At 71.0% G+C, this 57,133-nt stretch carries 51 protein-coding genes and 1 pseudogene (1 of these 52 cut by a window edge); 22 read left to right on the top strand and 30 right to left on the bottom strand.

Features of this window, described 5'->3' with window-relative positions:
• Positions 1 to 1,717: the 3' portion of an ABC transporter permease gene (locus KBX21_RS18620; protein ID WP_210842674.1), read on the top strand. The gene continues 947 nt to the left of window position 1, outside the view; 1,717 of the gene's 2,664 nt are visible here — the last part of the coding sequence; the start codon falls outside the window, past its left edge; its stop codon occupies positions 1,715 to 1,717.
• 104 nt (positions 1,718 to 1,821) lie between these two features.
• Positions 1,822 to 3,417, top strand: a complete 1,596-nt coding sequence (locus KBX21_RS18615) for an MFS transporter (protein WP_210842673.1) — start codon at positions 1,822 to 1,824, stop codon at positions 3,415 to 3,417.
• 6 nt (positions 3,418 to 3,423) lie between these two features.
• Here the strand turns inward: KBX21_RS18615 and KBX21_RS18610 are convergent, their stop codons facing one another.
• From KBX21_RS18610 to KBX21_RS26965, 5 genes are all read right to left on the bottom strand, one after another.
• On the bottom strand, positions 3,424 to 3,717 hold the full coding sequence (locus KBX21_RS18610; RefSeq protein WP_210842672.1) for a hypothetical protein: 294 nt from the start codon (positions 3,715 to 3,717) through the stop codon (positions 3,424 to 3,426).
• 244 nt (positions 3,718 to 3,961) lie between these two features.
• On the bottom strand, positions 3,962 to 4,228 hold the full coding sequence (locus KBX21_RS18605; RefSeq protein ID WP_017545549.1) for a hypothetical protein: 267 nt from the start codon (positions 4,226 to 4,228) through the stop codon (positions 3,962 to 3,964).
• 79 nt (positions 4,229 to 4,307) lie between these two features.
• Positions 4,308 to 5,126 (bottom strand): polyprenol monophosphomannose synthase, encoded by an 819-nt coding sequence (locus tag KBX21_RS18600; protein WP_210842671.1) that lies wholly within the window; start codon positions 5,124 to 5,126, stop codon positions 4,308 to 4,310.
• A 152-nt stretch (positions 5,127 to 5,278) separates the two neighbouring features.
• Positions 5,279 to 6,085 carry a DeoR/GlpR family DNA-binding transcription regulator gene (locus tag KBX21_RS18595; protein ID WP_210842670.1) on the bottom strand — a complete coding sequence of 269 codons (807 nt, stop codon included), beginning with the start codon at positions 6,083 to 6,085 and terminating at the stop codon, positions 5,279 to 5,281.
• A 57-nt stretch (positions 6,086 to 6,142) separates the two neighbouring features.
• Positions 6,143 to 6,277, bottom strand: coding sequence for a hypothetical protein (locus tag KBX21_RS26965; RefSeq protein ID WP_282104569.1), 135 nt, complete (start codon positions 6,275 to 6,277; stop codon positions 6,143 to 6,145).
• A gap of 102 nt (positions 6,278 to 6,379) precedes the next feature.
• Here KBX21_RS26965 and KBX21_RS18590 point away from each other — a divergent pair, with 102 nt between their 5' ends.
• Entirely contained in the window at positions 6,380 to 7,159 is a 780-nt protein-coding gene (locus KBX21_RS18590; RefSeq protein WP_210842669.1) for a 4'-phosphopantetheinyl transferase superfamily protein, read from the top strand.
• A 37-nt stretch (positions 7,160 to 7,196) separates the two neighbouring features.
• Here KBX21_RS18590 and KBX21_RS18585 read toward each other — a convergent pair whose 3' ends face one another.
• Complete coding sequence (locus KBX21_RS18585) at positions 7,197 to 8,351, bottom strand: acyl-CoA dehydrogenase family protein (RefSeq protein ID WP_210842668.1); 1,155 nt, start codon at positions 8,349 to 8,351, stop codon at positions 7,197 to 7,199.
• A 267-nt stretch (positions 8,352 to 8,618) separates the two neighbouring features.
• Between KBX21_RS18585 and KBX21_RS18580 the strand changes: the two genes are divergently transcribed.
• Together KBX21_RS18580 and KBX21_RS18575 are read left to right on the top strand one after the other, a co-directional pair.
• Positions 8,619 to 9,551: a LysR family transcriptional regulator gene (locus KBX21_RS18580; RefSeq protein WP_210842667.1), complete on the top strand. Its 933-nt coding sequence runs from the start codon at positions 8,619 to 8,621 to the stop codon at positions 9,549 to 9,551.
• A 270-nt stretch (positions 9,552 to 9,821) separates the two neighbouring features.
• Complete coding sequence (locus tag KBX21_RS18575) at positions 9,822 to 11,129, top strand: ABC transporter substrate-binding protein (protein WP_210842666.1); 1,308 nt, start codon at positions 9,822 to 9,824, stop codon at positions 11,127 to 11,129.
• 30 nt (positions 11,130 to 11,159) lie between these two features.
• Here KBX21_RS18575 and KBX21_RS18570 read toward each other — a convergent pair whose 3' ends face one another.
• The 5 genes from KBX21_RS18570 to KBX21_RS18550 form a co-directional block, all read right to left on the bottom strand.
• Entirely contained in the window at positions 11,160 to 11,822 is a 663-nt protein-coding gene (locus KBX21_RS18570) for a TVP38/TMEM64 family protein (protein ID WP_210842665.1), read from the bottom strand.
• A 32-nt stretch (positions 11,823 to 11,854) separates the two neighbouring features.
• Entirely contained in the window at positions 11,855 to 12,949 is a 1,095-nt protein-coding gene (locus KBX21_RS18565; RefSeq protein WP_210842664.1) for an AI-2E family transporter, read from the bottom strand.
• A complete protein-coding gene (locus KBX21_RS18560; RefSeq protein ID WP_210842663.1) occupies positions 12,946 to 14,364 on the bottom strand; it encodes a cell wall metabolism sensor histidine kinase WalK in 1,419 nt (472 codons plus the stop codon). The genes KBX21_RS18565 and KBX21_RS18560 overlap by 4 nt, the downstream gene beginning before the upstream one ends.
• 156 nt (positions 14,365 to 14,520) lie before the next feature.
• Positions 14,521 to 15,366, bottom strand: coding sequence for a TIGR03943 family protein (locus KBX21_RS18555; protein WP_210842662.1), 846 nt, complete (start codon positions 15,364 to 15,366; stop codon positions 14,521 to 14,523).
• Positions 15,363 to 16,445: a permease gene (locus KBX21_RS18550; protein ID WP_210842661.1), complete on the bottom strand. Its 1,083-nt coding sequence runs from the start codon at positions 16,443 to 16,445 to the stop codon at positions 15,363 to 15,365. Before KBX21_RS18550 ends, KBX21_RS18555 begins: the two co-directional genes overlap by 4 nt.
• Before the next feature lie 179 nt (positions 16,446 to 16,624).
• Between KBX21_RS18550 and KBX21_RS18545 the strand changes: the two genes are divergently transcribed.
• Positions 16,625 to 17,986 (top strand): MFS transporter, encoded by a 1,362-nt coding sequence (locus tag KBX21_RS18545; RefSeq protein ID WP_210842660.1) that lies wholly within the window; start codon positions 16,625 to 16,627, stop codon positions 17,984 to 17,986.
• Positions 17,987 to 18,355: 369 nt separating this feature from the next.
• Here KBX21_RS18545 and KBX21_RS18540 read toward each other — a convergent pair whose 3' ends face one another.
• The 7 genes from KBX21_RS18540 to KBX21_RS18510 all read right to left on the bottom strand — a co-directional run bounded on the left by KBX21_RS18540 (position 18,356) and on the right by KBX21_RS18510 (position 27,408).
• Positions 18,356 to 20,005: a sodium:alanine symporter family protein gene (locus KBX21_RS18540; protein WP_210842659.1), complete on the bottom strand. Its 1,650-nt coding sequence runs from the start codon at positions 20,003 to 20,005 to the stop codon at positions 18,356 to 18,358.
• Between the two features lie 185 nt (positions 20,006 to 20,190).
• On the bottom strand, positions 20,191 to 21,747 hold the full coding sequence (locus tag KBX21_RS18535; RefSeq protein ID WP_210842658.1) for a DEAD/DEAH box helicase: 1,557 nt from the start codon (positions 21,745 to 21,747) through the stop codon (positions 20,191 to 20,193).
• Positions 21,748 to 22,093: 346 nt separating this feature from the next.
• On the bottom strand, positions 22,094 to 22,936 hold the full coding sequence (locus KBX21_RS18530) for an enoyl-CoA hydratase/isomerase family protein (protein WP_210842657.1): 843 nt from the start codon (positions 22,934 to 22,936) through the stop codon (positions 22,094 to 22,096).
• A gap of 70 nt (positions 22,937 to 23,006) precedes the next feature.
• Positions 23,007 to 23,213, bottom strand: coding sequence for a helix-turn-helix domain-containing protein (locus tag KBX21_RS18525; protein WP_210842656.1), 207 nt, complete (start codon positions 23,211 to 23,213; stop codon positions 23,007 to 23,009).
• Positions 23,214 to 23,573: 360 nt separating this feature from the next.
• Positions 23,574 to 25,172: an ABC-F family ATP-binding cassette domain-containing protein gene (locus tag KBX21_RS18520; RefSeq protein WP_210842655.1), complete on the bottom strand. Its 1,599-nt coding sequence runs from the start codon at positions 25,170 to 25,172 to the stop codon at positions 23,574 to 23,576.
• 271 nt (positions 25,173 to 25,443) lie between these two features.
• Positions 25,444 to 26,772, bottom strand: a complete 1,329-nt coding sequence (locus KBX21_RS18515) for an AI-2E family transporter (RefSeq protein ID WP_210842708.1) — start codon at positions 26,770 to 26,772, stop codon at positions 25,444 to 25,446.
• 228 nt (positions 26,773 to 27,000) lie between these two features.
• On the bottom strand, positions 27,001 to 27,408 hold the full coding sequence (locus KBX21_RS18510) for a YccF domain-containing protein (protein ID WP_210842654.1): 408 nt from the start codon (positions 27,406 to 27,408) through the stop codon (positions 27,001 to 27,003).
• Positions 27,409 to 28,247: 839 nt separating this feature from the next.
• Here KBX21_RS18510 and KBX21_RS18505 point away from each other — a divergent pair.
• Entirely contained in the window at positions 28,248 to 28,547 is a 300-nt protein-coding gene (locus tag KBX21_RS18505; protein WP_017588640.1) for a WhiB family transcriptional regulator, read from the top strand.
• Positions 28,548 to 28,716: 169 nt separating this feature from the next.
• On the opposite strand, the gene KBX21_RS18500 is transcribed toward KBX21_RS18505, so the two are convergent.
• Entirely contained in the window at positions 28,717 to 30,036 is a 1,320-nt protein-coding gene (locus KBX21_RS18500; RefSeq protein WP_210842653.1) for a phosphoribosyltransferase, read from the bottom strand.
• 156 nt (positions 30,037 to 30,192) lie between these two features.
• On the bottom strand, positions 30,193 to 30,753 hold the full coding sequence (locus tag KBX21_RS18495; protein WP_210842652.1) for a GNAT family N-acetyltransferase: 561 nt from the start codon (positions 30,751 to 30,753) through the stop codon (positions 30,193 to 30,195).
• 337 nt (positions 30,754 to 31,090) lie between these two features.
• Here KBX21_RS18495 and KBX21_RS18490 point away from each other — a divergent pair, with 337 nt between their 5' ends.
• A complete protein-coding gene (locus tag KBX21_RS18490; protein WP_049566314.1) occupies positions 31,091 to 32,290 on the top strand; it encodes an MFS transporter in 1,200 nt (399 codons plus the stop codon).
• A 91-nt stretch (positions 32,291 to 32,381) separates the two neighbouring features.
• On the opposite strand, the gene KBX21_RS18485 is transcribed toward KBX21_RS18490, so the two are convergent.
• The 6 genes from KBX21_RS18485 to KBX21_RS18460 form a co-directional block, all read right to left on the bottom strand.
• On the bottom strand, positions 32,382 to 33,194 hold the full coding sequence (locus tag KBX21_RS18485; protein ID WP_210842651.1) for a hypothetical protein: 813 nt from the start codon (positions 33,192 to 33,194) through the stop codon (positions 32,382 to 32,384).
• 30 nt (positions 33,195 to 33,224) lie between these two features.
• Entirely contained in the window at positions 33,225 to 34,700 is a 1,476-nt protein-coding gene (locus KBX21_RS18480) for a hypothetical protein (protein ID WP_049566308.1), read from the bottom strand.
• Positions 34,701 to 35,087: 387 nt separating this feature from the next.
• Positions 35,088 to 35,849 carry a hypothetical protein gene (locus KBX21_RS18475; RefSeq protein WP_210842650.1) on the bottom strand — a complete coding sequence of 254 codons (762 nt, stop codon included), beginning with the start codon at positions 35,847 to 35,849 and terminating at the stop codon, positions 35,088 to 35,090.
• Positions 35,846 to 36,253, bottom strand: a complete 408-nt coding sequence (locus tag KBX21_RS18470; RefSeq protein ID WP_210842649.1) for a hypothetical protein — start codon at positions 36,251 to 36,253, stop codon at positions 35,846 to 35,848. Before KBX21_RS18470 ends, KBX21_RS18475 begins: the two co-directional genes overlap by 4 nt.
• A complete protein-coding gene (locus tag KBX21_RS18465) occupies positions 36,250 to 37,020 on the bottom strand; it encodes a hypothetical protein (protein WP_210842648.1) in 771 nt (256 codons plus the stop codon). Before KBX21_RS18465 ends, KBX21_RS18470 begins: the two co-directional genes overlap by 4 nt.
• 173 nt (positions 37,021 to 37,193) lie before the next feature.
• The gene (locus KBX21_RS18460) at positions 37,194 to 38,195 is read right to left on the bottom strand and encodes a YhjD/YihY/BrkB family envelope integrity protein (RefSeq protein WP_210842647.1); all 1,002 of its coding nucleotides are present in this window, start codon (positions 38,193 to 38,195) and stop codon (positions 37,194 to 37,196) included.
• A 117-nt stretch (positions 38,196 to 38,312) separates the two neighbouring features.
• On the opposite strand from KBX21_RS18460, the gene KBX21_RS27235 reads away from it, so the two are divergent.
• The 5 genes from KBX21_RS27235 to KBX21_RS18440 all read left to right on the top strand — a co-directional run bounded on the left by KBX21_RS27235 (position 38,313) and on the right by KBX21_RS18440 (position 42,065).
• Positions 38,313 to 38,402, top strand: a complete 90-nt coding sequence (locus KBX21_RS27235; RefSeq protein ID WP_338042027.1) for a putative leader peptide — start codon at positions 38,313 to 38,315, stop codon at positions 38,400 to 38,402.
• A gap of 181 nt (positions 38,403 to 38,583) precedes the next feature.
• Positions 38,584 to 40,281, top strand: coding sequence for a nitrite/sulfite reductase (locus tag KBX21_RS18455; protein WP_210842646.1), 1,698 nt, complete (start codon positions 38,584 to 38,586; stop codon positions 40,279 to 40,281).
• A gap of 91 nt (positions 40,282 to 40,372) precedes the next feature.
• Entirely contained in the window at positions 40,373 to 40,579 is a 207-nt protein-coding gene (locus KBX21_RS18450) for a hypothetical protein (protein WP_049566293.1), read from the top strand.
• A complete protein-coding gene (locus KBX21_RS18445) occupies positions 40,576 to 41,277 on the top strand; it encodes a phosphoadenylyl-sulfate reductase (RefSeq protein ID WP_049566289.1) in 702 nt (233 codons plus the stop codon). Before KBX21_RS18450 ends, KBX21_RS18445 begins: the two co-directional genes overlap by 4 nt.
• A complete protein-coding gene (locus KBX21_RS18440) occupies positions 41,274 to 42,065 on the top strand; it encodes a sirohydrochlorin chelatase (protein WP_210842645.1) in 792 nt (263 codons plus the stop codon). Before KBX21_RS18445 ends, KBX21_RS18440 begins: the two co-directional genes overlap by 4 nt.
• A gap of 105 nt (positions 42,066 to 42,170) precedes the next feature.
• Here the strand turns inward: KBX21_RS18440 and KBX21_RS18435 are convergent, their stop codons facing one another.
• Positions 42,171 to 43,352, bottom strand: a complete 1,182-nt coding sequence (locus KBX21_RS18435) for an MFS transporter (RefSeq protein ID WP_049566283.1) — start codon at positions 43,350 to 43,352, stop codon at positions 42,171 to 42,173.
• Between the two features lie 300 nt (positions 43,353 to 43,652).
• Between KBX21_RS18435 and KBX21_RS18430 the strand changes: the two genes are divergently transcribed.
• From KBX21_RS18430 to KBX21_RS18410, 5 genes are all read left to right on the top strand, one after another.
• Positions 43,653 to 44,321, top strand: coding sequence for a pyridoxal 5'-phosphate synthase (locus KBX21_RS18430; RefSeq protein WP_049566279.1), 669 nt, complete (start codon positions 43,653 to 43,655; stop codon positions 44,319 to 44,321).
• A 148-nt stretch (positions 44,322 to 44,469) separates the two neighbouring features.
• A complete protein-coding gene (locus KBX21_RS18425) occupies positions 44,470 to 46,101 on the top strand; it encodes an acyl-CoA dehydrogenase family protein (RefSeq protein WP_049566277.1) in 1,632 nt (543 codons plus the stop codon).
• A gap of 277 nt (positions 46,102 to 46,378) precedes the next feature.
• The gene (gene glgX / locus KBX21_RS18420; protein ID WP_210842644.1) at positions 46,379 to 48,523 is read left to right on the top strand and encodes a glycogen debranching protein GlgX; all 2,145 of its coding nucleotides are present in this window, start codon (positions 46,379 to 46,381) and stop codon (positions 48,521 to 48,523) included.
• A gap of 130 nt (positions 48,524 to 48,653) precedes the next feature.
• On the top strand, positions 48,654 to 49,457 hold the full coding sequence (locus KBX21_RS18415) for a pyrimidine reductase family protein (RefSeq protein ID WP_210842643.1): 804 nt from the start codon (positions 48,654 to 48,656) through the stop codon (positions 49,455 to 49,457).
• Positions 49,458 to 49,622: 165 nt separating this feature from the next.
• Positions 49,623 to 50,411 carry a GntR family transcriptional regulator gene (locus KBX21_RS18410; RefSeq protein ID WP_210842707.1) on the top strand — a complete coding sequence of 263 codons (789 nt, stop codon included), beginning with the start codon at positions 49,623 to 49,625 and terminating at the stop codon, positions 50,409 to 50,411.
• Between the two features lie 324 nt (positions 50,412 to 50,735).
• Here KBX21_RS18410 and KBX21_RS18405 read toward each other — a convergent pair.
• Positions 50,736 to 51,122: pseudogene (locus tag KBX21_RS18405) on the bottom strand (hypothetical protein); the annotation flags it as partial.
• 251 nt (positions 51,123 to 51,373) lie between these two features.
• Here KBX21_RS18405 and msrB point away from each other — a divergent pair.
• The 3 genes from msrB to KBX21_RS18390 all read left to right on the top strand — a co-directional run bounded on the left by msrB (position 51,374) and on the right by KBX21_RS18390 (position 53,582).
• Positions 51,374 to 51,820, top strand: coding sequence for a peptide-methionine (R)-S-oxide reductase MsrB (gene msrB, locus KBX21_RS18400; RefSeq protein WP_049566268.1), 447 nt, complete (start codon positions 51,374 to 51,376; stop codon positions 51,818 to 51,820).
• Positions 51,821 to 52,078: 258 nt separating this feature from the next.
• The gene (locus tag KBX21_RS18395) at positions 52,079 to 52,747 is read left to right on the top strand and encodes a phosphatidylserine decarboxylase (protein WP_049566265.1); all 669 of its coding nucleotides are present in this window, start codon (positions 52,079 to 52,081) and stop codon (positions 52,745 to 52,747) included.
• Entirely contained in the window at positions 52,734 to 53,582 is an 849-nt protein-coding gene (locus KBX21_RS18390) for a phosphatidylcholine/phosphatidylserine synthase (RefSeq protein ID WP_210842642.1), read from the top strand. Before KBX21_RS18395 ends, KBX21_RS18390 begins: the two co-directional genes overlap by 14 nt.
• Before the next feature lie 89 nt (positions 53,583 to 53,671).
• On the opposite strand, the gene hemQ is transcribed toward KBX21_RS18390, so the two are convergent.
• Together hemQ and hemG are read right to left on the bottom strand one after the other, a co-directional pair.
• Positions 53,672 to 54,382: a hydrogen peroxide-dependent heme synthase gene (gene hemQ, locus KBX21_RS18385; protein WP_049566256.1), complete on the bottom strand. Its 711-nt coding sequence runs from the start codon at positions 54,380 to 54,382 to the stop codon at positions 53,672 to 53,674.
• Positions 54,379 to 55,866 carry a protoporphyrinogen oxidase gene (hemG, locus tag KBX21_RS18380; RefSeq protein ID WP_210842641.1) on the bottom strand — a complete coding sequence of 496 codons (1,488 nt, stop codon included), beginning with the start codon at positions 55,864 to 55,866 and terminating at the stop codon, positions 54,379 to 54,381. The genes hemQ and hemG overlap by 4 nt, the downstream gene beginning before the upstream one ends.
• Positions 55,867 to 55,982: 116 nt before the next feature.
• Here hemG and KBX21_RS18375 point away from each other — a divergent pair, with 116 nt between their 5' ends.
• Entirely contained in the window at positions 55,983 to 57,059 is a 1,077-nt protein-coding gene (locus KBX21_RS18375; RefSeq protein ID WP_210842640.1) for a DUF4349 domain-containing protein, read from the top strand.
• Positions 57,060 to 57,133: the final 74 nt, after the last annotated feature.

The raw sequence follows: 57,133 nt of genomic DNA, 5'->3' as shown, positions 1-57,133 counted from the left end.
GGTCGGTCTGGTCGCCTCCGCCCTCGGCGTGCTCGCCGGTGTGGGTGTGGGCGCGGCCGGTGCCCGGTTCGGCGGACAGCTGGTGGACTCCGACGTCACGGCCTCGTTGGTCGTCACCCCCACCGCGGTGATCGTGGGTCTGCTGGTCGGCACGCTCATGACCGTGTTCTCCGCTCTGGTTCCGGCAGCGCGCGCCACCCGTGTGGCCCCGCTGGCGGCGCTGCGTACCAGCGCCACCGCCTCCGGTCTGGAGAAGGGCACCGGCTGGGTGCGCGTGGTGTTCGGAGTGCTGGCCTTCGCCGTGTCCGCCGCCCTGGTGATGCTGAGCCGGTCGATGAACGCGGACCCGAACAGCCTGTTCGTCGTGACCGGCGCGGCCCTGATCGCCTTCGTGGGCGTGGTCGTCCTCGGCCCGCTGCTGGTGCGCGGGATCGTGCGGGTCGTCGGCGTGCCGCTGCGCCGCGTGGGTGTGCCCAGCATGCTGGCGGTGGACAACTCCACCCGGAGCCCGCGCCGAGCCGCGACCGCGATGATCGCGCTCACGGTGGGCGCCACGCTCATCACCGGCTACTCGGTGATCAGCGCGTCGTTCGAGACCACGCTGACCGAGCAGCTCGACGAGCAGTTCCCCGTCGACTACCAGATCAGCGCCCAGTACCCGCCCGAGGTCCAGGGCGCCACCGAGCCGGAGGAGGGCACCGAGGAGACCTCCCCGGAGGAGGGCGCTGAGGGTGCTGAGGATGCTGCGGAGGGCGTGACCGACGAGGAACCGCCCGCCGACGAGGCGAGTGGTGACCCCCTCGTTCCGAACGAGGTCCAGGAGAAGCTGGCCGCGAGCCCGATGCTGGACAGGGTGATGTCCGAGCGGTCCACGTATCTGGACGACGACTCCTTCGCCGGGTCGATTGCCCTGCCGGTGACCGCGTTCTACGGCGCCGAGGTGGGCTCCGACATCAAGGGCGAGGTGGTCGAGGGTGACCTGGCCGACCTGGACTCCGGCAGCGTGGTCCTGTCCCAGAACTACGCGGAGGGCTTGGGTGTCGGTGACACCTTCACCGTCCCCGCGCCGAGTGGGGACCTCGACCTGGAGATCGCCGCGGTCGTCGAGGACGACGCCGCCTTCTGGGGCGCGACCATCACTCCGGACGACTTCTCGGCGGCCTTCCCCGAGATCGAGGAGAGCCGCTACCTGCACCTTCGTGCCGCTGACGGTGCCGATCCGGCCGAGGTGCGCGAGGCCGTCTACGCGGCGGTCGACGACTACCCGATGGTCCAGGTCATGTCGGTCGCGGAGATGAAGAACCAGTTCTCCGAGATGATGGACATCGCGTTCTACACGATCGCGGCGATGCTGGGACTGGCGATCGTCATCGCGGTGTTCGGTATCTCCAACACGATGGCGCTGTCGGTCCTGGAGCGCACCCGGGAGTCCGCTCTGCTGCGGGCGCTGGGTCTGGCCAAGGCGCAGCTGCGCCGGATGCTGAGCGTCGAGGCCGTGCTGCTGTGCCTGATCGGCGCGGGGATCGGTATCGCCCTGGGCGTGCTGTTCGGCTGGGCGGCCGGTGCGGCGGTCCTCCCGGGTCTGGTGTTCAGCATCCCGAGTGCCCAGATCGCGGTGTTCATCGCGATCGCGGTACTCGCCGGTCTGCTGGCCGCGGTGCTGCCCGCCCGCCGGGCCGCCGGGACCTCGATCACCGGGGCGCTCGCCAGCGAGTAGCCACTGGTCAAAACCGAACAGGACGACGGAAAATCGGCGCGGACCCCCACCCACGGGTGGGGGTCCGCTCCTATGGTGTCGGTAGTCCTCTGGAGGGGTGTCGTATGAGTGGTTCGGCCTCGGTACCGGTCGCCGGTCAGGTCGCGTGGGGAACTCCCGCGGCACGGTGGATGCTGACCGCCACGGTCCTGGGTTCGGGAATGGCGTTCCTGGACTCGACGGTGGTGACGGTGGCGCTACCCGCGATCCAGGGCGACCTGGACACGGGGCTGGCGGGACTCCAGTGGATCGTGAACGGCTACATGGTCACGCTGTCCGCCCTGATCCTGCTCAGCGGCTCGCTCTCCGACCAGTTCGGCCGGGTGCGGCTGTTCATGGTGGGAGTGGGGGTCTTCGCTCTCGCCTCGGCGCTGTGCACGTTCGCACCGTCCCTGGAGTGGCTGGTCGCCGGGCGGGTGATCCAGGGGGTGGGCGGTGCGCTGCTGACCCCGGGAAGCCTGGCCATCCTCCAGGCGGGGTTCCGTGAGAACGACCGGGCGCGGGCGATCGGCGCGTGGTCGGGTCTGACGGGTGTGGCCGCGGCGGTGGGTCCCTTCGTGGGCGGCTGGCTGGTGCAGATCGGCGACTGGCGCCTGATCTTCCTCATCAACCTGCCGATCGCCGTCGTGGTGCTGCTGATCGCCTGGTTCCGTGTGCCGGAGTCCCGGGACTCCACCGCCACGGGACGTCTGGACTACAGCGGTGCGCTTTTGGGGGTGGTGGCGCTGGCCGGGATCACCTACACGCTGATCCAGTGGGGTGCGGTGGGCTCCACCCCGGCGGTGTGGACGGGTGCGGCCGTGGGTGTGGCGGCGTTGGCCGCGTTCCTGTTCACGGAGGCTCGCAAGCCCTTCCCCATGCTGCCGCTGGGTATCTTCCGGTCGTTGCCGTTCAGCGTGACCAACGGGGCCACGGTGCTGATCTACGGTTCCCTGGGGCCCCTGCTCTTCCTGATGGTGATCTACCTCCAGGAGGTGGCGGGGTACTCCCCGGTCGCCGCCGGAGCCGCGTCGTTGCCGATCACCGTGCTGATGCTGTTGTTGTCGGCGCGCTCGGGCAAGCTCGCCGCCCGGATCGGGCCCAGGATCCAGCTGGTGGTCGGTCCGCTGCTGCTGGCCGCCGGTTTCGTGGTGTTGTCCCTGCTCCAGGAGGAGGCCCCCTACCTGACCGGGGTGCTGCCGGGGGTCCTGCTGGTGGCCCTGGGTCTGTCCACGACCGTGGCACCGCTGACCGCGACGGTGCTCGCCTCGGTGACGGAACGGCACGCGGGGCTGGCGTCGGGGGTGAACAACACGTTCGCGAGGGGCGCGCAGCTGATCGGTGTGGCGGCGGTGCCGGTCCTGGCGGGGATCGGCGGTTCGGGTGGTGAGGGTCCGGAGGCGCAGGGGGACTCGACGGCGCTCGCGGCGGGGTTCGGCACCGCCATGCTGATCCTGGCCGGTCTGTGCGTTCTGGCTTCGCTGTGCGCCCTGGTGCTGCCGCGCGGGCGGATGCCCGAGGCCTCCGAGGCCGCCGACCGGGGGTCGCTCCCCGAGGAGAGCACCGCGGTGGAGGCGCTCGGCGAGGACCAGCCGCTGCGCTTCTGCGGCGTGTCCGGGCCTCCGATGCGCTCCTGCCCGGGGTCGACCGCGGGGGACCGATCCGAGCACGGGCGCGGCTGAGCACGGTCAGCGCTCGTATCCCTCCAAGGGCAGGTCGTTGACGGCGTTGGGGTCCGAGACCACGCTCAGCGCGGCCTCCTCCGCGCTGAGGCCCTCGCCCCAGCGCTGTCTGGGGATGGCGCCCAGGTGTTCGGCACGCACGCCCTCGGTGATCCCGAGGCTGCCTCGGCTGTCGTCGTCCTCGAAGTCGTAGCTGAGGATGTTGTGGTCGGGATCCAGGACCCGTTCTCGTTGGGCGACCTCGGTCGCCTGCGGGTCGTCTCCCAGGTCCAAGTCCACTTCGTAGGGCTGTTCGGTCACGGTGTCCGCCTCCTTACCAAAGTTCTTCCCCGTATTGACCTCGAAGATCACACGTCCCCCGCGACCCTGTGGACAACTCTCTTCGCGGCGAGGGGACGACGACACCGAATCCCCTGGTGGGGGCGGGCAGCGGTCGGGGGGTCGGTCTCGAAAGATCAGACGTCGACGGTTCCCCGGCGGACAGCCCTGCAACACGTGCGGGGCCCCGGGAAGCACTGTCGGCTTCCCGGGGCCCCGTTCGGATTCAGGCCTCGTCGGGCTCGTCCACCTCGCGGACGGCCTCGGACTCCGCACCGGGTTCGTCGAGGTCGAAGTCCTCCCTCGGGATGACGTCGTCGCGTTCCTCCCGGACACCCTCGTCGATGCCGCGCTCGGTGGCTTCGCTCTCGTCCTCGAAGGTGTACCCGTACACGGGTGCGTCCGGGTTCTGTCGGCTCTCGGCCTCGGCGATCTCGCTCTCCTGGGGGTCCTCCCCCATGTCGGCGTCCACGTCGTAGGGCTGTTCGGACATGTGGTCCCCCTTGCTCACCGTCCAGTCACCCGCATGATCGCAGTTCGGCGCTGATCGGTGAAGGGGGACACGGCCGGCGTCAGCGCCTGGCGTTCTCCGCGCGGCGCAGCCTCAACGGCCGCAGCGCCGCTTCCAGAGCGACCGCGCCGTCGAGTTTGCTCTGCCCGACCACCCGGTCCTCGAAGTGGATGGGGATCTCCATGATCTTCTGGCCGCGCCGGAAGGCCCGGTAGTGCATCTCGACCTGGAAGGCGTAGCCGGTGCTCTCGATACTGGCCAGGTCCAGGACCTCCAGGGCGGAGGCCCGCCAGACCTTGAAACCGGCGGTGACGTCCTGGACGGGGATGGACAGCACCCGCCTGACGTAGGAGTTGGCCCAGCCGCTGAGCAGGCGGCGGCGCAGCCCCCACGCCTCGGAGAGGCTCCCACCGGGCACGTAGCGGCTGCCGATGACCACCCCGGCGTTGGTGGAGTGCAGGGTGCCCAGGAGTTGGGGGACGTAGCCCACCGGATGGCTGAGGTCGGCGTCCATCTGCACGACGTAGTCGGCGCCGTCCACCAGCGCGCGGGTCATGCCCTCCACGTAGGCGCGGCCCAGGCCGTCCTTGCGCGTGCGGTGCACCACGGACAGCCGTCCGCCGAGTTCCAGCGCGAGCTTGTCGGCGACCTCACCGGTCCCGTCCGGCGAGTTGTCGTCCACGACGACGACCCGCAGCCGCGGCAGGTCCAACGCCATGAGCTGAGCCACCAGGACCGGCAGGTTCCCGGCCTCGTCGTAGGTGGGCACGACCACCGTCAGGGCGGAGCTGCGCCAGGGTTCGGGCAGCGCGACCGGCTCGGGGGTGATCCGCGCCGACGCGGTCGGGACGGGCTCCGGGTGCGACGGATGGGTGGACATGCGCGGCGGCTCCTGGGAGGGCGGACGTCGTTACTGACGAGGGCGGGGCGCGTCCAGGATCACGCACTGGACGTTCACCACACAATAGGTGCGGACGCCGCGGTACGCGCTCCATCCGTCCCGAAGGGGGCGCGCACGCTCTCCCGCGACGGTCACTGGCCGCGTTCGTCGGCCACCACGGTGACGTGGACCAGGGCCCCGGTCTCCTCCAGGGTCATCAGCACCTCGGGGTCGGCGCTGCTGTCGGTGACCAGGTGGGCGATCTCCTCGGGGGCGACGGTGGTCACCATGGTGTCCGCGCCGACCTTGGTGTGGTCGGCCAGGACGATGGTCTCCTCCGCGCACGCGGACAGGGCCCGGTCGACACTGGCCACGGCGGGGTTGGGGGTGCTCAGACCACGGTCGGCGCTGACCCCGTTGCCGGACAGGAACGCGCGGTTGACCCGCAGTCCCGCCAGGGACTCCTCGGCCGCCGCCCCGACCAGGGCCCGCATGGGCGCGTGGAGGGTGCCCCCGGTCATCACGACCTCGACCCCGGCGGCCCCGGCCAGGACGTCGGCGACCCGAAGTGAGTTGGTGACCACGGTGAGGTCCCCGTGCCCCAGGAGGGCCCGGGCGAGGGCCTCGGCGGTGCTGCCGGGGCCGATGGTGATGGCGTCGCCGGGTCGGACCAGGCGGGCGGCGACCGTGGCGATGGCGGCCTTCTCCGCCGCGCACTGGCCGCTCTTGCCCGTGTAGCTCTGTTCGTGCCCGATCCTGCCGGGCAGCGCGGCGCCACCCCTGCGGCGGTCGAGCAGGCCCTCGGCCTCCATGGCGCGCACGTCACGGCGGACCGTGACCTCCGAGGCGCGCACCTTGGCGGCGATGTCGCGCAGGGACATGCTGCCGTTGGCCCGCACCAGTTCCAGGATGCGCTCCCGGCGCTCGGCGGCGAAGGCCGGTCGGCTCTCCTCGGTCATGGGTACGGGCCCGTCCTTCCGTGCTGGTCGAGGCGCACGGCGGGGGACCGCGCCTCCCTAGAGTACGGACCGGTCCCTGGTGGGTTGTGCCTCGCTCTCCGGCCTGTCGGAAAGGAGGGTCACCATGAAGAGCACGGTGAGCGTGACGAGGCCGACGAGCGCTCCGGCGCCGAGCAGCATGACGACAGACATCTGAGCCTCCAAGGGGGCGGGCTGACCTGCCACCTACCGAATGCCCCGTTTGGGTTCGGCTCACACCACGGATCACCCGGAAGATCAGCGACAATGGGAGATATGACCCTCAGCTCCGCGCCCCTCGACTCCACGGTGTGGTGGGCCCACACCTCCGCCGCGAGTGAACGCCTGCTGCGTCTGCTGGACAGATCCGAACTCGAACGCCAGTCGCGGTTCCGTCTCCAGGCGGACCGCGACCGCCACCTGCTGGGCCGCGCCCTGTCGCGCCTGGTGCTGGCGGACAGGGCGGGTTGCGCGCCGGAGACGGTGACCTTCGACCTGCGCTGCCGCTCCTGCGAGGACAAGTCCCGGACCGGCGCGGAGGAGGACCGGGCCGGTGAGCGGGGCCCGCACGGCAAGCCCGTGCCCTCGGGTGCGGCCCGGGGGTGGGAGATCTCCGTCAGCCACTCCGGCGAGTGGGTGGCCCTGGCCCTGGCCCGGGAGGTGCCGGTCGGCGTGGACGTGGAGCGGATCTCCGAGAGCCGAGACCTGGCCGGGCTCGCCGGGTACTCGCTGTCCGACGGCGAACGTCCGGCTTGGGACGCGCTGTCGGAGGAGGCCAGGACGGGGGCGTTCTTCGGCTACTGGGCGCGCAAGGAGGCCCTGCTCAAGGCGACCGGACTGGGGCTGTCGGGCGGACTGCGCAGGGTGACGGTCAGCCCGCCGGACACCGAGGCGCGCCTGCTGGCCTGGGAGGGCGGAGGCGGCCCCGAGTCCGCCTGGCTCTCGGACCTGGATCGGGGGCCCGAGTACCGGTCGGCGCTGGCCGTGCTGACCGATCGCGCGGTGAGGCTGACGGTGCACCCTGCCGAGCGCACCGCCGAACTCCTGCGCGGGTAGGCCCGGCCCCGGACGCCGCCGGGCGCCCCGCGGCCCCCTACGCCTCCTTGGCGAGGTGGCGGCTGATCACCATGCGCTGCACCTGGTTGGTGCCCTCCACGATCTGGAGGACCTTGGCCTCGCGCATGTAGCGCTCGACCGGGAAGTCCCGCGTGTACCCGTAGCCGCCGAAGACCTGGACGGCGTCGGTGGTGACCTTCATTGCGGTGTCGGTGGCCATGAGCTTGGCCATGGCGGCCTGTTTGCCGAACGGGCGTCCGGCGTCGCGCAGGCGGGCGGCGGACAGGTAGAGCTCGCGGGAGGCGGCGATCTGCGTGGCCATGTCGGCCAGCATGAAGCCGATCCCCTGGAAGTCGCCGATGGCGCCACCGAACTGGCGGCGCTCCCGGGAGTAGGTGACCGCGGCGTCCAGCGCCGCCTGGGCCACGCCCACGGCGCACGCGGCGATGCCCAGACGGCCGGAGTCGAGGGCGGACAGGGCGATCCCGAAGCCGCGCCCCTCCTCCCCCACCAGCGCGTCGGCGCCGAGATCGACGTCGTCGAAGGTCACCCCGGCGGTGGGAGAGGAGCGCATGCCCATCTTGTGTTCGGGCGTGGCCGATCCGAGTCCGGAGGTGTCCGCCGGGACGTGGAAGCAGCTGATCCCGCGCGCGCCCGAGTCCGGGGCGCCGGTGCGGGCGAAGAGCGCGTAGTAGTCGGCCTGGCCGCCGTGGGTGATCCACGCCTTCGCGCCGTTGACCCGGTAGCCGTCCGGGGCGCGATCGGCGCGGGTGGTCAGGGCGGCGGCGTCCGAGCCGGAGGAGGTCTCGGAGAGGCAGTAGGCGCCCAGGAGTTCGCCGCCGACCATGGCGGGCAGGTGAGCGGCCTTCTGCTCGGCGCTGCCGAAGGTGGCGAGCGGGTAGCAGGAGAGCGTGTGGACACTGACTCCCAGGCCGACCGCGAGCCAGCCCCGGGCGAGTTCCTCCACCACCTGGAGGTAGACCTCATAGGGCTGGTCGCCGCCGCCGTACTCCCCCGGGTACGGGAGCCCGAGCAGCCCGGCCCGCCCCAGGGTGGTGAAGGCGTCGCGCGGGAAGACGGAGCCCTCCTCGTCCTCGGCCGCGCGCGGGGCGATCTCCTTGTCCACGATCTCCCCGGTCAGCTCCAGGAGCTGTTCGGCCTCGGGTGTGTGCAGCGTGCGTTCGACCGCCATGAACTCTCCCACGGTTGGGCGCCCCAGGCGCGCCTCGGACCGACCGGCTTCGCGGGTTCCCCACGAAGTAGTAGGTCATCCAACTATATGGTGACGCACGGCACCATATCCCAACGAACCACGCCGGACGGAACCCAGGTGCCACCGGACCGGTCAACCCTGGACGGAAGGGCTCGAAGGGACCGGAACACCGCACAGGATGTGCGACTCGTCCGTTCTGCCCACGACGCCTGTACACAGAGGCACCCGGCGCCTTAGATTCCACGCATGGACCTCGAACTCCGCCACCTGCGAACGATCTGTCTCCTGGCCGACACCGGCAGCGTGACGAAGGCGGCCGCCGCGCTGTCCACGTCCCAGCCCGCGCTGACGACCCAGTTGCAGAGGATCGAGCGCGAAGTGGGCGGCCCCCTCTTCCACCGGGGACGTTCGGGGGTTCGGCCGACCGAACTCGGCGAGTTCGTCCTGGTCCGGGCGCGCGCGGTCCTGTTGTCAATGGACGACCTGCTGCACGACATCACGGCGCGCGGCGCCTCCCCGAGCACGTTGCGCGTGGGCGGGGTCGGGCCGCTCACCGTGGAGCTGTCGGCAAGGCTGCCGGAGGTGTTCCCCAACGTTCCGGTGCACGTGCGCACCGAGTACTCACCCAAGCTGGTCACCGACCTGGTGCGGGCCGGGCGGCTGGACCTGGGGACCACCATCGACTACGTGGACCGCGACCTTCCGACCGATGGCCCCCTGGCCTGGGCGATGCTCGCGGTGGACCCCCTGCACGTGGCGCTGTGGTCGGAGCACCCGTTGGCGCGGGAGACCCACATCCGGCTGGAGGACCTGGCCGAGTGTCCGTGGGCGCTGACGCCGCCGGACGGCACCGGGTGGCCGGAGTGCTTCTACCTGGCCTGCCAGCGGGCGGGGTTCAGCCCCCAGGTCCCGTACCGGCTCTACGAGAGGTCGGAGATCCGCGACCTCATCGCGGATCGCCGGGCGATCGCGCCGTGCCAGGCGGACTTCGAGTCGGGGCGCGGTGTGGTGGTGCGGCAGTTGGAGGGCGCTCCGATACAGCTGCGCCACCTGCTGGTCTGGCGACGCGACAGCCCGGTGGACCAGGCCTCGGACCGTGTCGCCAGGCTCGCCCGCGAACTCCTGGACCGGACCCCCTCCGAGCGTGGCCGCCCGGCCGCGCGCCCCGTCCGCTCCTGACCGAAGCACCCCACACCGACGCACCGACACGTCCACCGGACGCAGACGACCCGCCGTGGCCTGCGACGCTCCGGGCCGAGCCGTTCACCGACCCCCTTGGGGCCACCCGTGGTTGCGGGCGCGAGGCCCGTTCGTATGATGTTTACCAGCCGGTAACGTACTGGCGAGTAGGCACCGTCGCCTCCTCTCCCTCTCCCGAGCACGAAGCCGCTTTCCCCCACGGGCCACCGGGCCCAGCCGAGAAGGCACGACCGAGTTCAGGAAGCCACCATGCGAACACTGGGAACAGCCGCGGCGGCGCTCGCCGTCACGGTACTCGCCGCCTCCTGCGCGGGCCCCGAGTCAGCCGACCTGGAGACCTCCCCCGCCACCACGCCGGGGGTCACCGACGACAGCGTCGTCATAGGGACCCACCAGCCGCTGACCGGACCGGCCTCCCCGGGGTTCGCGCACGTCTCCGCCGGGGCGGGCGCCGTCTTCGACCACATCAACGACAACGGCGGCATCCACGGACGGAAGATCGACTACCGGGTCGAGGACGACGGCTTCGACCCGGCGCGGACCATGGACGTCACGCGCTCCCTGGTCGACGACGACGGGATCTTCGCGATGCTCGGCGGACTGGGCACCCCCACCCACGAGTCGGTCATCGAGGAGCTGAACGACGAGGGCGTTCCGGACCTCTTCGTCTCCTCCGGCGCGCTCGCCTGGGACCAGCCCGAGGAGTACCCCCACAGCTACGGCTTCCAGGTGGACTACTCCAAGGAGGCCAAGGTCCAGGGCGCCTACATCGCGGAGAACCTCTCCGGTGACGACGTCGGTCTGCTCTACCAGAACGACGACGTCGGACCCGCCTCCCACTCGGGGATCGAGCAGTACCTCATCGACGACATCGTCGCCTGGGAGTCCTACGACCCGGGCGTCCCGGAACTGGACGGCCAGGTGGCCGAGCTGAAGGCGGCCGACGCCGACGTCGCGGTCTGCTACTGCATCCCCGCCTTCCTCGGCCTGGCCATCCTCGAGGCCCAGGAGATCGGCTACGAACCGCAGTGGGTGGCGCCCAGCTTCGGCGGCGACGTGGAGACCATCTCCCAGCTCGTCGAGGAGTACGCGGAGGGCACCCCCGCCGAGGACGTCCCGCCCGAGACCCTCACCGACGGCCTCATCATCACCGCGTTCCTCCCGATGGCCGCCCAGGAGGACGACCCCTGGACCGCTTTCTACCGGGAGATCCACGAGGAGTACAACGAGGGCGCCCCCTTCACCGACACCACCGTGTACGGCATGGTGCAGGCGACCCTGTTCGCCCAGCTCCTCATGGAGGTCGGACCGGACCTGGACCGCGAGCGGCTGCTCCAGACCCTCAACTCACGGGAGTGGAGCGGCCCCGGCCTGGTGCCCTTCGTCGCCACCGAGGAGGACCACAGCGGCTACTCCGGTGTGATGGTGGTGCGCAACCGGGCCGGGGAGGAACCGGAGGTCCTCCAGGAACCACGTGTCACTGACAGCGACGGCGGGGAGATCCTCCCCTTCGAGCTGGATCGTCCCGCACCGGACGAGGTGGCCCTGTTCGGCTGAGCCGGTGCAGGGCGGGCGCGGACCACACCATCAGGTCCGCGCCCGGCGCTCCGGTTCCCGCGCTCGGCGACGGCGCGAACGCAGCCACCAGACCAGCGCGAGGAGCGCGGCGGCCGCTCCCGTGGCCACCGCCACCGGCAACCCGAGGTCGGACCCGCCCGTGCCGACCAGAACCATCGCGGCCGTGGCCGGCAGGGACCCCAGGGCGGTTCCCACGGCGAAGGGCGCGGCCCGCAGGCCGGTCAGCCCGAAACCGTAGTTGACCATCTGGTAGGGGATCACCGGGATGAGTCGTAGCTGCACGACGGCCATGAGCGCCCGCCACCCGACCAGGCCCTCCAGCTGGTTCCGCACCCTTTCCGGGAGACGACGGGACAGCGCGTCCCCGGCCACGTGGCGGGCCACCGCGAACTGGACGACCGCGGCCAGCACTCCCCCGGCCAGGGCCAGCAGCACCCCCGCCGCCAGGCCGAACAGCAGTCCCCCGGCGATGTTCAGCGCCGGACGCGGCACGAGCGCCTGCACGGCCAGGACGTAGGCGGCCAGGTAGACCACGGCGCCCCGGAGTCCGGCGTCCGCGGTCCACGCCCGCACGGTCTCCAGGTCGGGTCCGTGCAGGACCGCCCACGCCAGCAGCGCGACCCATCCCGCGAGCAGCGCCACGCGCCAGGCCCGACCCCACCCATACCCCATTCGTCCCAGGTTAGGGCCTTGCGGGGGGCAGCTCAGCGCTCTTCCAGGCGGGGGAAGACCACCTTCTTCAGCACCAGGGTGAGCGCCGCCGCCGTCGGGATGGCCAACAGCGCGCCCACCAGTCCGAGCAGGGCACCGCCGAGCAGCGCGGCCGTGATGTTGACCGTGGGCACCACGTCCACCGCGTGCCGCATGACCCTCGGGGCGATGACGTAGCTCTCGATCTGCTGGTAGATGAGGAAGAACACCAGCGTGACCAGGCCCATCCAGGGGTCGCCGATGGCCACGGCCAGCGACGCCACCACCGCGCCGATGGTGGTGCCGATCAGCGGGATCAGCGCGGTCACCGCGACCACCAGGGCCAGGGTGAGCGCGTACGCGGAGCCGGTCAGCCACAGGAACAGGAAGGCCACCACACCGCCGAGGGCCGCGACCACCAGCTGTCCGGCTATGAACGCGCCGATGCGCTGGACGATCTCGTCGCCGATCTCCTTGACGCCGGCCCGGCGCGAGCGGGGCACGAACCGGTACGAGACATCCAGGATTCCGGGCAGCGAGGCCATGAAGAAGAGCGTGAGGATGAGGACGGTGAAGGTGGCGAACAGTGAGTTGAACACCACCTGCCCCACGCCCACCAGTCCACCGAAGACCTGCTGGCCGAAGTCGCCGGCCGTGACGACGCCCTCGATCCGTCCGATCACGTCGTAGCGCCGGTCCAGGTCACGGAAGAACGCCGAGTGCTGGAGCTGGTCCAGGGATGACGGCAGGGACGTGGCGAAGCCGCTGACCTGCGTGGTCAGGGGTGGCACGATCGCCCAGACGAACACGACGAGGAAGGCCACCAGCGCCAGGCAGACCGAGAGGATCGCGGCCCAGCGGGGCATCCGCAACCGCCGCAGGGACTCGATGGCGGGGTTGAGGCCGATCGCCAGGAAGAGCGCGACCAGGATGTAGACGAACACCGCCCGGGCACTGGTGAGGGCCTGCACGAGCAACCAGGCGCTGAGCACCCCGAGGGCTCCGACGAAGCCGAGCAGGAAGTAGTTGGGACGCCGCGTCTCCTCGACCACCGGCTGACGCTCCGGCTCCTCGGGGCTCTTCTCGGGTGCGCGCTTCCTGGCTCTCACTGGCTCCCCTCCGGTGGGTCGGGTAGGCGGAGGGTGAACACGGCCCCGCCCAGGAGGTCACTGTGACCGGCGGTCAGGGTGCCGCCGTGGGCACGCGCGATCTCCCGTGAGATGGCCAGGCCCAGGCCGCTGCCGCCCGGATCGCGTTCCCTCGACTCCGAGAGCCGGGCGAAGCGTTCGAAGACCCGCTCGCGGTCCTTGACCGGGATGCCCGAGCCGTCGTCGTGCACCTCGACCACGGCCGCTCCCTCGTGGTGCTGCACGATGACGTCGATCCGGCTGGTGGCGTGGCGTTCGGCGTTGGCGACGAGGTTGGTCAGCACCCGTACGACGCGCAGCCGGTTGACCCTCGCGTACACCGGTTCCGAGGCGTGCACGTGCAGCTGGGGCGGGTTGGGTTGGTCGGAGAACTCCTGGCGGACCATCGCCGAGAGGTCGACCGGATCGTGCTTCATCTCCAGGGCGGTGTCCAGCCGGGCCATCTCCAGGAGGTCACCGACGATGTTCTCCAGCCGCTCGGTGTCGGAGAGCAGTCCGGTCAGCAGACGCTCCCGGGCGCGCTGGTCGGGATCGGGGTCGGAGAGCTCGACCTCCAGTTTGGTGCGCATGCCCGCGATGGGGTTGCGCAGTTCGTGGGAGGCGTCGGAGACGAACCGGCGCTGCCGGGTGACCGCCTCCTCCAACCGGGCCAGGCTGGCGTTGGCGGTACGCGCCAGGTGGGCGATCTCGTCGTCGCTCTTGGGCAGGGGGAGCCTGCGGTGCAGGTCGCCGACGGAGATGAGTTCCATCTCGTCGCTGATCAGCGAGACCGGGCGCAGGGCCCGTCCGACGCCGTACCAGATGACGAACCCCGAGCCGAAGATCAGCAGGGCCGAGGCGCCCAGCAGGACGAGTTCCAGGACCCTGTCGCCCAGGATCAGCGGGGTGCGGGTGGCGGCGAGCGCCATGACGTTGTCGCCGTAGGCGGAGCCGTCGACCACGTACGCGACGACCTGGAAGCAGTCCCCCGTCGGGTCCTCGGGGATGACGTCGCAGACGTAGTCGTCCACCCTGAAGTCGCCGGGGTCGGGGTCGTTTTCGTTCAGGGGCGGTAGCCCGCTCAGGGCCACGCTGGAGGCCAGGACCTCGTCGGTCTCCCAGTCGATCACCTGGAAGCGAAGGATGGGTTCGGACGCCGGGATCGGACCGTCGTAACGTTCCGTCATGATGTGGTCGGCCACGTGCCTAGCACCCTCGGCGGCCCGGTCCCGGAGTTCGCTCAGGGTGACTTCACGCACGAGCAGCACGGAGGCGCTGAGAAGGATACAGATGACCAGGGAGAGAATGACGACGGCGCCGAGCGTGACCCGGGCTCGGATGCTTCGTGGACGTAGTGCGCCCCAGGATCTCCGGGGGCGTTCGTGCCGATCTGCCACCCACCCATTGTTACTCAGCGCAATAGGAAACCCTTGAATGATCTCCGGTGTGGCGACCGAAACGCACGAACGGGTACGAGATCCTGGTTCGGGTGGTTTCGTCCGTTACCGCGTGTCGCCCCGCGAGCCGGGGCGCTCGCGGGGCGGTCCGGCGGACTACTCGTACGGGTCCGGCGGGTTGGTGACCTCCTCGACCGAGGTGGTCGTGATCTCGTGCTCGGAGACGTCGTACAGGTCCCCCTCCGGTTCCACCCAGGTACCGCGCACCGTCCACCAGGTGTCGGCCTCCGGCGCGGGGTGGTCGGTGATGAGGATCTTGTTGACCACCGCGTCGGCGGCGCAGCAGGCCATCTGGAGTCGGGCCAGGTACCAGTCGTCACCGTCCTGCGCGGGCACGGCGAACCCGGTGAGCTCGACCTCGCGGCCGGACAGCTCGCGCTCCTCGTCGATCCAGGCCCGCATGACGAACTGCTGGATGTCGAGCGGGACCACGTCTGCGGGGCCGGCCTGGCTCAGTTCGTCGGTGAACCGGGAGGGGGCGCGCTCGTCGCGCGGAGGCGGGCCGCTGGAACCGCCGGTGCTCTCCACCGTGTAGGAGCCGAGTGCGGGCGGCGCGATGACGAACACCGCGATCACGGGAAGCAGGAGCAGCCAGGCCACGCGGGGGGCGACGGAGTGGTCGTGCCCGTGGCCGTCCCCGCCGCCGCTGCCGTACTCGGCCGTGGCGTGGTCGAGTTCCGAGCGGGGCGCGGAGCCGTCTGACGACGCGGTCGTCACGGCGTCCTCGGGAACCGCGTCCTCCTCGTCCAGAGCGTGGCTCTCGCCGCGCAGTTCGGCGACGATGATCAGGACGCCGAGCAGCACCATGACCACTCCGGCGGCGATCAGGAACGGGCCGAAACCCGCCTTGACCCAGTTCAGGTACAGGTTGGTGGGGACGGTGCTGGTCAGCGCGGCGGCACCGAGCAGGACGAGCGTGAGCCCCTGGGCGATCCGGTTCACAGGAGGATGGCTCCGATCAGGAAGGTACTGAGCAGGCCGACCACCAGGCAGATGGGGGCGAACCGGACGACGAAGCGCCAGCCGAACACCCCGGCCTGCATCGCGATCAGTTTGAGGTCCACGATCGGCCCGATGACCATGAACGCGAGCTTGGCGGTGGGCGAGAAGTCGGTGAGGCTGACCGCCACGAAGGCGTCGGCCTCCGAGCAGATCGAGAGCAGGATGGCCAGCAGGGCGAGCACCAGCACCGAGATGATCGGCGCCTCGGCCACGGCCAGCAGCCACTCTCGCGGCACCATGACGTTGAGTGTGGCGGCCGCGAGCGCGCCGACCACCAGGTAGCCGCCCGCGTGCATCATGTCGTGCAGCATCGACTCCCGGAAGACCTGCCACTTGGAGGCGCCGGGGGCGTGGGTCCGCGAGGGCAGGCGCAGCCAGTCGGCCTTGCCGAAGCGCACCCAGATCCAGCCGATGACCACCGAGGCCAGGAGCGAGGCCACGAAGCGGGCCAGGATCATCTCCGGCTGCCCCGCGAAGGCCACGGCGGTGGCGATCATGACGATGGGGTTGATGGACGGCGCCGCGAGCAGGAAGGTCAGCGCCGCCGCCGGAGCGACCCCGCGCTTGATGAGGCTCCCGGCGATGGGCACGGAGGCGCACTCGCACCCGGGCAGGAGCGCCCCGGAGGCGCCTGCCACGGGGACCGCCCGCCCCGGCTTGCTCGGGATGAACTTCTGGTAGGCCGAGGTGGGCACGAACGCGATGAGCGCGGCGGACAGGGCCACCCCGAAGACCAGGAAGGGCATCGCCTGGAAGCTGATCGCCGTGAAGATGGTCGCCCAGGCCAGGAAGGCCTGGCTGGTCAGTTCGTCCGTGAGCCAGGCGTGGGCCATCGCCATGGCGGTGATGAAGAGGGCGAACAGCCAGACCGTTCCGGTGCGGCGCGAGCCGGTGCGCCTCCCCCAGTCGGCGGGGGGCAGTTCGTCGCCGTGGTCGTTCCAGTCGCGGGCGATCGAGTCGCCGAGTGAGCTGGTGGGATCGGGCGTGGCGTCGCGCTCCGATGTGGTCCGTTCGGACACGGGGGCACTCCGTGGGGTTCGATTGGGAACTCCCCGAATGGTAACCGAAAATGATTTTCGTTTGTACATCCGCCGATTGGCCTGTGGACGACCAGGGTGGGTCCACACATGGCGGGGCGCTCAAGTGTGCGGACAACCCCCATAGGCAGCGGTCTCCCCGGTCCCTAGCGTGTGCGGGCATGGAACCGAGAACGACATCGTCCCCCGGGGGCGGAGACGCTCCGAAGACGCCCTTCCACCGCGTCGTCACGGCCAGCCTCATCGGCACCACCATCGAGTGGTACGACTTCTTCCTCTACGGGGCGGCCGCCGCCCTGGTGTTCAACCACGTCTTCTTTCCCGAGTCCGACCCCCTGGTCGGCACCATGCTGGCCTTCACCACCTACGCGGTGGGCTTCGTCGCCCGCCCCCTGGGCGGACTGGTCTTCGGCCACTTCGGCGACCGGATCGGTCGCAAACAACTGCTCGTCCTGAGTCTGCTCCTCATGGGCGGCGCCACCTTCGCCATCGGCCTGCTGCCCACCTACGCCGCCGTCGGGGTGGCCGCTCCCCTGCTGCTCACCCTCCTGCGCGTGGTGCAGGGGTTCGCACTGGGCGGCGAGTGGGGCGGGGCCGTGCTGCTCGTCGCCGAACACGGCAAGGCCCGCAACCGGGGCTTTTGGACCTCATGGCCGCAGGCCGGGGTGCCCTGCGGCAACCTCCTGGCCACGGCCGTGCTGGCGGTCCTGGCCGTCGTGATGACCGACCAGACCTTCCTCGACTGGGGCTGGCGCGTGCCGTTCCTGTTGTCGGGGGTCCTGGTGTTCATCGGCCTGTGGATCCGGCTGGCGGTGACCGAGTCCCAGGTCTTCCAGGAGGCCTCCCGCAAGGCCGCCAACGACCGGACCACCGAGCGGGCGCCCATCCTGGACGTGCTCCGCCACCACTGGCGCGAGACCCTCGTGGCCATGGGCGTGCGCATGGCCGAGAACGTGTCGTACTACGTGGTCACCGCGTTCATCCTCGTCTACGCCACCCAGCAGGCCGGGCTGAGCAACGACGCGGTCCTGAACGCCGTGCTCGTCGCCTCGGCCGTCCACCTGGTGACGATCCCCATGTGGGGCGCCCTGTCCGACGTCGTCGGGCGCCGACCCGTGATCGCCTTCGGCGCGCTGGGGGTCTCCGCGTGGAGTTTCGCGTTCTTCCCGCTCATCGACGTCGGCACCTTCTGGTCGGTGACCCTGGCCGCCACCGTGGGACTGTTCCTGCACGGCGCCATGTACGGCCCGCAGGCGGCCTTCTTCTCCGAGCTGTTCAGCACGCGGGTCCGGTACTCGGGCGCCTCCATCGGGTATCAGCTGGCGTCGATCGTGGCGGGCGGGCTGGCCCCGCTCATCGCGACGGCGCTCCTGGCGACCTTCGGCACCAGCCTGCCGATCTCGGCGTACGTGGCCGGGGTGGGGGTCGTCACCGTGGTCGCGGTGGTCTTCGCACGGGAGACACGGGGATCCGACCTCGCCTCCGTCCCGGGCGGACCGCGCGCCCAGCCGTCCGGCTCCTGACCCCGTCCCCGGCGCACGGGCCGAGGGCCGATCCGTTGATCGGGTCGGCCCTTGGCGGGTCGGGGTGTTGGGCGGTTCCCACACTCAGGCCCTGTCTTTCGGATCATTCCTCCCACCCGTCGCCCCCAGCACCCTCAACGGACGCCTGCGGCGCGGTGTCCTCGCGTTACCACCGGGCGGCCGCTCGCTGCGCCGATATCACTCGGACAGCCAGCCCAGGCTGACCCCGCTCATCGTCTGGCGAGAGATTGCCGGGCCCCCGCTGTGCGAGGCCGCGGAGCTTGCGAAGCAGCGCACAGCAGGGGAGACGGCCTCTCGCATCGATGTCGGCTCCGCCGACACGAGCGAAAGCATCCAGAAAAACAGGCCCTAGTCATCCCGCTCCGGGCCGCGGCCGTCCTCAGGGGCCTCGCCACCGTCCGGGTGCGGGCCGTCGTCCGGGTGCTCACCCTCGTCCTGGTGTTCACCATCGTGCTCCCAGTCGGGGCCGTGCATGCCCTCACCGCCGTCGACGGCACCCGGCTCCTCCTGCGGCACGGCGTCACTCGGCGCGACGCCGCCGGACCTCTCGACCTCCTCGGGCAGAGGCCCGGAGGCGTCACCCCAGCAGTGCACGTTCTTCAGGTCCGGCATCTTGGCCAGGGTGAACTGCGGGTCCAGTCCGTTGCGCAGCTGACGGCTGTAGTCGCCCAGCAGGCGGAAGGCGATCGTGGACAGCGGGGCGATGGCCAGCAGGTTCACGGTGGCCATGACCCCCATGGCGATGTCCGCGAGGTTCCACACCAGGGTCAGCGGGGCGACGCAGCCGATGAAGATGGAGGCCAGGACGGCGCCCCGGAAGTAGGTCAGGTGCTTGTCGTTGGCGTCAAGGAACTGGAGGTTGGACTCACCGTAGTAGTAGTTGCCCAGCAGCGAGGTCCAGGCCAGGAGGAACAGGATCACGGTGAGGGCGTGGATCGCCCAGCCGCCGAGCGAACTCTGGAGCGCCATCTGGGCGACCACGATCGGCTCCTGGCCGGGTGCGAACTCGGTGCTGAACAGGAGCACGATGAACGCGGTCACCGAGCAGACCAGCCAGGTGTCGAAGTACACGCCCAGGGTCTGGACCAGGCCCTGCTTGGCGGGGTGGGAGACCGAGGCGGTAGCACCGGCGTTGGGCGCCGAGCCCAGACCCGCCTCATTGGAGAACATGCCGCGCCGCATCCCCCACAGGATCGCCGTGCCCACACCACCCGCGGCCACCTCGCGCAGACCGAAGGCGTGCGCGAAGATGCTCCCGAAGACCCCGGGGACCTCGTCGATGTTGACGATGACCACCGCCACGCCGAGGAGGATGTAGAGGATCGCCATCAGGGGAACCAGCCCCTGGGCGACCGTGGCGATGCGCCGCACCCCGCCGAAGATCACCGCGCCGGTCAGCGCGGCCAGCCCGACACCGATCACCGCGTCGATCCACAGGCCGGTGGGGACACCGAACTCCCCCACCGAGGTGCCGATCGCCCCCGTGATGCCGTTGGCCTGCACCGAGTTGAACACCAGGCTGAACGTGATGGTGATGATGACCGCGAACAGGACACCCATCCAGCGTCGTTCGAGCCCGTAGAGCATGTAGTACGCCGGACCGCCGCGGAAGCCGGTGTTGGTCCGCACCTTGTACAGCTGGGCGAGAGTGGACTCAACGAACGACGCGGCGCCCAGGACCCCGGCCATCAGCCACATCCAGAACACCGCCCCGGGACCGCCCAGCATGATCGCCAGCGTCACGCCGACGATGTTGCCGGTCCCCACCCGCGAGGCCGCCGAGAGGGCGAAGGCCTGGAACGCCGAGATCTCGCGGCCGCCGTCGGGTGCCGTCCCCGGGCTGCTGCGCATGACCCGGAACATCTCCGGGAGGAGGCGGATCTGCACGAAACCGGACCGCACGGTGAAGTAGACGGCCAGGATGACCAGCAGCGGGATGAGGAAGAAGGTCCAGAAGAAGTCGTTGAGGGCGACCAGAGCGTTGTTGAGGACGGTCACTCGTTCCCCTTCGAGCGGTGTGCGGCCCCGCGTTCGGTGTCGGGGTTTTCCGGCCAACTGTCCACTTCGGGGGTGGTTTCGGCGGCCTGGGACACGCGAAGGGGCGGTAAAGGACCGTAAACCATGACGAGGCGGGCCCGACCTGTGGTCGGACCCGCCTCGGGTGCTTCAGTACCGCTCGGTGCCTAGCGCTGCGGAGCGGAGTCGTAGCGGTCGTTGCGACGCGGGCCGCCGCGGTAACCCCCACGGGAGTCCCCGCCACGGTAGCCGCCACCCTCGCCACGGCGTTCGCCGCCACGGTAGCCGCCACCCTCGCCACGGTAACCACCGTCGCCGCGGTAGCCGCCCTCGCCGCGGGAGTCGCGGTCACGGTAGCCGCCGCCCTCGCCACGGTCGTTTCCGCGGTAGCCGCCCTCGCCGCGCGAGTCGCCACCGCGGTAGCCGCCTCCGCCGCCGCCACGGTAACCACCGCCGCCGCCACCGCGGTAGCCGCCACCGCCGCCGCCACGGTAACCACCGCGACGGGGGCCGCCACGGCCGCGACGCTCACGGACGGGCTCCGGCGGCTCGATCCACGGCTCCCAGCTGGGCTCCTTGGCTCCGGTCACCTCGGAGAGCAGTTCGTCGCCGGGGTTGACCAGGTGCTGCTGGGCGTCGACGCCGGCGTCGCTGAGCAGACGGCGGGCCATGCGGCGCTGGTTCGGAGCGACCAGGGAGACCACGGCGCCGGAGGAACCGGCGCGCGCGGTACGACCGCCACGGTGCAGGTAGTCCTTGTGCCCGGTGGGCAGGTCGATGTTGACGACCAGGTCGATGCCGTCGACGTGGATGCCGCGAGCGGCGACGTCGGTGGCGACCAGGGCCTGGATCTTGCCCTCACGGAACTTGGCCAGGGTGCGCGTGCGCACGCTCTGGGTCTTTCCGCCGTGCAGGGAGGCGCAGGGCACACCGGCCTCGATCAGCTGCTCGCTGATGGTGTCGGCGCGGTACTTGCTGCGCACGAACAGGATGGTGCGGCCGTCGCGGGCGGCGATCTGCGCGACGATCTTGTTCTTGTCGCGGGGCAGCACCTTGAGCAGGTGGTGCTCCATGGTGGTGACCTGGGAGACCGGCGGGTCCACGGAGTGGGTGCGCGGGTCGTTCATGTAGCGGCGGACCAGCTTGTCCACGTCACCGTCGAGGGTGGCGGAGAACAGCAGGGTCTGACCGTCGGGGCGCACCTGGTCGAGGAGCTCGCTGACCTGCGGCATGAAGCCCATGTCGCACATCTGGTCGGCCTCGTCCAGCACCGAGATCTCGACGTCGCCCAGGTCGCAGGCGCCCTGGTCGATGAGGTCGGTGAGACGGCCCGGGGTGGCGACCAGCAGGTCGACACCGCGCCGGAGCTCGTTGATCTGTCGGGTGTAGGAGCTGCCGCCGACGACGTCGCCGACCTTGACGCCCAGGATGCGGGCGTAGATGCGCAGGGCGTCGCGCACCTGGTGCGCGAGCTCGCGGGTGGGGACCAGGATCAGGGCCCGGGGGCGGTTGGCGGCGGCGCGGCGCTCGGCGCAGCGCATCAGGACCGGCAGGCCGAAGGCCAGGGTCTTGCCCGATCCGGTGCGCCCGCACCCGAGGACGTCGCGGCCCTCGATGGCGTCGGGAATGGTCGCGGCCTGGATCGGGAACGGGGTGGTCACACCGTTCTTGGCCAGCTCGTCGACGATGTCCTTGGGAAGCCCCAGGCTGTCGAAAGCGGGCATTACGGCAGTGTCCGTCGTCAAGTGACGTGTACCTTCCTCATCGTTTGGCGGCGTTTCGAGGAAGGCTCCACACGGTCACAGCGGACCCAGCGAAGAAATCACACAAACGCGCCTGATCACACGCGGAAGCGGCCCTGGCTGTGTGGGCTCGTGTGCTCTTCGGGTCAAGAGTGATGTCGAACGACGTCGACACGCTCTCCGCGTCTTGGCGGCCCGGCGCGCTCGGATGCGCGCGGCATTCAACGACCGCTTGCAGCAGCGTACTAGAGATCATTCGGAAGCGGGGACGGGATGGGGGTTTTTCACCGGTGATACCGGTCTCCCCCATCCCGTCCCCAGTGCGTGGTCAGGCCCCCGTTGCCATGGCTCTGGCCAGGGCGGTCAGGCGTCCCACCTGGGCGCGGCGCTCGGCGGCGCACTGTTCCTCGAGCGTGTTGTCCCCGGCCTCCTGGAGGAGGGCCTTGGTGGCGACGGCCGCCTCGGGGTTGGTGGCCAGCAGGGCGGCGACGGCGTCGTCCACGGCGCCGTCGAGCTCGTCGACGCCGACGACCAGGGTGGCCAGGCCGAGGTCGCGGGCCTCCTCTGCGCCGACCTTGCGGGCGGTCAGGCAGATCTCGGTGGCGCGGTGCACGCCCACGATGTCCACCAGGGGCTTGGTGCCGGTGAGGTCGGGCACCAGCCCCAGGGCGGGCTCCTTCATGCAGAACCGGGCGTCGTCGGCCAGGATGCGCAGGTCGCAGGAGAGCGCCAGCTGGAAGCCGGCTCCGATGGCGTGGCCCCGCACCGCCGCGATGGTGACGAGGTCCGGTCGGCGCAGCCAGAGGAAGCCCTGCTGGAGCTCGAAGATGTAGGCGTCCAGGTCGGCCTCGTCAGCGGAACCGTCGGCGAGCCCGGCGACGATCGAGCGCTCACCGTCGACCCCCTCGGGGGTGAACATGTTGAGGTCGATACCGGCGGAGAAGATGTCACCCTCCCCCGCGATGACGACAATTCGGACATCGCCCGGGAGTGCCTGGCCGATGTGGGCCAGGGTCGTCCAGGTGCGTCCCGTCATCGCGTTGCGGCGCTCGGGGCGGCTGATGGTGATGCGCGCGACCGCGCCCTCCACCGCGAGCCGCAGACCGGCCCGGGCCAGTTCCTCGTCGGTGGGCAGTTCCCGTCCTCCGGGCTCCCGCGGGTCCTGTGCCATGGTTCCTCCGTCGCGTCGGTTGGCTACCCACTGACCCTACTCGTCAGTAACCCCGGCCCGGGCGCCGGGATCAGGCCTTCCGTGTCGCACCACCGCGCCCGCGCAGCTCCACCCCCGCCTCGCTCAGCAGCCGGTGGACGAAACCGTAGGAGCGGCCGGTCGCCGCGGCCAGACCACGGATGCTCTCACCCTCGTCGTAGCGGCGCCTGAGCTGTGCGGCCAGCTCGGAACGGTCCGCTCCCGAAACCCGGGTGCCCTTCCTCAACGCTTCACTCACAGATCTCTTCCCTTCCACGGTGGTGGGGTCTCCCACCGTCCGGAACCACAACCATGATCGGACATCCCGTTCTCACGCCGCCACATTCGCCTGGCGCCACGCCGGTGGGGGCGGGTTTCGGAAGACCACTAACCAGATCCGAAATGTGGCGGGGTGAACCTCGCGGTGCTCTGGGCGTCCACCACGTCCCGCACGCACCCACCCGTGCTCGTGAGCGCAGGCAGCAGGACCCCGTCGGGGGACCGCTGGACGCGGGCATCTCCGATCCCACGCCCGCTGGTGCCGGTGAGCACGTCCCCGGACACGCGGAGGACCCCGGCCCGCGTGGGGTCGGGGTCCTCAGTACGCGTGCCCGGTCGGTCAGGCCAGCGCGATGAGGTCCTCGAAGTCGGCGTTCCACACGTCCTCGACGCCGTCGGGCAGCATGATGACGCGCTCGGGTTGCAGGGCCCCCACGGCACCCTCGTCGTGTGTCACCAGGACGATCGCGCCCTTGTAGTTGCGCAGTGCCGCCAGGATCTCCTCACGGCTGGCCGGGTCCAGGTTGTTCGTGGGCTCGTCGAGCAACAGCACGTTGGCGCTGGAGACCACCAGTGTGGCCAGGGCCAGCCGGGTCTTCTCACCACCGGAGAGCACACCGGCGGGCTTGCTCACGTCGTCGCCGGTGAACAGGAACGACCCCAGGGTCTTGCGCGCCTCGACCTCGGGCAGGTCCGGGGCGGCGCTCATCATGTTCTCCAGCACGCTCCGTTCCACGTCCAGGGTCTCGTGCTCCTGCGCGTAGTAACCGAGCTTGAGCCCGTGCCCGGGGATGACCTCACCGGTGTCGGGCTGTTCGACCCCGCCGAGCAGCCGGAGCAGGGTCGTCTTGCCAGCGCCGTTCAGCCCCAGGATGACGACGCGGCTGCCCCGGTCGATGGCCAGGTCCACACCGGCGAAGATCTCCAGCGAACCGTAGGACTTGGACAGCCCCTCGGCCATCAGCGGCGTGCGACCGCTGGGCGCCGGGTCCGGGAAGCGCAGCTTGGCGACCTTGTCGGACTGGCGCACCCCCGCGACCCCGTCCAGCAGCTTGTCGGCGCGGTTGAGCATCTGCTGCGCGGCGCGCGCCTTGGAGGCCTTCGCGCGGAACCGGTCCGCCTGCTTGCGCAGGGTGTCGGCCTGCTTCTCCGCGTTGGCGAGCTCCCTGCGGCGACGGCGCTCGTCGGCCTCGCGCTGGGCCAGGTACAGCTTCCAGCCCATGTTGTAGATGTCGATGGTGCTGCGGTTGGCGTCCAGGTAGAACACCTTGTTGACCACGTGCTCGACCAGTTCCACGTCGTGGCTGATCACGATGAGCCCGCCCTGGTGGTGCTTGAGGAAGTCACGCAGCCAGACGATGGAGTCGGCGTCCAGGTGGTTGGTGGGCTCGTCCAGCAGCAGCGTGTCCGCGCCGCTGAACAGGATGCGCGCCAGCTCCACCCGGCGGCGCTGACCACCGGAGAGCGTGTGCAGCGGCTGGGACAGCACCTTGTCCGACAGACCCAGGCTGGAGGCGATGGCCGCGGCCTCGGACTCGGCGGCGTACCCGCCCAGCACGTGGAGGCGCTCCTCCCAGCGGGCGTACTGGCGCACGCCCTTGTTGCGGGTCTTCTCGTGGTCGCTGGCCATCTTCTTCTCGGCCTCGCGCATGCCGTTGAGGGCCTCGTCGATCCCGCGCGCGGACAGGACCCGGTCCTTGGCGATCACGTCGAGGTCGCCGGTGCGCGGGTCCTGCGGAAGGTAGCCGATGCTGCCGGAGCTGGTGACCGTGCCGCCGGTGGGCAGCCCCTCCCCCGCGAGCACCTTGGTCATGGTGGTCTTGCCCGCACCGTTGCGGCCCACCAGTCCGATCCGGTCCCCCGCGGCGACACGGAAGGTCGTCGGCTCCAGCAGGAGTCGAGGTCCGACGCGCAGTTCGAGGTCGGTGGCGATCAACATGGGTGGGGCATCCTCAAAGGTGGTCTGGCGGTTCGGGGCGGTCGGGACACGCGCGGCACCGGCCCCCGTGGGGGCTGGTTCGGCGGTGGCGCCGCGACGGGGCGGCGGCGGACGTGTCCTCGGGACCGGCCGACCCAGCCTAACGGCAAGGAGCGGGGGCGGTGCGAGGGGATTTCCTCACGGCGCGGCCCGGACACGGGTGCGCCCCCGACCCACACAACGGGACCGGGGGCGCGACGCATTCCCGCGAGAGGGGGTCGCGGGGACCACGTCACTCCCTGGTGGGGGTGTCCGTGGGCTCCGGACCGTCGGAGGTCTCCTCGGCCGACGGGGAGACGACCACGACGGCCACTTCCTTCTCCGGCGGAGCGGCGGAGGACCCTGCGCCCTCGGTCGTGTCGCCGTCGTCCTGGTGGGCGGGCGGCCGGTTGCGCAGCAGCGCGGCGAGAACGGCCGCCACCGGCGTGGCCAGGAACATGCCCGGGATGTTGCCCAGGATGCCGCCTGCCGTGATGGAGATCAGGACGATGGGCGAGGGGAGTTCCAGGGCCTGGCCGTAGATGCGGGGAGCGAAGATGCTGCTCTCCGCCTGCTGGACCACGACGACGGCCGCGACGATGATCAGGGCGACCACCCAGCCCTCGGCGACCAGGGCCACCAGTGCGGCCAGGAGACCGGTGAGGAAGGCGCCGATGACCGGGAGGAAGGCGCCGACGAAGGTGAGCACGATCAGCGGGATCGCGAGGTTCACGTCGAGGAAGATGAGGAGGAAGATGCCGATACCGACGGCGTCGATGACACCGACCATCGCCACACCCCGCACGTAGCGGCCCATCACGCCGTAGGCGACGCCGCTCGCGTGGCGCAGGCCCGGACGGGACTTGGGCGGCAGCAGCGTCACGAACCAGTCGACCAGTTTGTCGCCCGAGTGCACGAAGTACACGGTGAGGGCGATGATCAGCACCAGGCTGATCAGGATCTGGAGGACGGCCGCACCGGCGGTCCAGGCTCCGTTGACCAGCTCCTGGGTGTTGTCGGTGATCATCCCCTGGACCTGGTCCCAGGCGTTGGTGAACGCGTTGGTGATGAAGGCCGGGTCCGCCTCCAGCCCGAAGGGGAGTTCGATCTGGACTTCCTGGAGACCGGTGAGCGCGCTGGAGACGCTGGCGATCATCCCGTCGAAGCCCTGTATGGCGGGCTGGATGATCATCGTGATCACACCGCCGAGGACGACCAGGGCGGTGAGTACGGCGACGGCGGTGGAGGAGCCGCGCCCCAGCCCCTTGGTCCGGAGCCACTTGGCCAGCGGCATCAGCAGCGCGGTGATGAACACCGCGATGATGACCGGGAGGGTGACGAGGGACAGGTAGATGATGGCGTAGACGAGCAGACCCGCCACGACGCCGATGAGGAGCATCCGCCAGGCGACGTCACTGACCACCCTCAGCAGGTCGCCCGCGCCCACGTCCTCGGGTTCGGGGGCGGGTTCCTCGACCACCTCGGGTTCGGCTCTGGCGGCCTTCTCCCGCGCCTCGAGTTGGGCGAGGCGCTCGGCTCGGGCTCTGCGGGCGACGAGCCACTTGTTCAGGAGCGCCCACACTCCCGGCCGCTGGGCTTGCACATGGACTCCGATCTCTGGATTGCTGCGGGGCGGCCGCTCCGGCGGCGACGGCCACGTGGTGACACTGTTCCGGGGGATGTGGGAGGGGATGTCTGGGAGATGCGCCGTTGGGGGTTCTGGTTCCACCGGACGACGAGGAAGGTGGGGCGGACCCGCGAAACAGGGCGACCCTCAGGGGGCCGCCCGTTCCGATGAGGGCCGGTCGTCTCAGAACTGCCAGGGCTCACGGGGGTGGCCGACGCGCACGATCTCGTTGCCGAACGGGGCCAGCGCCACCGGGATCATCTTGAGCGAGGCCCACGCCATCGGGATGCCGATGATGGTGACGGCCAGGGCGAGCGCGGTGGCGATGTGCCCGATGGTCAGCCACCAGCCCGCGACGATCAGCCAGATGACGTTCATGACCGTGGTGCCGCCGCCGGAGCCGGACTTGCGCACGAGGTCACGGCCGAAGGGCCAGATCGCGTAGCTGGCCATCCGGAAGGACGCGATACCGAAGGGGATCGTGACGATGAGGAGGCAGCAGATGAGTCCGGCGACGACGTAGCCGACCGCCAGCCAGAATCCGGCGACGAAGAGCCAGATGATGTTCAGGATGAGCCTCAAGAGGGCCACGGTGTTCGTCTCCTTGGTTCGGTCCCGTGCTTGTCCGGTCCCGTGAGCGGGTGGTGCGCGTTCACTCCGGAAAGGACGGAGAACGAGCGCACCCTGTTTTCTATCGTCTGGGACGCGGACGCACCATGACCTGTTCCTCCCTGTTCCCCTGATCCTTCCCCTAAGGGACGGTGTGGACCGGCGGGAAGCGGCCCTCGGAGGGGGCGGCGCGGCGGCCGGGGAACGCCACGGGCCGCGCGCGGTCAGGAGAGAGCGTGGGGGGACGGTGCGCCGCGAGGCACCACGCGATACGACGACCCTACTGGCAAGGCGGATCGGCTTCCGGACCCCGTCGCGCTGTGTGAGGACATACGGTCACACCCAATCTCGCGAGCATGGGCAGACCGCAATGTGATGGGCGCATCAGGAGGACCCCCTAGGCAGGAGGGACATCGCCCCATACGATGTGCTGTGTCCTTCGCAAGACGGTAGTTCTGGCGATTTGCGACAAAATCTGACAGACAACTAGAGACCGGACGCCAAGCATCAGGTTTCGGTAACGGTTGGATGAGTAATTTCCCCACCCCCCGTGCAGGATCGGGAGCGGGGATGGCATGATTACGTACCGGCACAGACGGAGACTGTCACCGCCTCCGCGGCCGTTCGCGTGAGAGCACCCCTTCAACGGCAGGCGTCGCCTCCGTGATGGCGCTTCTCGTGGTCTCAGCCACACCGGGGAACAACGTCAACACCGCTCGACGTTTGCGTCGTGCGGGGTGCCTCACGCCGCATGACCAACTTTTGGTGACTGAAGCTTTTTCAGACAGCTTACTAGTGATTTCAGTAGAGGTGGTTCAAGCATGTCTCAGGTACGTCGGCAGGCCGCGCTGCGCCCCCGCCCGAGCTGGGGGTGGCAGGATGCCGCCGCGTGCCGGGGCGAGGACCTTGTGCTCTTCTTCGGTCCCGATGGCGAACGCCAGCCGGAGCGGGAGATTCGTGAGCGCAAGGCCAAGGAGATCTGTGCGGCCTGCCCGGTTCGGACCGACTGCCTGGACTATGCGATCTCGCGTCCGGAGAAGTACGGCACCTGGGGCGGACTGAACGAGGACGAGCGCGCCTCCGAGCGCCGTCGCCGCATGCGCCGCGCCAACGCCGCCTAGCGATTCCCGCCGAGCGGATCTCTCTCCCGCTGGCCCCGGCCCCGATAACCCGCGGCGCCCCGACATAGTTCGTCGAGGGCGCCGCGGGTTTTCCTGTTTCCACGTTCCTTCGCGGTCAGTTCCCGGACCCGGGCCTGACCGACCGGGGACCCGTCCCGACCGGGTGGACTCACCCCGGCCCGGGTGACAGGTGCCGGTCGAACCAGTCCAGCGTCTCCATCGCCACCTCACGCCATCCGAGGTCGCCCCGCAGCAGCCGTTCGGCCCCGGACACCACCTTGAGTTCGGAGCGGCCGCCCAACCGGCCGCGGGTCCACTCGCCCAGCTCGCGCACGAACGAGTCACCACTCTCCAGCAGGAACAGGGTCGGCGCCCGCACCGACGACAGGTGCGGTTCGGCGCGGTCGACGCGTCCGCCGTGCACCACCACCGCCCCCACGTCCTCCGGTCGCTGCGCCGCCGTCACCAGGGCCGCGGGTGCGGCGGGCCCCGAACCCAGCAGGCCCAGGGGTTCGCTGGCCGCGTCGGTCGCGCGTCTCAGCCAGGTCACCGCCGCGCTGAGCCGCTCCCCCAGCACTCCGGTGTCGGTCTCCTGCCAGCCCTCCGTGTCCTCGAAGGCTCGTTCGTCCTCGGTGAGCAGGTCCAGCAACAGGGTCGCGTACCCCGCGCGGCGCAGGGCCGAGGCGTTCGCCCGCCACCGGGGGTCGGCCTGCCCCTCGCCGAAGGCCATCACCACGGCACCGCGCAGCGCGGTCGGCATCGTGAGGTCGCCGTCCAGGTACACCTGGCCCGCGCGAATCCGCACGCCTCGGGAGACGTCGGGCGACCGGTGGAGGCGTTCGCGTTCGGAGAGGATCGCGACGACGCTGGCGTCGGACAGCTGGTCGAAGTCCCGGTACCACTCCCCCACGGCCTGGAAGTTCTCCGGAGCGGTCAACACCACCAGGTCGTCGGCCTCCTCACGGAGCGTCTCCAGAGCATCCGGGGCGCCCACGGGCACGGCCAGGACCAGGCGCGCGGGGCCCGCCTGGCGCAGCATCCGCAGCGCGGCGCGGGCGGTGCCGCCGGTGGCGACACCATCGTCGACCACCACGCAGTCGCGGCCGGCGATCCTCGGGGGCGGGCGTTCCCCTCGGTAGACGCGTCGCCTGCGGTCGAGTTCGTCCCGTTCGGAGGCCACGGTGTCGGAGAGCGCCTGACGTGGAACCCGCATCCTGGCCAGGGCGCGGTCGTCGTAGATCACCTGTCCGTCCTCGGCGATCGCGCCCACACCGGTCTCGGGGTGCCCGGGCATGCCGATCTTGCGGACCATGAGCACGTCGAAGTCGGCGTCGAGGCGGTCGGCGAGTTCGGCTCCCACAGGAACCCCGCCACGGGGCAGGGCGAGCACGATCGGGTCGTTGACGGCGTGGGGACGCACCCGCTCGGCGAGGCGTCGCCCGGCCTCGGAACGGTCGGCGAAGGGCAGTGAGACGGGTACCGGGTTCATGTCCTCACCGGCGCCAGGGCCGCGGAGCCCGGCGCCGCTCCTTCCGGCAGTGTGGAGTGAGCCGCGGGAAAAGTGGTACCGGCATACCCCGCCTCATACGTGTCGCAACCCCGCACCGGGGCAAAAACCGCCCCGGGTCCGGCGCCCCGGGTCCGGTCAGCGTCCCCGGGAGCCGCCGCGCAGCACCGCCATCAACAGGGCGTCGTGGCGGCGCCCCTCCCAGAGCAGCGCGTCACGGAGTCGGCCCTCGACGTCGAAGCCGCAGGACCGGTAGACGGCGATGGCGCGCATGTTGAAGGCGTACACGTGCAGCCAGACCCGGTGCAGACCGATCTGCTCGAAGGCGTACTCCAGAACCAACTGCGTGGCCTCCCGGCCCAGGCCCTGGCCGGTGAACTCGATCGCGGACAGGGCGATGCGGTACCCGGCGGTCTCGTTCTCCGGGGAGACCGCGTAGATGGACAGCTCGCCCAGGTAACGGCCGTCGCCGGGCGCGATGATGGCCAGGTCCAGCCGGTCGGTGCGGCCCGCTCGGCTCTCACACCACTCCCGTGCCTGGGCGTAGGTGATGTGGCCGTGCGTTCCGGTGAGCCGTCGGACCTCCTCGTCGAGTCCCGCCGCGAAGTAGGCGTCCGTGTGCTCGGGGCCCAGGGGGACCAGTCGTACGCTCTTCCCGGTCAGCGTGGGTGTTTCTCGCAGCGCGCTCGTTCTGATCATGTGATCTTCCGGTTCCGACCGGGACCGTCGGGGCACGGCGCGTCCCGGTGTGAGGGAGTCGACGGGCAGGAGTCGCCTACGCGGGAGCGGGCCGCGGGGGCGGGCCGGTGTCAGGGGCCTCTGGTCGGGACGGGGGCGGAAGTGGTCCGAAGTGGGGGGGAGAGCCGGGGCTGGTGGGACCTCAGGGATTCCACGTTGACGAGGGCGGACCCCCTATGTAAAACGGCTCGGGGTCGCATGGCAAGCCCGGTGTCCGCGCACCCGGGAAAAAGACTGCCCGTCGGACCTGCGCGCCGGATAACATCCGCACGCATCGAAACGAACCCTGGAGCCCTCCTTGAACGCGCAGACCGACAAGTCCACCGGACCCCCTCCCGAGGCCAGGCGCGCTCGGGTCGCGGTGTCCGCCCTGTTCTTCGTCAACGGGTTCACGTACACGAACGCCGTTCCGTGGCTGCCGGTGATCAAGGACGATCTGGGGCTGACCAACGCGGAGCTGGGGCTGGCGATCGCGGCGATGCCGTTCGGGGCGATCCTCACCGGGATGCTCGCGGGGCCGCTGATCCACTGGTTCGGCAGCGGACGGACCGCCGTGGGAACCAGTCTGGTCTCGCTGGGAGCGCTTCCATTCATCGCTCTGGCGCAGAACTGGTGGATGCTCGCCGCCGCGCTCTTCGTCATGGGCTCCGCTGACGCCTGGACCGACTCGGCACAGAACTCCCACGGTCTTCGCGTGCAGCGCCGCTACCGACGGAGCATCATCAACACCTTCCACGCCGTGTGGAGCCTGGCGGCGGTCGCCGGTGGGCTGCTCGGCGCGACCATGGCCGGTTCCGGGGTGCCGATCCTCTGGCACCTGACCGGGGTGACGGTCGTGCTCGTGGTCGTGAACCTCGCCATCAGCCGCATGCTGCTGCCCGGGCCCGAGAACAGCGAGCGGGCGGACGGGGTGAACGGCCACGACGGGAGCCGCGTCCGCATCCCGGTCAAGGGACTCCTGCTGCTGGTGATGCTGGGTGTGATGCTGATGATGGCCGGGGGCATCGAGGACTCCGCGGCCTCGTGGGGGGCGGTGTACATGAGCACGGAACTGGGCGCGCCGCTCTTCCTGGCCGCCATGCCGTTCGTGGCCTGCCAGGCGATGATGACGGTGGGCCGCCTGGTCGGCGACCGGGTGACCGACCGGTTCGGAGCGGCGGCGGTGGGACACGCCTGCGGTCTGCTCTCCGCCGGTGGGCTGGCTCTCGCCCTCCTCCTGCCGCACCCGGTGACCACCATCATCGGTTTCGGTGTCATGGGGTTGGGCGTGTCCACGCTGTTCCCGCTGACACTGGCCGCGGCCGGGAACATCCCGGGGGTGCGCACCGGCGACGGGGTGACGGTGGTGGGCTGGCTGGGCCGGGCCGGGTTCCTGGCCTTCCCTCCCCTGGTGGGCTTCCTCGCCGACTCGCTCACACTCGGCAGCGCGCTCTGGGCCATCGCGGCGGCGGGGGTGGCTGCCTTCATGCTCGCCTCGGCGCTGCGTCCACGGACCTGAGGACACGAAAGGGCCCCGTTCACCGGATTCCTCCGGCGGACGGGGCCCTTCCACACGTCAGACCCACGCGGACGTGGGAACGGACGCGGTGTTACTCAGCCATGCCCGGACGGCGGCTGCCGGCCCAGAGGGCCAGAGCACCGATACCGGCCACGACGGCGCCGCCGAGCACGAAGCCCGACATGTCGACGCCCGTGGCGGCGAGCTCGCCACCGGTGTTGTCACCGGCGACCGGAGCCGGACCGCTCGGGGTCTTGGCGCCGGGGGCGTTGGCGTTGGGCGGCTGGCCGTTGTCACCGGGGCCGGTGCCCAGGTCCGGGTCGGTGCCTCCACCGTCGCCGCCACCGGGCGGGGTGCCACCGTCGCCGCCACCATCGCCGCCACCGGGCGGGGTGCCACCGTCGTCGCCACCGCCGCCGTCACCGGGCGGGGTGCCACCGTCGTCGCCACCGCCGCCGTCACCGGGCGGGGTGCCACCGTCGTCGCCACCATCGCCGTCACCGGGCGGGGTGCCACCGTCGTCACCGTCGTCGCCGCCCGGGTCCTCGCCTTCCCCGTCACCGGGGTCGCCGCCGTCACCCGGGTCCGGGGGATCGATCGGGCCCGGGTCCGGGTTGCCCGGCTCCTCACCGTCGTCACCCGGGTCGGGGAAGAGCGGCGGCAAGTCGAACGCCGGGAACGTGGTGACCTCTTCGAAGGCCTGCTCCACGATGGGAGCGACCTCGACCACGGGGTCAGCCGCGGGGGCCGGAGCCGACTCCTGGACCGCCACCGGGGCGGCCTCAGGCGTGACATCGGGGATGGTCTCGTCCGCGGTCTCGGCCGCGAAGGCCGGAGTCACCGAGAAACCAGCCATGAAAAGGCCGGCCGCGGTGACCGTGAAGACCCGCTTCTTAAGGGACATCCCACTCCTTTCTTTCGCTTGCGAACTGAACTACTCAGGGGGGATGGCATACAGGTGGCCCTCATGGACCACCACCGCGCGGTCGCCGAGAAGGCCGCGCGGAGTCTGGGTGTCCTCGGGAACCTCGGAGGGCTCACCGGCGGCGTCCAGCGCCACCCGTTCGCCGTCCAGTTCACCGAAGACCTGGGCACCGACCGTCGCCTCGGGGGTGAAGCCCGCGACCACGGTGGTCTCACCGGTGGCCGGGGAGAACAGCACCGGGCCGTAGGCGACCAGGTCGACGCCGATGGGCGCGGAGAGGTGGCTGACGCCCTCCAGGGCGTCCTCCTCGATCTCCGCCGCGCCGAGCGGGGTGCCGTCCTCGCGGTCGTGGAAGGCCAGGATCGAGCCGTCGCCCCGCTGCGCCTCCCATCGGACGATGACGTACTCGCGCAGGGCGGTGACCACGCCCTCCATGTCACCGGCGCCGTCGGGACGGTCCGCGTGGACCTCCCGCTCCTCGCCGCCGGGCTCGACCCACTGCCAGGGGCCGTTCACCACGGCGGTCAGGGCGCGGTCGTCGGCCGCGAGCATCGGCTCCGAGCTGCCCGGAGCCTCGAACTCCTCCAGCTCGCCGTCGATGGGCAGGTAGGAGGTCTCGTCGGTGCGGACCAGGACGGAGTCGCCCGCGTACCGGGCGGAGCCGGACTCGGGGAGCGTGATGCTGGTGGGGCTGACGCCGGAGACGGGCCAGAACCACAGGGTGTCGGCGGTCTCCATCGCGACGGCGTCCTCGCCGCCGTACTCCACGAACCGGGGTGCGCCGAGCCCGGCACCCGCTTCGAAGGGCAGTTCCACCGACCACTCGCGCGAGCCGTCGTCGGCGAGCAGGTTGAGCTGCTCCTCGGGGTCGATGTAGGCCAGGTACGAACCGTCACGGCTGATCCCGGGCTGGGTCTCCGGAGCGAGCTCCTCGGAGAAGTCGACCGTGGGCGCGTACCCCGGCGGGGCCTCGAACTCCAGGGCGACCGCGGTGTCGTCGGCCCCGTCGTCCTCCGTCGCCGTGGAGACGGAGGGCAGGAACCGGGTGACGACCACCCCGCCCCCGACGACGAGCAGCAGAGCGAGCACCGCCGCTCCCCCGATGAGGACCTTCCTGCCCCCGCCTCTCTCCTTCTTGGCTGCCGGAGGACGTCCCGGAGGCGTCTGACCGGCCTGGGGCGTGCCCGGGATGGGCGGCTGCGGGCGGTCCGAGAGAGCCTGGTCCGCCGCCTGCACGACCCCCGAGGGGGTCGCGACCAGACGCCAGTAACCGTTGGCGTCACGCGCGTCGACCAGTACCGGCTGCCCGATCCTGGCGGCGTAGCCAGTGGCGACGTCCAGCGCCGCGCGCCGCGTCTCCTTGGGGGCCAGGCCGCTCACGACCTGGCGGTGTCCCTCGATGACGATCTCGGCGCTGAGTTCGTCGGGCGCGATGACGATGACCGCGGTTGGCCGGGGGTGCTCCGGACGGGACGCCCGGCTCATGGTGCCTCCGAAGGCATGGGGAACGTGAACCTGTTCGTGTACGGGAGCAGGGGGACGATCAGCGATGACGGCCGGTCGCGGCGCGACGGGATCCGCAAGCGGGGGTTAAACGGCACACGAGTAGTCAATGCTGCACGTGATGATACTGACCGTCTCAGAGGATGTTCACTCCGTTTCATCGAGAAGGAACCGGGCACCAGCCCCGCCCCACCTGTTCGAGTTCGCCCTACGGGACCGGTGACCTGCTGTGACTTGCGGAGGAGGTCACGGGACCCGCCCTGCGCGACTTGCTCACGCTGGAGAGGACACCCCAAAAGGCGATCAGGTTCACGCCGAAATTGGCCGGATCTGGCCAGGGGGTCCTCGGTTGAACCTGACTCCCACCACTCACGCAGGTCGCGTGGACGGACGGGGGTCGCGTGCGCCGACCCTGTGCAGGTCCAGTGTCCGACGCCCTCCGCTCGTCAACGGGTTGGGCCAGTAACGCAGCTCGACGTGCGCCTCCTCCCCGGGACGCAGGTCGACCTCCAGCGGCGCCGAGCGTTGAAGGTCGAGGAGAGCGCGGACCCGGCGCCGCCCCGGAGCCACCACGACCGTCGCCCACTGGCCCGCCGCCAGACTGACGACGTTCTCGCCGTCCACCTGGAACCGCGGGTTCAGCGTGTTCAGTCCCCCCGGGCGCTGGAGGGGAACGCTCAGGTAGAGAACGGCCCACCCCGGAGCCGGCGTCACCTGCGCGCCCCAGCCGACGATCATCGGTCCCGGCCCGGCCGGGGGCGTCTCCCCGGACTCCCGCACCTGGCAGACGATCGCCAGGGCGTACAGGGGGACGGTGAACGCCAGGAGGTAGAACACCTCCCAGGATCCGCGCCAGACGATGGTGGCCACAGTGACGAGCAGGAGCGGCCCGCACAGGAGGTGTGACCCGATGCCGAACAGCAGTCGGTGGAGGTCACCAGCCGCGCGCCGCTCCCGCTCGTCCTCGGCGGGCGAGACCAGGAACGCCATCCGGACCAGGAACACGCACATGGCGCCGAGGACACACCCGACGATGTGCACGACGACGAACGGAGGGCCCCAGAAGCCCAGGAAGAAGGCCGTCGCCAGGGAGAGGACGCTGCCCACGAGGAACACGGCGGAGAGTCTCATCGGCCCTCCCCCAGCGGCGCCGGAGCCCGGAGGCCGTTCTGCCCCAGGGAGGCGATGGCGCGGTTCTCGCGGACACGGAGCACGAAGGACAGCGCGTAGGAGATGAGGCAGACCACCAGCACCGGGACCGGGCCCCAGGTCTGGTGCCAGGACAGGCTCCAGACGGCGACGGCGAGGAGAGCCGGGTACACCGCCCAGGCGACGCCCATGCCCCAGTTCCCCGGCTTGTCCCTCGTCGCCCGCGGCGGCTGCGTGCGTCCGCACTCGAAGGCGTGACCGACCGCGAAGAGGAGCAGCACGGCGAGGATCCCCGCGCTGGTGAAGTGCAGGTGCCCACCGGAGGTGGGCGTGACGGCCAGGGTCCCGAGGTAGGCGTACAGGCCCAACAGGTACGAGGACCTCATCTGTCGTCCTCCTTCCCGGATTCGGTGCGTTCCCTCAGGTAGGCACGGGTGCTCAGAACAGCGAAGCCCGTGGCGCCCAGTGGGAACACGGCGAGGGGCCAGAGTGACGGGACTCCGACCGGGTGGATCAGGTTCAGTGCGGCTGGCAGCCCCGCGACCAGAGCCATGGGCCAGGCCAGCCACACGAAGACGACGCTGACGAGCGGCGGCCTCGCTGTCCCGGAGAACCGGCCGGGCAGGGCCGGGGCGATCACCACGAGGATCTGCCCGACCAGCACCGCCACCAGAGCGAACAGCATGAGCACGAAGAAGGGTCGGCTCTGGTTGATGGATCCGTTGGTGAGGATCGTGTACAGCATGAAGCTCACCAGAGCGGCGGCCACGGCGGCGGTGCAGAAGCTCTGTGAGGCGGCCGTCGAGTACCCGCGGGGTGCCTCCGGGACCGGGCGGCGGTGGGCCCGGGTGGCGAGGAAGGCCAGAACCAGAGCCGTGAGCGGAAGCAGGAGGAGCGGCCAGAGCCACGGCAGGAGCCCCGTTTCGGAGAACACCAGGGACAGGGGGATCACCGCGAACAGCCACGGCATCCAGACGAAGGCGACGGCGTGTTCCGGTCGCGCCGAGGGCGCTCCGGGGCGCTGGGGCAGGGCCGCCAGGTACAGGACGCCCAGGCTGGAGAAGGCCAGACCGAGAAGGTTGGTGGAGCCGTGGTGGAGGGGGTGACCCGTGGTGAGGGTGAACCACAGGGTGACGCAGAGAATCGCGGACACGATCGAACCGATTCCGAGGCGCGAGGACGCGTGGATCGGGGGCCCGGAGGGGGAGGGCACTGGGGGCCTTTCAGGGGACTGTCCAGGCTCGGGGCGGCGGGTTCGCGGCCTCCCGCCGGACCCAGTCAAAATACTGACATTCCCGGCTCAACGGTCCCTTTGGCCGTTTCTGGTCAGCGCCCGTTGAGGGTGTCGATGACCGCCTGCTCCCGCCGCTGGGCGAGCCGGTCGGCCCGCTCGAAGTGGCGGTTGGCGAGTTCCGCGCGGGCGGAGGCGGTGCGCACCGTGGGCCACAGGGCGTCGATCTCGGAGTTGAGCGAGGACCCCACCAGCACGGCGATCGCCATGACGTACAGCCACGCCAGGATCGCGATGGGGGCGGACAGCGAGCCGTAGATGCTCACCTGTCCGAAGGAGGCGTCCAGGTAGGCGCGCAGGCCGGCCGAACCGGCCAGGAGCACGAGGGTGGCCAGCAGCGCCCCGGGCAGGTGCCGCCACAGCGGGGTGCGGACGGGGACGCTGAGCGCGTAGAGCAACGTGACGGCGGCGGTGACGAGCAGGGCCACCAGCGGCCAGTAGAAGAGGTTGAGGTGACCGACGGTGAGCGGCAGCAGATCGTGGACGATGTCGGGTCCGGCCACCAGCACCGGCAGCAACAGGACCGCGAACAGCAGCCCTCCCAGGTAGGCGAAGAAGGCCAGCACCCGCTGCCACAGCCAGCCGCGCAGTTCGTCCAGGCCGTAGGAGATGGTGATGGAGCGGATGAAGACGTTCATCGCCCGCGAACCCGACCACAGGGACACCAGGAAGGTGACGGAGAGGACACCGCCCGGGACGCCGCCGAGGAAGTCGTCGACCAGCGGCTCCACCACGCTCTCGACGGTGGAGGGAGTGAGGATGCGCGCCGCCAGGTCCAGCATCCACTCGCGGATCTCCACCACGAGGTCCTCTCCGAACACCATGGCCAGCGGCCCCAGGGCGCCCAGGAGACAGAGCAACAGCGCGGGGAGGGAGATCAGTGCGAAGAAGGCCGACTCGGCGGCCAGGCCGACGACCCGGTCACGGGAGAAGGCCCGGATGGTGCGCAGCACGAGCAGCGTGCCGCTGTGGAAGACGGGATGGCGTCTGAGCCAGGCGTCGACCATGCGCCACAGGCTTTCCCAGAATCCCACCACAGGGAGAACGTTAGCGCTCCTCAGGACGGTCGGCACCATCGCGGCATGACGTGACTCACATTCGGGCCCGATCGGCACGCCTGGACAAGCGCCGGACGCCCGTGCCATTCTCGAAACATGAACGCTGTTCTCGACCCCATGCTCCGCGTGCGCCGCCACGTGGACTTCCTGCGGGTCAGCAGCGCCATCTGTTGCAGCGTCGGATAACTTCTCGCCGCCTTTTGACGCACCCTCAGGGGTGCGCGCGGCCCCGGCGCTCCCCCTCTTCCTTCAACTCCCACACGGGCTTCACCCGTGACACCAGCCACGACGACGTGCGGTGTCCACGGGTCAGTGGTGCGGGCGCCGGGATCGTGAGCACCCCGCGACCCCAACGGAGACACCCGCGATGCCTCCCTCTTCCGCGCAGCCCGGCAAGCCACCCACGGCAGCCAAACCCAAGCGCCGCCGTGGTGAGGGCCAGTGGGCCCTCGGCTACCGCGAACCGCTGAACAAGAACGAGGAGAACAAGAAGAACGACGACGGGCTCAACGTCCGCGATCGGATCATCAACGTCTACGCGAAGGGCGGGTTCGACTCCATCGACCCGGCCGACCTCCGTGGGCGCTTCCGCTGGTTCGGCCTCTACACCCAGCGTGCCCCGGGCATCGACGGCGGCAAGACGGCCGTGCTGGAGCCCGAGGAGCTGGACGACCGCTACTTCATGCTCCGCGTGCGCATCGACGGCGGCCAGCTGTCGGCGGCCCAGCTGCGCGCGGTCGCGGAGATCTCCCGTGACTACGGGCGCGACACCGCAGACATCACCGACCGGCAGAACGTGCAGTACCACTGGATCCGCGTGGAGGACGTCCCCGCGATCTGGGAGAAGCTGGAGTCCGTGGGGCTGTCCACGACGGAGGCCTGCGGGGACACCCCGCGCGTGATCCTGGGCTGCCCGCTGGCCGGGGTGGCCGAGGACGAGGTTCTGGACCCCACCGCGCAGATCGAGCAGATCTACGACGAGCACATCGGCAGTCCGCTCTACTCGAACCTGCCCCGCAAGTTCAAGTCGTCGCTGTCCGGGTGCACCGTGCACTGCGTGAACCACGAGATCAACGACATCGCCTTCGTGGGCGTGCGCGACGAGGCGGGCGAGGCCGGGTACGACCTGTTCGTCGGCGGCGGTCTGTCCACCAACCCGATGTTCGCGCAGCGGCTGGGCGCGTTCGTGCGCCCGGACCAGGTGAGCGAGGTGTGGGCCGGGGTCTGCGGGATCTTCCGCGACTACGGTTTCCGGCGCCTGCGCACCCGTGCCCGGATCAAGTTCCTCATCAAGGAGTGGGGCGCGGAGAGGTTCCGGGAGGTCCTGGAGCAGGAGTACCTCGGCTACGCGCTTCCCGACGGCCCCGCTCCCGTGCTGGACCCGGGGGTGCGCCGCGACCACGTGGGCGTGCACCGCCAGCGCGACGGACGCTTCTACGTGGGCTTCGCGCCCAAGGTGGGCCGGGTCTCGGGCGCCTCGCTGCTGCGGGTCGCCGAGATCGCCGAGGAGCACGGGTCGGACCGCATCCGCACCACCGCCGACCAGAAGCTGGTCATCCTCGACATCGAGGAGGAGCGGGTCCCGTCGATCACGGCCGCGCTGGAGGCAGAGGACTTCCAGGTCAACCCGAGCGTGTTCCGCCGTCAGACCATGGCCTGCACCGGCATCGAGTTCTGCAAGCTGGCGATCGTGGAGACCAAGGGCCGCGCGGCCACCCTCATCGACGAGCTGGAGAAGCGGCTTCCGGACTTCGAGGAGCCGGTGACCATCAACGTCAACGGCTGCCCGAACTCCTGCGCACGTATCCAGGTCGCCGACATCGGTCTCAAGGGCCAGCTGGTCATGAACGACCGGGGTGAGCAGGTGGAGGGCTACCAGATCCATCTGGGCGGCGGCATGGGGCTGACCCAGGCCTTCGGCAAGAAGATCCGCGGGCTGAAGACGACCGCCGACGATCTCCCCGACTACGTCGAGCGGGTGCTCCGGCGCTTCCAGGAGCAGCGCGAGGACGGCGAGAACTTCGCCGCCTGGGCGGGCCGCGCCGACGACGCGGACCTGAAGTGACCACCTGACACCCAGAGGCCCGGGCGGTGCGCGCCCGGGCCCGCCCGACCCCCTGACCCGGGCCGGGTCCACCGGAAGGAAGAGGTGCGCCGTGTCCGAAAGGGCCGCGCCTTACTACTGCCCCTACTGCGGCGACGAGGACCTGATGCCCGAGGAGGGCGCCGCCGTCAAGGGTGAGGGCTACCCCTGGGCCTGCCTGTCGTGCGCCCGGGTGTTCCGAGTCAAGTACGTGGGCCTGCGCTCCGCCTCGTTCTCCGCGGGCGGAGCCCCCTCCAGACCGACGGAAGGCAGCGAATGAACGCCACCATCACCGAGACCGGCGGACCGGAGCTGGCCGAGCGGGCCGCCCGAGAACTGGAGGAGGCCTCGGCGCCGGAGATCATCGCCTGGGCGGCCGAGACCTTCGGCTCCGAACTCTGCATGACCTCCTCCATGGCGGACGCGCTCATGGTGGACCTGGCGTCCAAGGCCGCTCCGGGGATCGACGTGATCTTCCTGGACACCGGTTACCACTTCCCCGAGACCATCGGCACTCGTGACGCCGTGGCCTCCGTCTACGACGTCAACCTGATCACCGTGGAGCCGCTGCGGACCGTGGCCGAGCAGGACCTGGCCCTGGGCCCCCGGCTGCACGGGCGCGACCCCGGCATCTGCTGCCACCTGCGCAAGGTGGAACCCCTCCAGCGGGCGTTGGAGCCGTACTCGGCGTGGCTGACGGGGCTGCGCCGGGAGGACTCGGTGACCCGCCGGGACACCCCGGTGGTGCAGTGGGACCGGCGTCGGCGGATGACCAAGGTCAACCCGATCGCCCGGTGGACCCAGGAGGAGGTGGACGCCTACATGTCCGAGCACGGGGTCATGGTGAACCCGCTCCAGTACGACGGCTTCCCCTCGATCGGCTGCGAGCCGTGCACCCGTCGCGTGGAGCCGGGCGAGGACCCCCGTAGCGGCCGCTGGGCCGGGACCGGCAAGACCGAGTGCGGAATCCACGTATGAGCGCCGGTGCGGGGCACCGACCGGGCACCTCGGTCCCGCTTCTGGCGGTGGCGCACGGAAGCCGGGACCCGAGGTCGGCCCAGGCGGTCTCGGCCGTCTTCGATCGGGTGCGTGCCCTGCGGCCCGGGCTGGACGTGCGCCTGTCCTTCCTGGACCACGTGGCCCCCGCGGCCGAGGAGGCCCTGGACGAGCTGGCCTCCGGCGGGGCCGGTGAGGTCGTGGTCCTGCCCGCCCTGCTGACGGCGGCCTTCCACAGCAAGGTGGACCTGCCTTCGGTGCTCGACCGGGCGCGTGAGCGCGGCCCGTGGCTGCGGCTGCACTACGCCGACACACTGGGCCCGCACCCGCTGCTGTTGGACGCGCTGGAACGGCGTCTGGCCGAGGCCGGGGCCCACGCCGAGCCGGGGACCGCGCTGGTGCTGGCCTCGGCCGGGTCGAGTGACTCCGGGGCCAACGCGGTGATCCGGTCGATGGCGCGCGAGCTCGCGGAACGGGGCCCGTGGGGCGAGGTGGTGGCCGCCTACGCCTCGGCGTCCGAGCCGAGCCCGGGCCGGGCGGTGCGGGAGCTGCTGGAACGCGGCCACCGCCGCGTGGCGGTGAGCGGCTACCTGCTGGCTCCCGGTTTCTTCTCCGACCGGGTGCGTGAGCAGTCGACTGCGGCGGGGGCGTCCGTGGTCGCCGACTCCCTCGGAGACGTGCCCGAGCTCGCCCGTGTGGCGCTGGAGCGCTACGACGCGGCGGTCGCGGCCCGGCACGCCCACGTGCGGGAGTCCGCGGCACGCCCGTGAGGGGTCGAGGGCGGGCGGCCAAGGTGCCGCCCGCCCTCACGTGTTCCCGACCGGCGGCGCCCCGGCGAGAGGGACGGCCAACGGCCGCATCAGGCGGCGGCCGGGTCAGGCGGCGGTGACGGCCGCGGCGAGCAGGATCACGGCGGAGAACAGCAGCGCGCCCGGGGCTCCCACCGCACCCGCGACGCCGGCGGCCGCGGCCGGTACGGCGACCTGGCCCACGCGGTTGCCCCAGATGCGCAGGGCCAGGGCCGCCCCTCGGGACCCCTCCGGGGCCAGGGTGGCGACCTGAGCCATGGTCAGGGGCTGCCCCAGACCGAGCAGGAAGCCGCCCACGACCAACACCACCGCCAGGACGGCGAACCCGCCCAGGGGCAGCGCCACCAGGGTGAGCGCGACCGCAGCCACGGCGGTGCTGGTGACGACCAGCGCCCTGCGCGACCACCGGCGCCGCATCCACGGCAGTGTGAGGCGTGAGAGCAGCGAGGCACCGGCGCGCATACTCAGCAGGACGCCGACGAGCATCGGGGACAGACCACGGCTCTCGGCGATGAGCGGCAGGTAGGCCGTGAGGATGTCCACTGCGGTCAGCAGCGCCAGGCTGGTGAAAAGCGCTGAGGGCATGCGGCGGCGGCGCAGGAGGTCCCTGGTGGGGACCGGGGGCGCGGCCCTCTGCTCGGCGGTGCGTCTCATCGGGCGCAGCCGCGCCAGGGGGATCAGCGGCAGGACTCCGAGGGCGGCGACGACCCCGGCCACCAGCAGCGCGGTGGAGGTCGCGGAGAGCAGTTCCGCTCCCGAGGCGTCGGCGAGGATGGCCCCGGAGATCAGTGGTCCGGCGAGCTGGCCCAGGGAGGCGGCGGCGGTGAACCAGCCGAAGTCGCGGTCCAGGTGTTCGGGGCGCGAGTAACGGGCGATGAGTGCCTGAGCGGAGACCATGCACAGCAGGTGGCCGACGCCCACGACCGTGCTGGCCAGGGCCAGACCGAGCAGCCCACCGGAACCGGCCAGGAACAGGCTTCCCACGGCCAGGATGACCGAGCCCAGACCCGCGATCCAGGCGATGCGGGCCGCGCGGTCGGTGAAGCGGCCCAGGGACACCGCGATCACCAGCGGAAGCAGTGCGTAGGCGGCGGTGACCAGCCCGACCTCGACGGCGTCCCCGCCCACGGCGATGGTGCGGTAGGAGATGAGGGGACGGACGAGGTTGAGCGCGGTGTGGGTCAGGACCACGCTGCCCAGCAGTCCCCAGAGCCACCGGGAGCGTTCCGTCGGTCCCGAGTCCGTCATGGTCCCCCTCGCGGCGTGTCCTGTGTGAACACCTCGCGGATTCGTCCCGTGACGGGATGATGGCATGAGCGGGGTGTCGTACGGCGTCGGGCATCGTATCGAAGGGGCCGGTCAGGGAGGCCTACCGGGGGTCCGGGGTTGGCCGCTCCCGGGTGGCGGCGGGTTTCCTCGGGGCCAGCGTCGGCGAAGCCGTGCGCGGTCGACCAAGCGGAGGCAGCCGACGTTTCGGGCGGTCGGCGTCCGTTCCCGGCCCCGGTTGAGTAGGTTCGGGGTACTGGAACCGAGCGGACGGAGTGGGCGATGACCGGGCGGGACGGAATCCGGGACATGCTGCGAGGACTGCGGGTCTTCGCGGGGCCCATGGCTACCTTCGACCCCTCCGCCGCCCCGGACGACCCGGTGGACCTGTTCGTGGAGTGGCTGGGCGAGGCCATCGAGGCGGGCGTGCCCGAACCGCACGCGATGACGGTGGCCACGGCCGACGCCGACGGGACGCCCTCCGCGCGCGTCCTCATCCTGAAGGACCTCACCGCCGACGGGTGGTCGTTCGCGACCACCACGACCTCCGTCAAGGGTCGGGAACTCGCACGGAACCCGAAGGCCGCGCTCCTCTTCTTCTGGGGGCTCCAGGGGCGTCAGGTACGCCTGCGCGGCCCCGTGGAGCTGGCCGGGCCCGACGAGCGCGCGGCCGACTTCACAGCCCGCTCGTTGGAGGGCCGGGTGGCGGGCCTGCACGGACGCCAGAGCCAGCCCCTGGACAGCCTGGAGACCATCCACACGACCGCTGAGGAGAGCCGCGCCCGGCTGGAGGCCGACCCCGGACTGGTGCCCGACAACTGGGGCCTGTACCGGCTCGCGCCCACCGAGATCGAGTTCTGGCAGGCGGACCCCGACCGGCGCCACACCCGTCTGCGGTACCGGCGCGAGGACGTCTCGGCCCCATGGGAGCGCGGACTCCTGTGGCCCTGAACCGTTCGCCCCGCGTCCGTGCGCCTGAGCAGGAGCGGACCGGGGAAGGGCGTCGCGTAGACGTCACCGAACCGGCTTCGGTCGGGGGTTCCGGGCAGGGATAGGATTCCCGCACCCGCCCCACCCCCGAACCAGGATCGGAGCCGGAATGCCCGACACACACGAAGTGTTCAACCAGGCCACTCCGCTCGGTGACTACAGCGCCGCCGACGACCCCGCCCTCCTGGAGGGCCTGCGCCGCGAGGGCGCGGGCTGGGCTGAGGCCGACGTCCGCGAGATCGGAGACGCGGCGGGATCCGAGCGCGTGCGCGCGTGGGGCGAGTCCGCCAACGCCTATCCTCCGGTCCTGCGCACCCACGACCGCTACGGCCACCGCGTGGACGAGGTCGACTACCAGCCCGCCTACCACGTGCTCATGGACCAGGCCGTGGAACACGGTCTGCACGCCGCGCCCTGGGCGGACGAGCGTGAGGGCGCCCACGTGGCCCGAGCGGCCAAGTTCTTCCTGTGGTCGCAGGCGGAGAGCGGTCACGGCTGTCCGATTTCCATGACCTACGCCTCCGTCCCGGCGCTGCGTCACTCCCCCGAGCTGGCCGCGCGGTACGAGCCGCTGCTCACCGCGCGCTCCTACGACTTCGGGCTGCGGTCGCCGCTGACCAAGCGGGGCCTCCTCGCGGGCATGTCGATGACCGAGAAGCAGGGCGGCTCGGACGTGCGAGCCAACACCACGCGGGCCGTGCCCACGCCCGAGGGTCACCACCTGCTCACCGGTCACAAGTGGTTCACCTCCGCGCCCATGAGCGACGTCTTCCTGACCCTCGCGCAGGCTCCCGAGGGACTGACCTGTTTCCTGGTGCCGCGTGTTCTGCCCGACGGCTCCCGGAACCGGATGTTCGTCCAGCGGCTGAAGGACAAGCTGGGCAACAGGTCGAACGCCTCCGCCGAGCTGGAGTACGACGGTGCCGTGGCCCACGCGGTCGGCGAGCCGGGCCGGGGCGTGCCCACCATCATCGAGATGGTCAACAGCACCCGGCTGGACTGCGTGATCGGTTCCGCCTCGGGCATGCGCGCCGCCGTGGTGCAGGCCCTGCACCACGCCGAAACTCGGAGCACCTTCGGCTCACCGCTCGTGGACCAGCCGCTCATGCGCAACGTCCTGGCCGACCTCGCCCTGGAGTCCGAGGCCGCCACCGCGCTCATGACCCGCCTGGCCGGTTCGGTGGACCGCGCGGTGCGCGGCGACGAGGGCGAGGCCGCCTTCCGCCGCCTGGGCGTGGCCGTGGGCAAGTTCTGGGTGACCAAGCGCCAGCCGGTGCACGCGGCGGAGGCCCTGGAGTGCCTGGGCGGCAACGGGTACGTGGAGGAGTCGGGCATGCCCCGCCTGTTCCGGGACTCGCCGCTCAACTCCATCTGGGAGGGCTCGGGCAACGTGGCCGCACTGGACGTGCTCCGGGCGATGGCGAGGGCGCCGGAAGCGGTGGAGGCCTTTATGGCCGAACTCGGCACCGCCGCGGGCTCCGACGACCACTACGACGCCGCCCTGAAGCGGCTGGGTCAGGCCCTGGGCGATCTGGAGGAGGTCCAGTACCGGGCCCGCGCCGTGGTGGAACTGATGGCGCTGACTCTCCAGGCGTCGGTGCTCCTGCGCTACGCGCCCACCCCGGTGGCCGAGGCGTTCACCGTGTCCCGGCTGGGCGGCGAGTGGGGACACGTGTTCGGGACGCTGCCCAGGGGCGTGGACGCGGAGCTGATCCTGGACCGGGCGCGGCCCCGGCGCTGATCGTCGGGCTCCGCCTCCGCAGGCCGACGCCGTGACCCGTGTGCCGACCACTCCCCTGGTGGGACGGTCGGCACCGCTGGTTCACGGGCCAAACCCCACCGACACCATTCCCACCCCTTTCACCGTCGCTCACATAAGCCGCAGAAAACGCAGAACGGGCACCCGAGAACGAACATCGGCCCAGTTCGGCATACTTCCGCGGCCGAAGCGGAAGAAAGAAGTCGTCACCATCAAAAACGCCCTTACGGGCCCTGAAACCTAGAGACTGACGACGCCTATGGTGGAAGTGTGGCCAGGTAGTTCCTATCCGCTCGGTGCGACCTACGACGGTTCCGGCACCAATTTCTCGCTCTTCTCCGAGGCGGCCGAACAGGTGGACCTGTGCCTGTTCGACGACGACGGCGAAGAGACCCGCATACCCCTGACCGAATACGACGGCTTCGTCTGGCACGGATACCTGCCCGGCATCGGTCCGGGACAGCAGTACGGGTACCGCGTCCACGGCCCCTACGCTCCCGACCAGGGGTTGCGGTGCAACCCGAACAAACTGCTCACCGATCCCTACGCGAAGGCGCTCAACGGCGACCTCACCTGGCACGAGTCGCTCTTCAGCTACCACTTCGCCGACCCGGACCGAAAGAACACGGCCGACAGCGCGAGATACGTGCCCAAGTGCGTGGTGGTCAGCCCGTTCTTCGACTGGGGCAACGAGACGCGCCCCAACACCCCGTACCACCAGACGGTGATCTACGAGGCGCACCTGCGCGGGCTGACGATGCGCCATCCGGCCATCCCGGAACACCAGAGGGGCACCTACTCGGGCCTGGCCCACCCGGAGGTCATCGACTACCTCACCTCGCTGGGGGTCACCGCCGTCGAGCTGATGCCCGTCCACCACTTCGTGCCCGAGCACGCGATGGTGGCCCGTGGGCTGACGAACTACTGGGGCTACAACACCCTGGCCTTCCTGGCTCCGCACAGCGGGTACGCCGCGCGTGGTTCGCGCGGCCAGCAGGTGCAGGAGTTCAAGGCCATGGTGAAGTCGCTGCACGAGGCGGGCATCGAGGTGCTGCTCGACGTGGTCTACAACCACACCGCCGAGGGCGACCACATGGGCCCCACGCTGTCCTGGCGGGGCATCGACAACCTCGGCTACTACCGGGTCAGCGACGAGGACCAGCGCTACTACCTCGACTACACGGGCTGCGGGAACAGCCTGAACGTGCGCCACCCGCACTCGTTGCAGCTCATCATGGACTCGCTGCGTTACTGGGTCCTGGAAATGCACGTGGACGGGTTCCGCTTCGACCTCGCCTCGGCCCTGGCCCGCGAGTTCCACGACGTGGACCGGCTGAGCACGTTCTTCGACATCGTCCAGCAGGATCCGGTGATCTCCCAGGTCAAGCTGATCGCCGAACCCTGGGATGTGGGCCCGGGCGGCTACCAGGTGGGGAACTTCCCGCCGCTGTGGACCGAGTGGAACGGCAAGTACCGCGACACCGTCCGCGACTTCTGGCGCGGCGAGCCGGTCAAGGGCGAACTGGCCTCGCGGCTCGCCGGATCGAGCGACCTGTACCAGGACGACGGGCGCCGCCCCGTCGCCTCGATCAACTTCATCACCTGCCACGACGGCTTCACCATGGCCGACCTGGTCTCCTACAACGACAAGCACAACGAGGCCAACGGCGAGAACAACCGGGACGGCACCGACGACAACCGCTCCTGGAACCACGGGGTGGAGGGCCCCACCGAGGATCCCGCGATCCTCACGCTGCGCCGCAGGCAGGTCCGCAACTACCTCACCACCCTGTACCTGTCGCAGGGCGTGGTGATGATCTCGCACGGGGACGAGATCGGGCGTACCCAGGGCGGCAACAACAACGCCTACTGCCAGGACAACGAGATCGCCTGGATCGACTGGGAGGGGGCGGGGCTCACCGGCGACTACCCCGGCAACGACCTCCTGGCCTACGTGCGCGACCTGGCGCGGCTGCGTCGCGAACACCCGGTCTTCCGGCGCCGACGGTTCTTCCAGGGCAGCCCGGTGGAGGGCACCAGGGCGGGGGCGGACGGTCTCCCGGACATCTCGTGGCTGCGACCGGACGGCTCGACCATGGAGGGTGACGACTGGGACACCGGTGAGCGGGCGCTGGGAGTGTTCCTCAACGGGGACGCCATCACCGAGCCCGACTCGCGTGGGCGCCGCATCCGCGACAGCTCCTTCGTGCTGCTGCTCAACAGCGGCCCCGAAACGGTGGAGTTCAAGCTTCCGGGCACCGAGTACGGCATGGCCTGGGAGACCATGCTGGACACCGCCGATCCGGACGTGGAGGGGCGTCCGTTCGTCACGGCGGGCGGACCCGTCCGGGTGATCGACCGCGCCCTGACGCTGCTGAGGCGCGTCTCGCACCGCCACGGCTGACCGGGCACCCGTCCGGGACGGCTCCCCGGTACCGGAGGGGCCCGGGGAGGGGCCGGGGAGGGGCCGGGGACCCGCGACGGGACCCGGCCCTACGCCGTGCGCCCGTCCCGCGCCCCTAACCTGGGTGACCATGTCGAGCACACACAGCGCGGGACCCGCCCCGGAGCCCGCCCGCTTCCGCGAACTCCTGCCCGTCCCCGGCAACACCGACGTGGACCTGGCCGAGGCCTACGCCTATCCGTTGGCCCTGGACCGGCCCTGGGTGCGCGCCAACATGGTCGCCAGCGCCGACGGCGGGGCGATCGGCCCCTCGGGGCGCAGCCGCGACCTGTCCTCCGACCCCGACCGCAGGGTCATGGGACTGCTGCGCGGGCTGTGCGACGTCGTCCTGGTCGGCGCCGCCACCGCACGCAAGGAGGGCTACCGCCCGGTGCGTCCGCGCGAGGTGTGGGATCGGCTGCGTGAGGGCCGTCCGTCCACGCCCCGTATCGCGGTGGTGTCGCGCTCGCTCGAACTCGACGCGGAGCTGCTCACCACGGCGCCCGACGACGCCCGCACGATCGTGTTCACCGTCGCGGACGCCCCCGCCGAACTCCGGGAGTTCGTGGCCGAGCACGCCGACCTCGTGGTGGTCGACGGCGTATCGGTGGGACCCGAGCACATCGTGAACGCCCTGGCCGAGCGCGGTCTGTACCGGGTGCTGACCGAGGGCGGCCCGCACCTGCTGGCGGAGTTCGTGGCGGCGGGGCTGCTGGACGAGCTCTGTCTGACGGTGAGCCCGCACCTGCTCGGCGCGGGCTCGCCCCGGATCGTCACCGGCGGCCCGGGGACGCCCGGCACCCTGGAGCGCACCTCCGCGAGGAGCACACCCGTGCGGATGGCGCACCTGTTGGAGGCGCATGGCCACCTGTTCACGCGTTACCTGAGGGAATAGGGCGCCGCGCGGGTCCTCCCCGTAACCGCTCGGTTTCGGCCACCCCACAACGACGCATGAACCATCCCGCAACCGGACATACCCGTTGTGTGCCTCCCTAGGGAGGCACTCCGAATGGACACACCGCACCGGCGGGGCTCACCGGTGCGGCCCCTGGGCGAGAGGATGAACGTGGTGCCGACGTCCGAGAACGGGTCCCCTCCGGTGTACCGGGAGATAGCCGAGGAACTACGAGGACGGATCCGCTCCGGACGGTACGCCGACGGCGACCGCCTCCCCGGGGAGAACGCCCTCATGGAGCGCCACGGCGTCGCCCGGGCAACCGCCCGGCAGGCCCTGTCCGTGCTCATCAACGAGGGCCTGGCCGTGGCCGTGCGCGGGTCCGGCATCTACGTGCGCGCCTTCCGCCCCCTGCGAAGACACGGCGCCCGACGCCTCTCGAAGGACCTGTGGGGTGCCGGACGGTCCATCTGGCAGACCGACGGCGGCACACGGGGGTACGAGGTGGCGGGGCTCGCCGTCGACGAGCTCGTCCCCCACGACCACGTCCTGAGGGCTCTGGAACTGGACGAGGGGTCCACCGTGGTGCGCCGCTCCCGGCTCTACCTCGTGGACGGCCGACCGGTGCAGAGCGCCGTATCGCACCTACCCCCGCACCTGTGGGCGGGACGGGAGGAGGCCCCCGCCGCGCGCCGGGTCCGGGCCGAGGACAGCGGCCCCGGAGGCATCTACGCGCGACTCGCGGAACTCGGCCACGCCCCCGCCCACTTCACCGAGGAGATCCGGGTGCGCATGCCCACACCCGAGGAGGCGGAGGAGCTGAACCTGGCCCCGGGCACCCCCGTGCTGGAGGTGGCCCGGACCGCGCTGACCGCCGATCACCGGCCAGTGGAGTTCAACGAGATCACCATGGACGGTTCGGCGTACGTGTTGCAGTACGACTTCGACGCCTGAACACTCCCCGGAGGCGTCCCCGCCCCGCCTCGGGTCACGCGCGCCCCCGCGCCCGTTGATCGTGCACCCTCCCCACCTGGGAAGACGGGAGGGGCGCCCCGTGTGGGGCGCCCCTCGCTCTCTCGTGGCGGACCGGACACGGCCCGCCGTTCGTCGCTACCTTGTGACGCTCGCGCTCGGACTCCGCGCGGTCACGGACTCCCCGCTCGGGGCCCCCGTGAGGTGGTCGCCCACGCGCGGACGCACCACGACCGGGACCGCCTCGCTCGGAACCTCACCGTGTGGAGTCCCCTCGCTCGAGCTCTCCGTCTCCGCGCTCGGGGCTCGACCGCGACGGGAGACGAAGACCAGGTACGAGAGCGGTAGGAGGGTGAGTCCCACCGCCACGGCCCCGGCCGCCGCGAAGAACATGGTGCTGGACGAGGTCATCGCCCACTGCGCCATGCCCATCCCCAGCACGACCGCCACCACCAGGGCTCCGACGGCGATCGCCGTCACCAGCCCGAACAGCTTGCGGTCGCCCCAGGGCTCCGGCCGCGCGTACTCGATTCCGGCGACGGTGGAACGCAGGCTGAGCTCGGCGGCCCAGCGCAGTTCCCGTCCCACTCTCCGGCCCACGCGGGCGGCGCCGTCCCCGACGACCCGTACCCGTGACCGGGGTCCGGCGGTGGTCTGGTCCAACCACCACAGTCCGTACCGGATCCTGCCCACGCGCAGAGGCCGCTTGCTCACTCCGAGTGCCTCTTGAGCTGTAACAGCCATGCCACCTGCCTCAGTGCCCTCGATCACTGACCCCTGCAGGAGCCCCTACCCGCATGTTTGACCACCGAACGTCATGGAAGGTGAAGTTAGGCGTATGTGGCTTTTAAGGATGATTTACCTGAAGAGTGGGCTTAAGCCCGTTTTCTTCACACCGTGTCCCCTGTCGGCACCGGAGCGCGTTTCCGGGTAGCGTCGTCACCATGGCTGACGCAGCGGACCAGGCCCCGGACACCAACGGCGGGGCACCCAGGGACCTTCCCAGGAGCGACCAGGAGTGGCGCGAGCGCCTCAACGAGCAGGAGTACGCCGTGCTCCGCCTCTCGGGCACCGAACGCGCCTGGACCGGGGAGTACGTGGACACCAGGACCACCGGTGTCTACCGTTGCCGGGGGTGCGGAAGCGAACTCTTCCGCTCCGGCGAGAAGTTCGACTCCCACTGCGGGTGGCCGAGCTTCTTCGACCCGGCCGACACCGACGCCGTGACCCTGCACAGGGACGCCTCGCTCGGGACGGTGCGCACCGAGGTGCGATGCGCCACCTGCGCCTCCCACCTGGGTCACGTCTTCGAGGGCGAGGGGTACGACACCCCCACGGACCTCCGGTACTGCATCAACTCCGTCGCCCTCACCCTGGAGCCCACGGAGTAGGCGGCATGGCATCCTGGGTCGGGGACCGCCCGGACACCCGAACGGGACCGTCCCCGGATGCCAGCCGATCCCCGTTCCCTCCGGATCGGCGATAATCTCACCAGCGCACCGACGATCGGCCAGAAGTCGACCGGAGGGCGCGCGCGGCGGGACCCCACCCGGTGACCGCGCACACGCGAACCCGGCCCTCGCCGGGTTCACCCCTCACAGCGGTAACCGATGTGCGGGCGACCGACCGACCCGCGACGAAAGCGCTCGATGACCGACGACTCACCTTCCTCCTCCGTCTCCCCGCGCCCCCCGGCCAGACCACGCTTCGGCATGGCCCAGGGTTCCGCCCCGTGGCTGGTGCCCGCGCTCGGCGCGGCCGGCGTCGCTGCCCTGTCCGCCCGGCGTTCCCGGGCCGGGGCCGTGGTCGCCGCCCCGGTGATCGCCCTGGCTGCGGGAATGACCTGGTTCTTCCGGGACCCCAACCGGGGTCCGGCGACCGGGCGGGTACTGTCCGCGGCCGACGGCGTCGTACAGAGCCTCGACCCCCAGCCCGACGGGCGGATCAGGGTCGCGGTGTTCATGAACCCCCTCAACGTGCACGTCAACCGTGCGCCCCTCGCCGGAGTCGTGACCGGCGTCGAGCACCGCCCCGGGGGTTTCCGCCCCGCCTTCGACAAGGACAGCGAGCGTAATGAGCGCGTCATCTGGACCCTTGAAACCGAGATCGGTGAGATCACGGTCGTTCAAATCGCCGGCGCGTTGGTCCGGCGTATCGTCCCGTATCTCGCTGCGGGGCAGAAGGTCGAACAAGGCGAGAGGATCGGCCTCATCCGGTTCGGGTCACGCGTCGACGTCTACCTTCCGACCGGGGTCACCCCGGCGGTGGAGGTCGGCCAGAAGGTCCGCGCCGGAGAAACCCGTCTTGACGCCGACTGAGACCGTCCCCGCAGCACGGGCCGCCTCCGACCTCTCCGGTGAGGCGCCCCGGCTCCGTCTCGGCGTGGCCGACTACCTGACGCTGGGCAACGCCCTGTGCGGGTTCCTCGCGGTGTGGGCACTGGCCACGGCCCAGGCCGCGCACCTGGCCGGGGGCGCGGCGGGTCCGCTGCCGAAGTCGGCCATGGCCACGGCCGTGGGTCTGTTGATCGTCGCCGCCACCCTCGACGTGCTCGACGGCCGGGTCGCCCGCAAGCTGGGCGGCAGCGGCATGGGCGCGGAACTGGACAACCTCGCCGATGTGATCAGCTTCGGGTTCGCCCCGGCGTTCTTCTTCGTGGTGTGGGGCACCATCACAGGTGGCGCCGGAGTGCTGCCCGTGCTGGCGGGCGGCGCCGTGCTGCTGGCGGTGATCGTCCGGCTGGCCAGGTTCTCCTGCCAGGCCCCCGACGCGAACTACTTCACCGGGCTTCCGTGCCCGTTCGGGGCGATGGCCGTGGTGACGATCGTGCTGCTGGACCCGCCGCTGCTGGCCGGGGTCGCGGCGGTGCTGCTCGTCTCGTGGCTGATGGTCAGCCGGATGGAGTACCCGAAGCCGCGTGGGAAGCGGATCTACGTGGTGCTGGGCATGCTCGCCACGGGCGTGGCCTTCATCGCCGCCTGGGGTCTGGGGCTGCCCGCCGGTGAGGCGCTGATCTACCTCATGAGCGCCCTGGTGCTGCTCACGATCGTCTCGCTCCCCTTCTACGTGATCGCCACACGTCGCGCGACGCCGCACGTCGGTCCGCACATCGGCCCGCACGCCGGTCCGCGCATCGGCCCGCACGTCGAATAGCGTTCGAGGACGCCGGTCTGCGGCGTGTCGACGGCGAAGGACGGCCCCCGCGCCCAACGGTGCGGGGGCCGTCCTCGTCGTATGGGGCGTTACGGCAGGGAGTCGACCAGCTCGGCCACGCTCTTGCGGCGCCCGGTGTAGAAGGGCAGCTCCTCGCGGGTGTGCAGGCGGGCCTTGGCTCCGCGCAGGTGGCGCATGAGGTCCACGATGCGGTACAGCTCGTCGGCCTCGAAGGCCAGCAGCCACTCGTAGTCGTTCAGACCGAACGAGGAGACCGTGTTGGCCCGCACGTCCGGGTACGGGGCTGCCATGCGGCCGTGCTCGGCCAGCATCGCGCGGCGCTCGTCGTCGGGCAGCAGGTACCACTCGTAGGAGCGCACGAACGGGTACACGCAGATGTTGTCGCGCGGCTCCTCCCCGGCCATGAAGGCGGGAACGTGGCCCCGGTTGAACTCCGCGGGGCGGTGCAGACCCATGACCGACCACACCGCCGTGCCGGCGCGGCCGATCCGGGTCCGGCGGAACTCGGAGTAGACGCCCTGGAGCTGCTCCGGGGTGTCGGCGATCCACCAGAACATGATGTCGGCGTCGGCGCGGAAGCCCTGGACGTCGTAGCTGCCGCGCGTGGTCACGCCCTGCTCGGCGGCCTTGTCGAGGAGGCCCTGGAGCTCCTCGGCGGCGGCGGCGCGGTCCACGCCCTCCAGGCCGTCGACCCGGAAGACCGACCACATGGTGTAGCGGATGAGTTTGTTGAGGTCGGTGCCGTCCTGGGCGACGGCCTCGTTCTGCTGCCCCGTCACGGGTTGACTCCTTGCTGGTTCGGTCCGGCGGCTCTCTGGTCGCCGCCGCTGGTGCGGCTGTGGTCGGTGAGGGTGTCGGCCAGGCGCGCGGCCTCGAGGCTCGCGTCGGCGACACAGGCGGGGATGCCCACTCCCCCGTAGGCGGCGCCGCACACACCCAGCCCGCGGTGGCGTCGCACACCGGACCGGACCCGTTCCACCCGGTCGGCGTGGCCGACCCCGTACTGCGGTAGTCCGTCCGTCCACCGGGTCACCCGGGTCTGCACCGGCGTCCCGCGCAGACCGGTCACGTGCGCGAGGTCCGCGAGGGCGGCTCGGGCCAGTTCCTCGTCGGAGCGGCGCAGCGCGCCCGCGTCGCCGAACCGGCCGATGGAGCAGCGCAGGACCAGCAGGTCCTCCCCCGGGTTGACCCTATCCAGCTCCTGGGCCAGCCAGGGCCACTTGTTGCTGGAGAACGTGGCCGCCTTGATGGTCAGTCCCTCGCCCGCCGGGACCAGGAAGCCGGTGCCGGTGAGCGGGCGCGGGAAGGCGGCCGCGGGCAGGGCGAAGGTCGCCAGCGCCATGCTCGCGTACTCGATCCGGCGCAGTTCCCCCGCGGCCCCGGGTTCGGTGTCGGCGAGCAGGCGTGCGGCCTCGGGGGCGGGGCAGGCGAGCAGGACCGCGTCACAGTCGACGCGCTCCTCGCCTACCGTCCCGTCCGCGCCCTCCAGACGCACCCTCCAGCCCCCGGGGGCCCGCTCCAGGGAGTGGGCCCGGGTACCGGTCCGCAGGTCCTTCTGCCGCGACGCCAGCGCGTCCACGAGTGAGGCGACGCCGCCGCGCAGGGAGGCGAAGACCGGTCCGGACCTGGTGGGGGCCGCGCCCCGACCGCTCAGACTCGTGTGCACGGCGCTCATCAGGGAGCGGTCGCGGCGGGCCATCGGGGCGATCTGCGGGAGGGTGGAGTCCAGGGAGAGTTCGTCGGCCCGTCCCGCGTAGACGCCTCCCAGGAGGGGTTCGACCAGGCGGTCGACCACCTGACGACCCATGCGTGCGCCGACGTAGGCGGCCACGGGCACGTCGGAGCGCACCGGGGTGCGGGGCCACACCAGGTCGAGGGCGGCGCGCAGGGTTCCGGCCGGGGAGAGGACCCCGCTGCGGGCCAGGGCCCGAAGGTCCCCGGGCACGCCCATGAGCTGCCCTTTGGGCAGGGAGCGGACGCGGCCGCGGCTGTAGATGGCCGCGCCACCGGACCCGGGGTGCACTACCTGGTCGTCCAGGCCGAGCTCACCGAAGAGGTCGAGGGCCTCGGGGCGGCGTGCGAGCACCGCCTCGGCACCGGCGTCGACGGACACACCGGCCACGGGCGAGGCGCGGAGCTTGCCCCCCGGGACGTCGGCGGCCTCGACCACCGTGGTGGTGACCCCCCGACCGTTCAGGCGGTGCGCGGCGGTGAGTCCGGAGACCCCGCCCCCGATCACGACGACATGCGGTGCTTCTGGCATGTCACCAGCTTCCCAGATGCCGCGCGTCACAGTGATCCGACGTCCCCGAAGACGGCCGTTGCCGTCCCGTTACGGCGCGGGGGAAACGATGCCCGCCCGGGCCGCGTCGAAGCGGCATGGACACCTCAGCGTTGACGCCGCCCCGCGCGGGCCGTGCCGCCGGACTGACCGTCGCCTCCGGCCTGGCCGTCCTCCTGCTCGCCTCCTGTGCGACCTCCTCCGACAGCGGCGCGCCCGAACCCGCGCACCTGACCGCTCCGGAGCGGCAGGCCGACTCCGAGGCCGAGGCCGGAGCGGGGGCAGGGGCGGGGGCGGGGGTCGAGTTCTCCGCGCAGGGCCCTTCGGAGACGGAGGAAGGAACCGAGGGCGGCGGCACGGACGTGGAGGTCGCCGACCGGCGACTGGTCCACACCGCCGACATGACCGTGCGCGTCGAGGACGTGGCCGAGGCGGCCGAGCTGGCCAAGCGGCTCACCCTGGACACCGACGGCTACGTGGAGTCCGAGAGCCTCTCCACGCCCCGGGACGGCCACCCCGAGGGCCGCCTGACCCTCCGCATCCCCGACGAGGACTACGAGGGCGTGCTGGAGGACCTCGCCGAGCTGGGCGACCGCTCCATGCTGGAGCGGTCCGTGCAGGACGTCACCGAGGAGGTGGCCGACGTCGAGAGCCGGATCGAGTCCTCCGAGACGGCTCTGGAGACCCTGCGCGGCTACCTGGAGGAGGCCCGGGACGTCGACGACCTCCTGCGGGTGGAGGGTGAGATCCAGCGGCGTCAGGAGGACCTGGAGGCGCTCCAGGCCCGGTTGAGGGTTCTGGACAACCAGACCTCCTACTCGACGGTGCACCTGACCCTCCAGCCGCCGACGACCTACCTGGAGGAGCCGGTCCGGGACTCCGTCGGTTTCCTGGGCGGCCTCGAACGCGGGTGGCGCGCGCTGGTGGACCTGGGGCAGGGGCTGGCCGTGCTCGTGGGCTGGCTGCTGCCCTTCGCCGTGGTGGTCGCGGTGGTCGGGGCCTGGCCGCTGTGGGCGTGGCGCGGGCGCCGCAGGGCCCGCCGGGAGCTCGGCTCCGAGAAGGTCGCCAGCCCGGGAGCCGGGGCCCCGGGCGGGAACGACGGCGCGCGGACCGCCGCGCCGGCGCGGGACACGGAGACGGGCCCCGACACGAGGGACGACGGGGGTCGCGACTGACCCGGACGACGCCCCCCGGAACGCGCCGAGGCCCGGCTCCCCACTCGGGGGCCGGGCCTCGGCGCGTGTGAGCG

This window comes from Nocardiopsis sp. B62 (assembly GCF_018070675.1).
Lineage (GTDB): Bacteria > Actinomycetota > Actinomycetes > Streptosporangiales > Streptosporangiaceae > Nocardiopsis > Nocardiopsis prasina.
Note: the sequence above shows the minus strand (reverse complement) of the source record. Positions and strands in the feature narration are given on the sequence as shown.

Bases quoted from the DNA above. Each gene is read 5' to 3' on its own strand.
- KBX21_RS18590 (WP_210842669.1), top strand. From the start codon at position 6,380: ATGACCCTCAGCTCCGCGCCCCTCGACTCCACGGTGTGGTGGGCCCAC.
- KBX21_RS18575 (WP_210842666.1), top strand. From the start codon at position 9,822: ATGCGAACACTGGGAACAGCCGCGGCGGCGCTCGCCGTCACGGTACTC.
- KBX21_RS18445 (WP_049566289.1), top strand. From the start codon at position 40,576: ATGAACGCCACCATCACCGAGACCGGCGGACCGGAGCTGGCCGAGCGG.
- KBX21_RS18530 (WP_210842657.1), bottom strand. From the start codon at position 22,936: ATGGCACAGGACCCGCGGGAGCCCGGAGGACGGGAACTGCCCACCGAC.
- KBX21_RS18415 (WP_210842643.1), top strand. From the start codon at position 48,654: ATGTCGAGCACACACAGCGCGGGACCCGCCCCGGAGCCCGCCCGCTTC.
- KBX21_RS18480 (WP_049566308.1), bottom strand. From the start codon at position 34,700: ATGAGCCGGGCGTCCCGTCCGGAGCACCCCCGGCCAACCGCGGTCATC.
- KBX21_RS18470 (WP_210842649.1), bottom strand. From the start codon at position 36,253: ATGAGGTCCTCGTACCTGTTGGGCCTGTACGCCTACCTCGGGACCCTG.
- KBX21_RS18505 (WP_017588640.1), top strand. From the start codon at position 28,248: ATGTCTCAGGTACGTCGGCAGGCCGCGCTGCGCCCCCGCCCGAGCTGG.
- KBX21_RS18500 (WP_210842653.1), bottom strand. From the start codon at position 30,036: ATGAACCCGGTACCCGTCTCACTGCCCTTCGCCGACCGTTCCGAGGCC.
- KBX21_RS18585 (WP_210842668.1), bottom strand. From the start codon at position 8,351: ATGGCGGTCGAACGCACGCTGCACACACCCGAGGCCGAACAGCTCCTG.
- KBX21_RS18395 (WP_049566265.1), top strand. From the start codon at position 52,079: ATGACCGACGACTCACCTTCCTCCTCCGTCTCCCCGCGCCCCCCGGCC.
- KBX21_RS18570 (WP_210842665.1), bottom strand. From the start codon at position 11,822: ATGGGGTATGGGTGGGGTCGGGCCTGGCGCGTGGCGCTGCTCGCGGGA.
- KBX21_RS18545 (WP_210842660.1), top strand. From the start codon at position 16,625: ATGGAACCGAGAACGACATCGTCCCCCGGGGGCGGAGACGCTCCGAAG.
- KBX21_RS18605 (WP_017545549.1), bottom strand. From the start codon at position 4,228: ATGTCCGAACAGCCCTACGACGTGGACGCCGACATGGGGGAGGACCCC.
- KBX21_RS18475 (WP_210842650.1), bottom strand. From the start codon at position 35,849: ATGAGACTCTCCGCCGTGTTCCTCGTGGGCAGCGTCCTCTCCCTGGCG.
- KBX21_RS18455 (WP_210842646.1), top strand. From the start codon at position 38,584: ATGCCTCCCTCTTCCGCGCAGCCCGGCAAGCCACCCACGGCAGCCAAA.
- KBX21_RS18495 (WP_210842652.1), bottom strand. From the start codon at position 30,753: ATGATCAGAACGAGCGCGCTGCGAGAAACACCCACGCTGACCGGGAAG.
- KBX21_RS18615 (WP_210842673.1), top strand. From the start codon at position 1,822: ATGAGTGGTTCGGCCTCGGTACCGGTCGCCGGTCAGGTCGCGTGGGGA.
- msrB (WP_049566268.1), top strand. From the start codon at position 51,374: ATGGCTGACGCAGCGGACCAGGCCCCGGACACCAACGGCGGGGCACCC.
- KBX21_RS18595 (WP_210842670.1), bottom strand. From the start codon at position 6,085: ATGACCGAGGAGAGCCGACCGGCCTTCGCCGCCGAGCGCCGGGAGCGC.
- KBX21_RS18485 (WP_210842651.1), bottom strand. From the start codon at position 33,194: ATGTCCCTTAAGAAGCGGGTCTTCACGGTCACCGCGGCCGGCCTTTTC.
- KBX21_RS18410 (WP_210842707.1), top strand. From the start codon at position 49,623: ATGAACGTGGTGCCGACGTCCGAGAACGGGTCCCCTCCGGTGTACCGG.
- KBX21_RS18440 (WP_210842645.1), top strand. From the start codon at position 41,274: ATGAGCGCCGGTGCGGGGCACCGACCGGGCACCTCGGTCCCGCTTCTG.
- KBX21_RS18600 (WP_210842671.1), bottom strand. From the start codon at position 5,126: ATGTCCACCCATCCGTCGCACCCGGAGCCCGTCCCGACCGCGTCGGCG.
- KBX21_RS18425 (WP_049566277.1), top strand. From the start codon at position 44,470: ATGCCCGACACACACGAAGTGTTCAACCAGGCCACTCCGCTCGGTGAC.
- KBX21_RS18580 (WP_210842667.1), top strand. From the start codon at position 8,619: ATGGACCTCGAACTCCGCCACCTGCGAACGATCTGTCTCCTGGCCGAC.
- hemG (WP_210842641.1), bottom strand. From the start codon at position 55,866: ATGCCAGAAGCACCGCATGTCGTCGTGATCGGGGGCGGGGTCTCCGGA.
- glgX (WP_210842644.1), top strand. From the start codon at position 46,379: ATGGTGGAAGTGTGGCCAGGTAGTTCCTATCCGCTCGGTGCGACCTAC.
- KBX21_RS18520 (WP_210842655.1), bottom strand. From the start codon at position 25,172: ATGTTGATCGCCACCGACCTCGAACTGCGCGTCGGACCTCGACTCCTG.
- KBX21_RS18375 (WP_210842640.1), top strand. From the start codon at position 55,983: ATGGACACCTCAGCGTTGACGCCGCCCCGCGCGGGCCGTGCCGCCGGA.
- KBX21_RS26965 (WP_282104569.1), bottom strand. From the start codon at position 6,277: ATGTCTGTCGTCATGCTGCTCGGCGCCGGAGCGCTCGTCGGCCTCGTC.
- KBX21_RS18535 (WP_210842658.1), bottom strand. From the start codon at position 21,747: ATGCCCGCTTTCGACAGCCTGGGGCTTCCCAAGGACATCGTCGACGAG.
- KBX21_RS27235 (WP_338042027.1), top strand. From the start codon at position 38,313: ATGAACGCTGTTCTCGACCCCATGCTCCGCGTGCGCCGCCACGTGGAC.
- KBX21_RS18435 (WP_049566283.1), bottom strand. From the start codon at position 43,352: ATGACGGACTCGGGACCGACGGAACGCTCCCGGTGGCTCTGGGGACTG.
- KBX21_RS18430 (WP_049566279.1), top strand. From the start codon at position 43,653: ATGACCGGGCGGGACGGAATCCGGGACATGCTGCGAGGACTGCGGGTC.